The organism is Cupriavidus sp. PET2-C1, assembly GCF_054515855.1.
Window position 1 is genome coordinate 3231325 of record NZ_CM137259.1, and the last position, 57671, is coordinate 3288995.

Genomic DNA, 57671 nt, shown 5'->3' on the forward strand with positions numbered 1-57671 from the left:
CCATCGGAAGCGGACCTACAAGCCATCCGGCAGGCGTGGCGATCGCCAAAGCGGGATTCGAACAACACCAGCGTGCGCTGGACTCAGCTTGGCTGAGGATCCCATCCAACTTCCATTTTCCGGACAATTGCGTGTCGGCAGTTTTGTAAGCTGGTGCTGCATGGCTTTGCGATGACGTGTCGGATGACATCGGCGCGGCCAGCCCTTCGCTCAAACACCTACACTGACTGGACGCGCCCGTAGTGATCCTCGAAGCGCACGATGTCGTCTTCGCCAAGATAAGCGCCGGACTGGACCTCAATCAACTCGAGCGGAATTTTTCCAGGATTTTCCAGCCGGTGCGTCACGCCGAGCGGAATATAGGTCGATTGGTTTTCCGAGAGCAACAGCACCTCGTCCCCATTGAAAACCTTGGCGGTTCCGCGCACGACGATCCAATGCTCCGCCCGATGGTGATGCATCTGCAAGCTGAGCGACGAGCCCGGCTTGACCACGATACGCTTGACCTGGAAGCGATCACCCTGGTCGATGCCTTCATACGAACCCCAGGGCCGGAACACCCTCCGGTGCGTGACCGACTCGTGTCGGCCCGAGCTATTGAGCTGCTCGACGATCTTCTTCACGTCTTGCGCCTTATCGCGGTGCGAGATCAGGATGGCATCGGCGGTTTCCACGATCACCAGATCCGTCACGCCAACAGCAGCGACCATGCGATGCTCCGCGCGCACGTAGGTATTGCTTACGTCCTCGCTCAACACGTCGCCAAAGAATGCGTTGCCGCTGTCGTCGGAAGCAGCAATATCGGCCAGCGCAGTCCACGAGCCGATATCGTTCCAGCCCAGGCCCGCCGCGGTCACCACTGCGGCCCGCTCGGTCTTTTCCATTACCGCATAGTCGATCGACACATTCGGGCTGGCACTGAACGCCTCGGGGTCAAGCCGCAGGAAGTCTGCATCGCGCTTGCCGGCTTCCACGGCAAGTTCCGCCTGGCGGAGGATCTCCGGTTCGTGGCGACGCAGTTCTTCCAGATAGGCCGACGCCTTCAGCATGAACATACCGCTGTTCCAGTAATAGCCACCCTCTTCGAGGAAACGCGTGGCCGTGGCGGCGTCCGGCTTCTCCACAAAACGTTCGACCAGATAGGCGCCATTGCTGGCAACCAGGTCTTCGCCACGGCGGATATAGCCATAGCCGGTATGCGGCTCGGTTGGCTCGATGCCGAATGTCACCAGGTAGCTGTCCTTGGCGATGCCCGCGGCGATCATGGCCAGCTTGCCGAACACGGCGTCGTTCAGAATCACATGATCGGAAGGCAATACGAGCAGAAGCGCTTCCGCCGTTTCCTTCAGCGCGAGCAACGCGGCCACGGCCACGGCGGGCGCCGTATTGCGCCCAGTCGGCTCCAGCACGATCGACGATGGCATCACATCGACGCTGCGCAACTGTTCGGCGACCAGGAAGCGCTGCTCCGCGTTGGTGATGACGATTGGCGCAGTCACATCGGCGATGCCTCGCAGACGTAGCGCCGTCTGCTGCACCAGAGTGTTTTCGCCGGTGAGTTTCAGGTATTGCTTCGGATAACCACCGCGAGACATGGGCCACAGACGGGTCCCACTGCCGCCACAAAGAATGACGGGATGAATGTTCATGCCAACTCCAACAAGGACTAAGACTCGATCAACGAGGACCACCTTGTTCTGATGCAAGGCTGGTTCCCAAGTACCACCAGAAAATCAATGGGCATGTCTCGGCCCGCGCCGCTGCCATGCCCAATATCCATGCCGTACTGCGTTCCGGCACCAGCGCCAGATCTTGCGCAGGAGGCGGCCGCGGTCGCTCGCAATAGATGTCAGTGGGCGCCCCGCGGTCTGCCCGAGGTTGCGTACAACCGCCTCTGGCGTCGTAAACAGCCCGGTGCGCCAATCCCAGTAGATCGGGTAGCGCAGCAGCGCGCCGGCAACCAGCATGTCCAGCGTTAGCGTCCGCCGACGCCAGGGCTGCGGAAGCACGTCCTCGGTCAAACCCCAGCCCGCATAGAACGGCAGGCCGTATGTAAATACGCGCTTGCCGCGCAGTAGAGCGTCGAAGCCCGCGAGCGAAGACAACACATGTACTTCGTCAGCGAGATCGACAAGCGACAACAAGTCGGCCTCGCCATCGACGATGTCGGCCAGTTCGCGTGCCTCTACCAATCCCGCCCTGTTGCCCGACAAAACATCGGGGTGCGGCTTGTAAACGATAAAACTCTCCGGATTTCGCCGGCGCACCTCTTCGAGCAGTGCTTCGGCCGTGCCTAGCACTCCGGTGCCGAAGCGGATCGAGGCGTCGTCAGCCACCTGGCCCGGCACCAGGATCACCTTTTTCCCATCCGGCGCATGCCAGGCTGGCGTGCGCCTTCCTAAGTTGTATTTGGTTACGCCCAGTCGAGCGACCAATTCGCGCAGTCGTCCCGCACGCTCCAGCTCGCCGGTATCGAAATGGGTGTCGTTCAGGATGTGCGTCAACTCGCTTGGCCGGCGCGCATCAAAGTACAGGCCCAGACGGTCAACCACCTGGCTGCAGGGCGCATTCATGTCGGATCCCAACCCATCAGAATGAAAGAAGCCGTCTTCCATTCTCAGCACGGAAGTATCCGAGGGTATGCCATCGTCGCTTTTGGCGCCCCATAGCGCCACAAATTCGCCTGGCTTGACATCAGCCGGCCGACCGGACCAGCGGAGTTCACCACCGCCCGCCGAGAGGAACGGCGTGGCGAAATGCCGCTTCCAGAGCCGGAACTCCAGGCCCGCCACCTGTGCGCAATCTGCGTAGCGGCCGCGTACGTTACGCTGCAGTTCGATGCTGTCAAGCACCTGCGCCAGCGTGCCGGCGCGGTGGGTTTCCGGGTCGAAGTAGCGTGCAAGACGTAGATAAACCACGTCGAACAGCGAGGCAAGCGTTGGCTTGGCATGGCGATCTGGCATTTTCAGGTCGTCGTGGGTCAGGCCCCAGCCAGCATAGAAAGGCCTGCCATACACATGCACCGGAACGCCGGCCAACAAGGCCTGCATGCCCTCGGGAGCGCTGACGGTATAGAAATGATCGACATGCGGCAGCGTCGCAAAAAGGCTGAAGCCATAGTCGATCATGCGAATACCGGCGGGCAATCCGCGCAAGCGCGCCAAGTGACCGCGCTTGCCCCCAGATACCGGCCAGACCCAGAATTCCGCGGCTGGATGCTCCGCGAGCGCGGCAGCCACCATCCGCTCAAGCGCTGCCCCATCGCCTCTATCGCCGCAAGCCTGATCAACAAGTAACACGCGTAGCCTATTGCTCAATGCCGCCAGCCCCGGTGCGCACAAAGGTATTGCATCGCAGGCAGCCTCCGCGCGAGCGGCTAAGACTCGCACCATCAGTTCAGATGATTCCGAAGAAGTCGCACCTGAGCGACTAGCGTCCTCCAGCGCTTCTGCCACCGCCTGCTCCATCAAGGTAGCTGGCCTGCCTCGGCCACTCAGTTCAAACCAGGACAACATCGGCCGCCCATTCCTGCCTGAAGACCAAACAGGACCGGGCAGCAAGGCCGGCGCAGTGCTGCGACCGAGTCGCGCAAGACCGAGCGTCGCCCTGCTTGGATCGAGTGCGGCCTGCGGCAGTGGCCCTCCGTTTGCACCCGCACCGGCCATCTACACCAACTCCTCGATGAATTGATCCACCACGTCGAAATGCTCCCGCCAGGTCGGCTCGCGAAAGCGCCTGATTCTCGCCATCTGGGCCATGCGCTCCGGACTTGCCGTCGCTGCGTACGCCATGATGCGACGCATCCAGCCCGGACCGTCGAGCGGGTCGAGATAGTCGGGAATGTCCGCCGCAATTTCACGGAATACAGGCAGGTCACTGGCAATCACTGGCACCCGAAGCGCCAACGCCTCAGCCAACGGCATGCCGTATCCCTCTACGAAGGAGGGGAAGAGGAGCGCTTGCGCATGGTGCAGATAATTCTGCAGACGCTCGTCCGAACAGTCGCCTTCCTCGATCACCATGCCACGCAGCGGCGCGCAGCGTTCGAGCATGTCGACCACGTTCTCGCACTCCCACCCGCGTCGCCCAATGACAACCAGCGTCGGCGCGCTAGCTCCATGGATTTCAACCAGGCGGCGCCAGATATGCAGGGCGAACCAATGATTCTTGCGAGGCTCGATGGTGCCAAGCATGACGAAATAGGGCTGCGGGAGAGGGCGCGCGCCGGGCGTACCGGCAGGCACGCCCGAGGCAAGGCGGGCGACAACCGTTCGGGGTACGGTCCAGCCGGCGCGGAGGGACTCCTCCGCAAAGGAATCCAGGGTCGACTGGGAATTGGCAATGATGCCTGCCGCATGAGCAGATGCCACGGTCATTCTTCTGCGATGCATTGCCAGCACGCCGGGCCGGCAATACTCGGCGTGCGTGAGCGGGATCAAATCGTGCACCATGAATACAGGCCGAATCTGCCGCCTCCTCATCGCCGCGAAATACCGGCCGAACTCCATCCCGGAATGACTGGTATGCAGCAGCACCCCTGGATCAGCCCGGTCACGCCTCAGGCTGCTGAGAACAGCCCGTGCCATCAGGCCCCTGGCATCCCTCGAGCGGGTAAAATCCTGGTTCAACAACATCTCGAAAGCCCGTGCCGACTCGCGCTCCGACATCACGATGTGGAAGCCGCGTTCGCTCAGCACGGCCCGCGCTCGGTGCGAATAGTGCCTGACGTACGCAAGACCAACGCGATCCACGCCAGTGGGCAGCGTCCGCTTGGCCAGTCGATCCAAAAGCCGCGTAACGTCCAGGTATATGGGATTCACTGTGCAACTGCGCGAGGGAACATGCAAACGAAAAGTGTCAAAAATATTCCAACAAGTCCATAAACGAGATTGTCGGCACATTGGCGTATTTTAGCCACGAACATGCCATAATTGCAAAAATTCACCCAGCCTTAGGAAGAATCACCTCAGAATGCGTAGCCTGTCCGCCTTGTTGGTGGCCGTGTCGACCATCAGCACAGCCAGCCTTACTGCTTGTTCCTTCGTCCCATCCTCCGGCCCCACCAAGTCTCAGGTACAGGACTCCATTCAGGCATCGGTCACTGCCGGCATTCAGATTGTCGATGTCACGGAAGATGTCGCGCAACGCCTGCTGAAAGAGCGCCAGCCCGGCGATTTTTCCCATACCCTGGGCAACAACGCACAATTCCAGCAACAGCTTGGCGTAGGCGACACCCTTGAGGTCTCCGTCTGGGAAGCACCACCGGCCACGCTGTTTGGCGCCTCGGCAATGGATCCCCGGGTTGCGCCCACCAATGCACGCGTCACCGTCCTGCCTGAGCAAATGGTCAGTGGCGACGGCCATATCAATATCCCGTTTGCCGGCCAGATCAAGGCAGCCGGCCGCACCACCACCGAAGTGGAGCGGGCCATTACCGCCGCTCTGAAGGGCAAGGCGAACCAACCGCAAGTTCTGGTACGTTTGTCGAAGAATGTCACTTCCTATGTGACAGTGGTCGGCGACGTTGGCGCAAGCACCCGCATGCAGCTCACCCCGCGCGGCGAACGCCTGCTGGACGCCGTCGCAAGCGCGGGAGGCGTTCGCCAGCCTGTGGATAAAACGACCATCCAGGTCACCCGCGGCAGCGAAGTCCAGACCCTGCCACTGCAAACCATCATCCGCGACCCCCGCCAGAACGTGCAGCTTCGCGCAGGCGACGTAGTAACCGCCCTGTATCAGCCTCTCAGTTTTACCGCACTGGGCGCGACCGGCAAGAACCAGGAAGTCAACTTCGAAGCGCAAGGCATCACGCTGGCCCAGGCCATCGCCCGCGCCGGCGGCCTTGAAGACACCCGCTCCGACGCGCGAGGCGTGTTCGTCTTCCGCTTCGAGGACGCCTCCGCCCTGCCCTGGCCCAATCAGCCCGTACGGACCACGCAGAATGGCAAGGTGCCGGTGGTCTACCGCATCGACCTGAAGGACCCGGGCAGCTTCTTCGTGGCTCAGACTTTTCCGATGGACAACAAGGATCTCCTGTATGTATCGAACGCCCCGATCGCGGAGCTTCAGAAATTCCTGAACGTGGTGTTCTCGGTGGCTTATCCGGTGGTAACCACGGTCAATACTTTCAAGTAACACGGTCCTTATTGCCAGCCGCGCCCGAGTCGGCGCGCCCCCATCTGTTGCGCTTGCCTTTCGTCAGGAATGCAAACGCAGGTGGCAGGGACCTCAAGCTTTCCACGCCATTTTGCCGTTGACGAGCTGCTCAACCAATCAATTCATCATTCGCTTTAGCGTTGGAGTCTGTCTGTGCGTTTGTTTATCTGTGATCCGGTTTGCGCGCAACCTTTCGGCCACAACGTCGTTGCATTGCACTATTTTTCGAATGCATTTAAAGATGTATTTGAAGAGATCGTGCCGTTGTGCTGCAAACACCTGCCGGAAAAGACGGTCGACGAATATGGTTTCGTCCCGTTCTACGATTTCTATTATCACGAGTATATTTCCATTGCAGCGGCTCCCAAACCGGGCGCAGATAGCGCAAGCGGCTTCGCGGACGCACTCGAAGCGCAGGCAACCCGAGATGCGAAGCGGCTCATCCAGAGCTATGAGATAGATGATACCGATACGCTCTTCTTCCCCAGCCTGGATATATATGGCGTCATTGGACTCCTGAATGCGCTGGCGGAAGAACCCGTTTCCCGGCAGCCCAAGATCTTCCTGCGCTTCATCGGTGTCATGGAGAACGCTTCGCACACCTACCGCGATCCCGAGCGCGAACTGCTTCGCAGGCTTGTTATCGCGCGCGCCGCCGGAGCCCGTATCGCGTTTTCAGCGGAAACCCCGAGGCTCGCCGATCGTCTTGCTGCCCTGCTATGCGCGCCGGTCGCGGTAACGCCCTATCCCACTATCGCGACGGCATTCCCATTTCCCCCGGCAGGTCCGATGCTATGTTTCTGCCCTGGGTCGGCACGATACGACAAGGGCTTTCTCTTGCTGCGCGAGCTCTTCCTGTCAATTCGACAGCGGGACCCGGATCTGGCCATTCAGTTCGTCGTGCAAAACCTGCCGGACCGCGACGCGGTTCACCACGATGGCTATATATCGCAGCTCTACGCAATGCCCGGAGTGGAATTGCTATCCTCGATGATATCCGAGCAGGAAATGATCCGGCACTACAGGAATGCATCCGTCATTCTGCTGCCATACGATCACACCGTGTATGAACTGCGCGGCTCCGCAGCGCTGATGGAAGCAGCCTGTTTCGGGCGCCCGGTTATCTCGCTGGATCGAATGGCATTCTCCGAGCAAATCAGATACTACGGTCTGGGGACCGTCTGCGCGTCGCTCGATGAAATGGCAAATGCGGTAATCGAGCTCGCGCAGGAAGATCGTGAGCACGTTGCCCAGCGTGCGCTCCAGGCCCGTCACCGCCTGACGGCAGACATGGACGGCTCCTATGATCGATGGTTTCGCGTTGCACTATGAAAATACTTTTTGTTGACCACATCTTTCATGAGAAAACTCGCTCCAGCGAGTTCTTTCGCACCTTGCTGGCACGCTCCTTCGAGTTGCGCACACTCTACGTTGATCCTGATGAGCCCTCGCGCCTGCTGGATTCGATAGAGGATGCGCAGGAGGACCTCGCCGTGCTTTGGCAGATGGACTACCTGGCTCCCATCTTCCTGGCTATGGGTATGCGCGTCATCGTGATTCCCATGTATGACGGTTCAGCAAATATGCCGGATGTCCACTGGCTCTGGGCCAGGCAGGCGCGCTTCATCAACTTCAGCCGACGCCTTCACGCAAAAATCGGCCGCTGTGGCGGAGACTCGCTGCTCGTCAAATATTTCAAGCCGCCGGTCAGGGAGAATCGCCTGAAGAAATTTGACAAACTCAACGTTCTTCTTTGGCAACGCCGCCCCGAGCACGGCATTAACCTGAATATGGTGGAACGCCTCCTCGGCACTCAGATTGACAGCCTGCATGTGCATGACACGCCGGACGACGAAAAGTGCATATCCAGTGCATATATGCTGCGGAGCATGTCAGGCTATGAGCTGACCACTTCCAGCTGGTTTAAATCGCCGGACGACTACGCTCGCTTGCTTGACAGATGCAATGTATTCATCGCCCCTCGACGCACCGAGGGCATTGGCATGGCATTCCTGGAAGCAATGAGCCGCGGCTTCCTCGTGTTCGCAGCTGACGGCGCTACGCACGACGAATACTTAGCTAACTGGGTCAACGGCGTCCTGTTCAACCCTGATCAGGCCGGCTACACCGATCTGCATGACCGCGCGGAAGCAATGGGCCGCATGGCATGGAAGACGGCACAGATCGGCTACGAAAAGTGGCTTGCTTCGCAAGCCGATCTGCTCGATTTCATCCGCACCACCCCAAAGCCGGTATTTGCCAAGCGCCCCGACGCAGCCGACTTCGCCCGGAGTCTGATCGCTCACTACAGTGCGGGATTGGAACAGTATCGCGCGTTCCTGCTGAGCAACCTCCAGTATCTGGAGGCGTTCGGCGGAAGCGAGGCCATCGAACGGCTTGAGGCCGACGGCAGCATTTGTCCCCAGCGCCGGCGGCGCGAGAAAAGCGCGACTGAACAGTATCTGGAACAGCTCTCTTCCATGCCCTGGCTCGATCAGAACAGATTCGAGCCGTCAACCAGGGAAAGTCTTCGCCACATTGTGGAGGGGGTTGTCAACGTCGAGGACGATTGCGCGTGGGTGACCGGAGACGGCCTGACACTTGGCTTCTCGCTAGACCCGACCTTGGGCGCCACCAGCAAGATGCAGATCGCCTACAAATCGCTCGGCAGCGCCACTCATGCCGCCCAGTATCTCGTCATCCTCAACGGCTGGTCGATCGGATCTGGCGCGTTCGCAGAGACCGAGGGAGCCGTCGCGCACGACGTCCCTGTGCACTCGCTCAAGAGAAATAACACGCTACGCATCCAGATCCTGCCTGGAGCAGATGCGTCGGCAGCCTCGGCACGAGAGTCGTGGGGCATAGCGCGCGTTGAGTTCGTTTGAACGCATGGAGCAGAACCCCCAATGTTTAATCTGAAAATCGCTTTCGGCGATAAGGTCGGCAACCTGATCCGCTCAGGTGACCAGGCGCGGGAGGCAAAGCAATGGCGATCCGCCATCGCCTACTACGAGCGCGTCGTTGCCACCAAGCCCTCGCTGGCAAGTATCTGGGTCCAGCTAGGTCATGCGCGCAAGGAACACGGAGACCTGGCTGGTGCTGAAACCGCTTACCAGACGGCCATACAGCTCGAGCCGGACTCAGCTGACACAGCACTGCATATGGGCCACCTGCATAAAGTGGCCCGGCGGATGGAAGATGCCGCGGCCTGGTACCGACGGTCGTTCCGGCTGGATCACCTGAACATCAATGCTCGCGAGGAATTGACGGCGCTTGGGCAGCTTAGCGATGAGGGTGACTGGGCTGCCGACCCCTTGGAACTGACAGCCCACTCTCAGCCATTACGCCGACTCCTCTGGGACTGCACGCGGCACCATCGCTTGGCAAGTGCCGGCCAATTCTGCGCCGAGGAAAAATGGTTTGTCGACCTCGGCATCGCCAGTTCGAAGCACTTTGACGTAACCCCGGCTATGTTCGATCAGGAGGCTGGCCGCTTTCTGCGCTGCTCCTTTGAGGGCAACGTCATCGACGGGCGCGAGGCGGCTGCCTTGCCAAAAGGGAACGGCGCACACACCGATCTTGTCATCGGCGTGAATTGCCGCCGCACCCTGCCCACGGACCTGATCCGCTTGCTTTGTGCGGCACGATCACAACCGGGCATGCGGATTTTTGGCGTTGTTCGCGATGCGGCCGCTAGCGACCCCGGCCCGGGCAGTTCGGACAGCCTCGAGATCCTGAAGATCCTTGAAGAACATGCAACGGCGATTTTGGTGTGTCAGGGTAAGGATCGCGAACTGGCGGAAGATATTGCCCGCCGGGTCGGCCGCCGCCAATCGATGGTCTTCGCACTCGACCCTGCACCTTCGAGCGCCACTCCGCGCGCGGTCGTTCCTCGCGCCCGTGCCGTCAAACGTATCCTGATCCTCGAGTCACAAGACGCCCACGACATGCCGATGAGCGCACCGCGTCACAGCGAGGCGTCGGGAGAGATAATCTCGCGAGTCGCATGGGACGAATCAACGCATTCCTGCAAGGCGGAAGACGCCTTGAAACCCGGAGCGCGAATCACGCCCGCCGAGGCATGGCGCGAGCTCGCCAGCGCACGTATCCAAACGCTCCTCATCCCCCGGTCGCGCCCCGATGGCGACATTTGGGCCGCCCATGCGCTCGCACATGGGGTGGAAGTGCTATGCCACGCAGGCAATCGGCGAGTATTCCAAGTCATCGGAACGTGCGTGTCATACTTTGACGACCATGGCTCGGCCCATGCCGAAGCATTGCCACCCGTTGCCGCCACAACCGATACGCGGCCTTCCCTGGCGCAAGCGAGCAAGCGAGTCGAAGAGACCCTGCACACCCCCTGGATCCAAGCACTCAATACGATAGCAACGGCGCAGGAACACTTCTCCCCCCCCGTTATTCCAGCCAACGCAGCACGCTATGGCCTCTACTATGGTAGCGAAGAGGTTGCGGGCACCGGACGGCAATATAGCGAGGCTGATGGGCGCAGCATGCTTCTTGGGGCCGGATGGGGCGCCACCACCTCTCTCGGTACCGCCATAGCCGACGGCGATGCACGGATTCAGTTCTGCCTGCCCTTCCCTCCGGAGGGTGTGGTCACGTGCAGGGCCCTCCTGTATCGCGCCGACGCCAGCACTGACGATGCCACGCTGGCACTGACATGGGCAGAACTCGAGGCCGAACCCCTCACCAATACGCCAAGATCCGGAGGAGCCACGTACAGCGTACATATCGGACGGACCTGTCCTCAGGACCAGCCCAGGAACAACTTGCCGCGCCTCGCTGGGTTCCTGATCCATCCAAAAAAGCGCGACCACCACTGGCATGAGTTCCTGGATCGGACATCGAGAAGCATTCGGTCATTCCGAAATCTCCCGCTACGCCTGCCAGGCTCGCTAACAGAGCCCGCCAGTTCACTGGTTGAACAACACTGCGAGCTTCCTGGAAGCCTCCGCGCGCAGGATTATGCCTAGCTCGGGGACTACCGCGCGATGGAGCATGATGCGTCTATGGAAAATGCCATGGCTTTGACTATCCGGTTCGAAGAAGACAGCTTTGCCATTGTCTTCGACGAACTCGACCGGAATATTGCGCCGGCGGTACAACGCGAGCAGACCTGGGAGCCGTGGCAGCTCGAAATGTACAGGCGAACCATCCGCGAGTCGTGGACGTGCGTGGACGTCGGAGCAAACGTCGGCGTCAATGCAATTGCTATGTCGCGCCGCGCGCGCAAGGTGTATGCCTTCGAGCCGGTCGAGCTGACTCACTCACTGCTCCTGCACAACCTCGCGCTGAATGCGAGCAGCAACGTTACGCCATACAAGTTCGCGCTCGGAGAGGATACCAGTATCGCCACTATATACGCCGATAGAGCAGAGCTTGGGCGAGCCAGCATCGGCACCGGCGCACGGGAAGCCATTGCGCCAGCTTCGGACCCTTCCCTCCAGGTGGGCGGCAGCGTGCAGGTACGACCTATGGATGACTGGTGGGATGAGTTGCAGAACCCACGCATCGACTTTATCAAGATCGATGTCGAAGGCTTCGAACTGCAGGTACTGTCGGGCGCGAAACGGCTATTGAAGGCAAACTCCGAGGTACTCCTGGTCTGCGAAATGAACGTCGAGGCCCACGCTGCGAGAGAAGCCGATCGGGAAAAATCCTCATCCTCTGCCTCGCTGTTTGCGCAATTGCGGGAACTCTTCGAGCACGTCTTCTTCATGGGGCGGGATCTGCAACTCCATGAACTGCACTCCTATTCGCAGCTACGCGTCCTTCTCATGCATGGACATCCGGTGGATGACCTGTTCTGCTGCAACTGCATACCGGACACCGTCGCGGACATGATCGCGAAGAAATGGACGGTCCCGAATCGTCTCACTTGCGAGTACGAGGTCGATCAGTCATCGACCGTGCTGTTTGTCAATCGTTTCCCGGATGGCTGGACCGCGCCGGTTGATGGACATGGGAACACGCAATCCGCGGCCGTGATCACCATCAGCAGGGATGCCGTGGTCAGGCTGTCTCTGCGTCCAATCTATACAAAGCACGCCGGCCCGCAGACATTCCGCGTCAATCTGTACGGGAACAATGACGCGTTCTACTTCGATGTGACCGACAAGCCTGCGGAACTTGCGCTGCGGTTCCAAGCAGGGATTCACTGGATCTTCATCGAAACGGATTTCGCTCTGCCCGCGGGGCCGTACCTGGGTAATCCGCAGGATGGCCGCACCATTGGTGCAAACGTGCGGCTGACAATCGAATAGCGATTGCCGTCGAATCTCCACCAATATCGCCCCCCCCCGCCGGACAGGCTCCGACCAAATGCACTTCAAGAAATATCCAATCAGGAGAGGATTCACCCAATGCCATCAGTAATGGTAGATGGATACAACCTGGGCCTCGAGAAGGGGACAGGCGTTGCCACCTACGGCAGCAATCTGTGCAAGGCCGCACGAAGCGTCGGCTATCGGATCAATTTGCTCTATGGCGGCAGGTCCACACGCTCCAAGAATCCACTGCTGAGCGAGATTGCCTTCTTTGACGGAGCGATGCGCAAAAAGGCGGGTATCGCGGGTATCCCACGCATGGTAGGCGAAGCCTTCTCGGCCCCTCTTGGATGCCGTGTGGATGAAGTCCCCATCTCGGGAGGCGTTCTATATGACTCGCTCAAGACACGCCTTCCGAACTTCGACAGGCTCTGGAACAGTCCGGATCTATACAAGCGGTCTCACCGGGCTTTCAGGTGGTTCAACAGGTTCGCAAGCGTAGCCTTGCCACAAGTGGACATTGCGCACTGGACTTATCCCCTGCCGATACGCGCCAAGGGCGCGCTCAACATCTATACGTTGCACGATCTCGTGCCGCTGAGGCTGCCGCATACCACGCTCGACCACAAGCGGAACTACTTCGCGCTCTGCAAGAGGCTCGTTGACACCGCCGATCACATCATCACCGTTTCCGAAACCTCGCGAAAGGACATCATCAATCTACTGGATGCCGACCCGGATAAAGTAACGAATACCTTTCAGTCGGTATCTCTACCGAAGGCGGCGACCGAAAAAAGCGAGGCGACAGTACGTCAAGAGCTTTCAGGAATATTCAATCTCTCTTATAAGGGATATTTTCTGTTCTTTGGCGCAATCGAGCCCAAGAAGAATATCAATAGACTTATCGAGGCATATCTTGGCAGCGGGGTGAATCTTCCCCTGGTCGTCGTCGGAGCGCCAGGATGGAAGTCGGAGGAGGAGTTACGGCTTCTGAAGACGATTGGCGCACTTCCGGGCCAAGTGCAAAGCCGTATCCTGCGGCTCGAATACCTACCGCTGCCGCTCTTGATCACGATAATCCGTGGAGCCAAAGCGACCGTCTTCCCGTCCCTTTACGAAGGCTTCGGGTTGCCCGTGCTTGAATCAATGACGCTTGGGACAGCCGTCATCACTTCGAGGATTGGCAGCTTGCTCGAGGTGGCCGGAGACGCCTGTTCGGTGATCGACCCCTACGATACGCGCGCGCTAGCGCAAGCTATGAGAGCCATCGACACGAACGACGATCTGCGGCGCAGCCTGGAAGAAAAGGGCGTCCGCCAGGCACTTCAATTCAATCCGGAAGCCTATGCGAAGAGGATTGACGAGGTGTACCGGTTGGTGGTCGAGAAGAGACGGCTTTCAACCCGCTGACTGCTCGTAGAAGGCATAGGCTTCATCGACCTCGGCGAATGCATGCAGCTTTCCTTGTACAAGGACGGCTGCATGGTCGCAATGTTCGCGAATATAGCCGGGGTCATGACTGACAATGATCAGCGAGGAGTTTTTTCGCTTCTCGAACAGTTCGGCATGGCATTTCGCGTGAAATCTGCTGTCACCCACAGCAACAATCTCGTCGATCAGGAAACAATCGAAATCAATCGCCATCGAGATCGCGAAGGCCAGCCGCGCACGCATGCCTGCTGAATATGTCTTGACGGGCTCTCGCAGGTAGTAGCCCAGCTCTGAGAATTCCTGAACGAACGGCTCGACGGCCTTAGGGTCGGCACCATACACACGACAGATAAAGCGCAGGTTGTCCATTCCGCTCAGGCTGCTCTGAAAGGCTCCACCAAATGCCAGCGGCCAGGACACGCTCATCCCGCGCCGAATGGTGCCGTATGTGGGCAGCTCCGCGCCACTGATCATCCTGATCATGGTGGACTTCCCTGCACCATTGCGTCCCAGGATGCCGATCTTCTCCGTCTGTCGTACGCGCAGGTTGATATCGTGCAGTACCATCCGCCAGCCTTGACGCGTATGGTAGCCCTTGCCTAGATTCTTGATGTCAATCACTCCGGCTCCACTCGCTTGCTGGCCTCGCGTACGGATACGAGACCTATGAATAGCAGGATCAGGTCTGCAACACAGAGATAGCCGAGATCATAGTGCGGATTCACTCTAGCGCCGAAATATCCGGCACGAATCATCTCCGTACCGTGCACCATCGGAAACAACAAGACAATCTTTTGGGCCAATGGTGGAAGCCATTCCACCATAAAAACCGCACCTGAAAACGGGAAAAACAAATAGGAAATCGTGTGCCAGATGCGCTCTACCGCTTCGCTGCGCTCACTTAATCCGCCGACGGCAAAACCGAGCCCGATGCCGAAGAACGCCAGAAGAACCCAGCCAACAAAGATCAGTCCCAGGTCCACAGGTGGCTCCATCAGCCCAAGGGAGATAAACAGAAGCAGCAGGAAGGCAAATGAGGTGGTGGCGCCAGCGATCTCCAGTACAACCCGCGCCAGGAACAGATCGATCACGCGCACATTGCGGTGATACAGCAGGCTCTGGTTTGGAAGGATCGCCAAGGCGCAACGGTTCGCGCAGTTCCGCCAAAGCAGAACTGCAGAATAGCCGGTCACTGCGAAAGCCGTGATGGGCAGATTCGATCCATGCGCCGCCTTGGTGGCTGTCCAGAGCGCGGTCACGCCAAGCGTGAACATCATCGGCTCAAAGAACACCCACAGGAATCCGATGTTATGCCGCCCATAGCGTGTCAGGATCTCGCGCATCAGGAGTGCCCCGACTACCCGGACCTGGATACGAAGGGATTGAACAATAGTGGTTTCAGAACTCATGCAATTGCCTACCATTAGGCGAAACCGTGATCGGGTCCGCGCGATTGGCTTTGGGATCGATCCTCAACCTGCCGCCCCGGCCACGGAGGCCTGGAACGGTACGCCTCCCTCGCGCCCCGCTGATGCGGCACCGTTTCGGGATTCAAGGCGCGACCGGGGCGACGGAGAGAATCTTGCCGGGATACAGTCAAAATGCAGCGCCGCTATGGGCCCAAGACTCGCGGGATTTTACTATGAAGGAATCAGCGCCAAGAAACGTTTTCGGGATGTGCTGTCGATCGTCGAGCGCGCACTTCAAGTCGTTGCCGCCCGGGCGCACGGGTATCGAATCGCTCGCGCCGCAGCCGAAATTTCCGCAATGGTCTCTGCTTTGGCGACTGAGGGCACTGACGGTAGTAGTATACGGCAATGACGCCCGCTGTAACCCAGCCGGACCGTTACTTCAAGAACCTCGCATTGACTCTCCTCCTGGCAAATTGACTTGACGCCCGGCAAATCTGTGGCGTCGCGTCGGACAATCGAAATATGAGTTCCAACAAGAAAGCACTGATCACTGGCATCACGGGCCAAGACGGCTCCTATCTGGCTGAACTACTCCTTGAAAAGGGATACGAAGTGCATGGCATTAAGCGCCGTGCGTCACAGCTCAACACGCAGCGGATCGACCATATCTACGAAGACCCGCACGCACAGAATCAGCGTTTCATCCTCCATTACGGCGATCTGACCGATACGTCCAACCTGACGCGGATACTCCAGAATGTGCAGCCCGATGAGGTTTATAACCTGGGGGCCCAATCCCATGTCGCGGTCAGCTTTGAAGCACCGGAATACACAGCCGACGCGGATGGCCTTGGCGTGCTCAGGCTGCTCGAAGGAATCAGGATTCTGGGTATGGAGAAGAGTTGCCGGTTCTACCAGGCCTCGACCTCGGAACTCTATGGCCTCGTCCAGGAAATTCCCCAGCGGGAGACGACGCCCTTTTATCCGCGCAGCCCATATGCGGTTGCCAAGCTCTATGCCTACTGGATCACGGTCAACTATCGTGAGGCATACGGCATGTACGCGTGCAACGGCATTCTGTTTAACCACGAGTCACCCCGCCGCGGCGAAACGTTCGTGACGCGCAAGATCACCCGTGGCCTGGCCAACATCGCGCAGGGGCTGGAGGAATGCCTGTATATGGGTAACCTCAGCGCTTTGCGAGACTGGGGCCACGCCAAGGACTACGTGCGCATGCAATGGATGATGCTGCAGCAGGAGCAGCCCGAGGACTTCGTTATCGCGACGGGTCTGCAGTATTCGGTTCGCGAATTCCTCGCCATGGCCGCCGCGGCACTTGGCATCACCCTGGAGTTCCGAGGTCAAGGTGTCGATGAAACCGGCGTGGTAACGCGCATCGAGGGCCCCAACGCGCCGGGCCTCAAAGTTGGAGACGTGATCGTACAAATTGACCCACGCTACTTTCGGCCGACCGAGGTGGAGACGCTGCTGGGCGATCCGAGCAAGGCCATGTCGAAGCTGGGTTGGCGCCCGGAGATCACGGTTCAGGAAATGTGCGAAGAGATGGTTGCCGACGATCTGAATGTCGCGAAGCGCTACGCATTGCTCGCAAAGCACGGGTACGCTGTTCCCGTATCCCTGGAGCACAAGGCATGAATAACAGCAAGGACGACGCAATCTTCGTCGCGGGCCACCGCGGAATGGTCGGCTCGGCGATAGTGCGAAGGCTCGAAATCCTGGGATACCGAAACATCGTCACCGCCTCCCGTGACAAGGTGGATCTTACCCGGCAGAGCGAGGTGGAGGCATTCTTCGCCGATCGCCACATCGATCAGGTCTACCTGGCCGCGGCCAAAGTGGGCGGCATCCATGCAAACAGCACCTATCCTGCCGAGTTCATCTACGAGAACTTGATGATCGAGGCCAACATCATCCACTCGGCCCATCGCGCCGGCGCGGGGAAGCTGCTGTTCCTGGGGTCGTCGTGCATTTACCCGCGCGCGGCCGAACAACCGATGTCCGAGGATTCGTTGTTGACCGGCATCCTTGAGCCGACCAATGAGCCGTATGCCATCGCGAAGATTGCGGGCATCAAGCTTTGCGAGAGCTACAACCGCCAGTACGGGTGCGATTTCCGGAGCGCCATGCCAACCAACCTGTACGGACCGCATGACAACTTCCATCCAGAAAACAGCCACGTCATTCCGGCGTTGCTGCGCAGGTTTGATCAGGCTGTCAGGGATCAGGAGGAGGAAGTGGTGATCTGGGGGAGCGGCAAGCCCATGCGTGAGTTCCTGCATGTAGACGATATGGCCTCCGCCAGCGTCCATATCATGGAGCTTGATGCGGCCACATACCAGGCCAATACGGAGCCGATGCAATCGCACATCAATGTTGGAACCGGTGAGGACTGCACGATTTCCGAGCTTGCAGAGAGCGTCAAGCGCGTCACCGGATTCAAGGGCCAACTGCGCTTCGACAGCAGCAAGCCGGATGGCACCTTGCGGAAGCTTCTCGATGTCTCGCGCCTAAGAAAACTCGGATGGCAAGCGAGTATTTCGCTGGAAGACGGCCTGCGGAACAGCTATCAATGGTTCGTCCAGAATCAGGGATCATTCCGGAACTAAAGAAGGGGGCATTGCGCCCCTTCTTTGACGATATGCCAGAGTGCATGGCATGAAGCAAGGCGGGGCCAGGGAACCCCACCCGCCTCCGTCAGGCTAGCTGTGCGGCATTAATGAGCTCCCTGACGCGCCTTGTCAGGGAGTCCATGATGAAAGCCTGGGAAGATTCGTAATAGGTCGGCACGTCCCCATACTCGTGCGCGAGCGCCCGATATTTCGTCTGTTCGTTATGAATAAACGGCACAAACGGGATATTCATCGCGTGCGCTACGATATGCATGTGGAAACGCTCGCCAATGAAGAAATCGCATTGCGTGCAGAACCCCAGCAAATCATCGGCACTGGCGAAGTCAGCCCACTTGATCAGGCCATTGGAGACGGAGTGGAGCACATCCGCTTTTGCAAGATCGCTCTGGTTGTGTGCGGAGACGTGGCTGCAGAACGGGATATAGTAGAGTTCCAGCTCATCCCGGAACTGATGTGCGATCCCGGAATATATCTGTTGCAGGTGCATCGAAAACGGCTCGTCATCGATAAACCGGGTAGAGGCGATATTGATGCCAATCTTCAGCTTTCCCGTCTTTGCGGTGCGTTGCACCGGTTCGATGATGCCACAGGCGTAGTCTGGTTCGACTACCGCGCTGTCGCACCCTAGATGCCTCCGCGCGAGATCCAGGGAGTCATGCTCGCGAAAAGAAACGCGTTCGGCAAGACGCAGAAGATGGCGCGAAGCAGTCACGTTGTAGTGGAATCCATGAAGTCCCACCCTGCTTACCTGCAGCTCGCATCCGACCGTCTTCGCGGCCAGCGCGATAATCAGCAACTCTTGAATATGCTCGGGAGACCAGAAGATCCCACCGCCACCCATAACCAGAGTCTTGTGGCCCTCGATATGCCGTTCCGGATCGGCGAGGAAATTCGTGAACTCGACATATTCATGGTACCGCTCTAGCCCGGGCCTTCCATAGGCGACAACGGTCGCTGAAGGCTCCTGATTCAAGATCGATTTCAGGATCAAGTCATCGCCGACATTACCTGCCCCATACCCACCCACATAAATGGTCATACTATTCAATCCAATCTTTTATACTAGTATCGACCTCGACCCTGCTCTTTATCTCTTTGACCGTCGGTGCCGGGACGACAAGAGGAAGCACGCTCGGCGAGGTGCCAACCGGGTTGCACGCTCACTCTATTGAACAGATCAATCGTGGTGCTCGCGGACACCCGCGATCAGCAGGCTTAGCACACCCCAAGCTATCATTCCGAGTGCGAACACAATCAGGATTGACTTTATCCGCTTCGGCTCTACCGCGACATCGGGCTCGTTCGGCTGCACCAGCCGCTCGAGGTAAAGCTGCTTCCGCTGCGCCTCCGCCCGCGCATTTTCCAAAGCGCTCATTGCCGACGCCAGTTGCTTTTCCGCAAACTGTGCATCAAGTTGCAAGCGAGCGTAGCTTGCGGCCTTGTCCGAAAGCGACCCCTTGCCGCCGGCAACACCACCCGCGGCCTCCTGGATCTGCTTCGTCAGCGCTGCGATATTCGTCTTCAGCACCGAAACCTGCGGATTTTGCGGAGCGATCGACTGCAGCTGTATCAGTTGCGCCTGCGCATTGAATAGCTGCGTCTGGAGGCTGGTTACCTGCTGCAACTGCAGCGCGGACTGCCGGTCCGGATCAAACACTGTATTGGACTTGCGGTACGTGGCCAGTGCAGCCGCTGCGTCCTTCGCCTTGGCGGCTGCGGCATCCACCTCGCCACGTGCAAACTGCACCATGTCCTTGGCGGCGCGCTCATTCATGCGGTTGATCAGCCGCTCACTCAGGTCCAGCAGCGAGGCATTGATTCTAATGGAGTCCTTGGCCGAGAAGGCGCGCACCTGCAGCGTGGTAATCGACGAGGTGGAATCGAACTCGATGGATACGATACGCTTGGTGTAATACTTCCAGAGCGCTTCGAAGCTATCGTCCAGCTGACGGAGGAAGCGACTCAGGAAATCACCATGATTGCCATAGGCGTCGAAAATATATTTATCGCGGTTCAGTTCGCCAAGGGCATCGCGCGACCCCATGTAGTCGAGCACCGCATAGGTATCATCCTGAGCCCGAGAGAAACCTGTTCCCTGCAGAAGGGCGCCAAGCGCGCTGGTCTGGCTTTGCCGTTGGGGGCTGCGCACCACGAAACGTGATTCCGAGACGTAGACATCGGACGCGATGACACCGAAGTAGATTGTCGCGAGGACGGTTGGCACAACGACAGCACCCAGAAAAAGTCGATTGACGCGCTTGAGACGCGGCCAGAGACTGTTCTTGCTTCCGGCCGCCTGCGGCGCCGTGTCCTTCTCGATTACCGTATCCAACGTATTTTCCAAAGCTATACGAGCCGGCACCACGCAACTCCTCCTCCCTAGACAGATTTCAAGATTGCCCTCGATACAGGTCAATCCGAGGAATTGGGGTGTTTCTGGCGCTGTGTTCTACAGGGCAGATCTGCGGGAATCGGCCTTCCAGCTCCGTCCGCGACCAAGCCGGTTTCAAGCCGGCGATTATATAGCGACTCTTCGTCGGCGAGACTGCCGGGCACACCTCAATGGCGTCCCAATTGCAACAATAGCTAAGCAGTTCCTTACAAAACCCAAACCGCTGCGGTATCCTTCCAACCTTCTCGGAAACCCTTAGACACCGGCATAGCGATCTTGCCATATTTGACAAATCCAAGTGCCTGCGGTGTCGCTAACCTCTCCCTGCCGCCCCTCACACCTCTGATGCAACGGTCCTTTTTAGCCCTGCAAGGCACGGCATCTCCCTTCTTCAGGCAGTTGTCCGCAGCGCTGCGCGAACGCGGCCATGGGGTGCGACGAGTCAACTTTTGCGGAGGTGACCTCGCATACGCGGGCATGGAAGACGCCTGCAACTTTTCTGATACATTGCAATCGTTGCCAGATTGGTATGAAAATATCATCCAATGTGGCAATTTTAGCGATATTTTGCTTTTTGGTGATTGCCGCGAAATCCATCGGGCTGCATATGGCACGGCAGGCCGGTTGGGCGTGAGAATCCACGTCTTTGAAGAAGGCTACGTCCGCCCTCACTGGCTAACCCTCGAACCCCATGGCGTCAACGGCCGCTCCCTCCTCCCCCGCGACCCGGACTGGTATCGCGGCCACCGCAGCGTGACGCCGCCCAGCCCACCCGGTAAGAGCACCGGCTACAACATGTACGAACGCGCGTTCCACGACATCCGCTACCGCGCCGCCAATGTAGTGCACGCCAGGCATTTCCCGCACTACCGTAGCCACCGCCCGCACAATGGCTTCCGCGAATACGCCGGCCTGGCAAGTCGCTTGCTGCAGCAGCGTCGGCACAAGGCGAAGGCGCACGAGGTGACCGAGCGTCTGCTCGGCTCGAAGCAGCCCTATTACGTGTTCCCGCTGCAACTCAACTCCGATTCCCAAATTCAGGTGCATTCCCCCTTTGAGGGCGTACGGCAGGCAATCGAGCAGGTCATAGCGTCGTTCGCCAACCACGCCCCCGGCAACGCCAGGCTGCTGATCAAGAACCATCCGCTGGACACCGGCCTGATCGACTATCGCAAGTTTTCCCGCCATCTGGCACAGACGCTGGGCGTGGCGGACCGCTTCGACTTCATCGATGCGGGCCACCTGCCCACATTGCTAGACCACGCGCGCGGCGTGGTGGTGGTCAACAGCACCGTGGGGCTGTCGGCACTGCACCATCGACGCCCGCTGATGACCTTGGGCACGGCAATCTATGACATGGCGGGGATGACCTGGCAGGGCGAACTGGACAATTTCTGGCTGGAGGCGGAAGGGCCGGATATGAATCTGTACCAAGCCTTCCTGGACTACGTGCTGCACCACACGCAGATCAACGGGGATTTCTATACCCGCACCGGTATTGCCATGGCCACGGCCGGCGTGGTGAAGCGGCTAGAGGCCACCGCCCATGGCTAATGCGGCGCCCCGCCATATCGTGATCACCGGCGCCAGCGCAGGCATCGGCCTTGCATTGGCGCTCGCCTATGCCGCGCCGGGCGTGACGCTGGGCCTGGTTGGCCGCAACGCGTCGCGGCTCGCGGCCGCCGTCGCGCAGTGCCGCGCGGCCGGCGCCACGGTGGTTAGCGCCGAACTGGATGTGCGCGACGCCGCCACCACGGCCCAATGGCTCCACGCCTTCGACGACTCCCACCCGATCGACCTGCTGATCGCCAACGCCGGCGTCGCCAGTACCTTGTCATCCGCCCGAGACTGGGAAGACCTGGAGCGCACGCGCGCGGTCTTCGACACAAACTTTTACGGTGCCATGCACACGGTATTGCCTATCATCGGCCGGATGCGCCAGCGCCACCGGGGCCAGGTAGCGATGATCAGTTCGCTGGCGGCGATCCGGGGCATGGCGATCTCGCCGGCATATTGCGCGAGCAAATCGGCGATCAAGGCGTATGGCGAGTCGGTGCGTCCGCTGCTGGCGCGAGCTAGTGTGGACCTGTCGCTGGTGTTCCCTGGTTTCGTGAAGACGGCAATGAGTGATGTGTTTCCCGGTGACAAGCCGTTCCTGTGGTCCGCCGAGAAGGCCGCGCGCCATATTCGCGCGGGCCTGGCGGCCAACAAACCGGAGATCGCCTTCCCCGGCCTGCTGGCCTTTGGCATGGGCTTGCTGCCCCTGCTGCCGGCGCGCCTGGCCGATGCAATTCTCGACAAGCTGTCTTATCTGCCGCGGGAGGAGCACTAGCCCGGCATGCCGCCTTTGCTCTATTTCCTCGCGGCGCTAGCCGCTTCTTTCCTGCCGGACGCGATCGCCCTGCCCCGACCGCGCGTGCCCTGGCGGCGCCCTCGTGCCGCACTAGCCATCCACGCGATGGCGGCGGCGGCGTCGTTCTCGCTGACGCTGGCCGTGTCGGGCCGCCCCGCCTTTGCCGGACTTGTGGCGTTTGCCCTGGCGGCGTTAATGACAATTGTTAACAATGCCAAATTCGCGTCCTTGCACGAACCGTTCGTTTTTACGGACCTGAGCCTGTTCGGCCAGTTGTTTCGCCATCCCCGCCTTTATCTCCCTTTCCTCAGCCTGGTGCAGGTGCTGACCATCATGCTGGGCGCCGCACTGTTCGTCGGTGCCTTCCTGGCGGCGCCGCGCCTGGAGGCCGTTCCCTACGGCGCGCTCGTGGCGTTGGCCGGCAGCGCCCTGGGGCTCGCCGCGCTGCTGGCCGCGCGGTTGCCGCTGACGCTGGAGCCGGGCGAGGACCAGCGCCACCATGGCTTTATCGCGGTGTTCGTGGCGTACCTGTTGAACGGCTTGCGCCCGCGTACTGTGCGCGCGCTGCGGGAGGCCTTGATGGCGGGGCCGTTCTCGCGCACGACAGCGCCGGCGTTGCATCCGGACGTGATCGTGATCCAGAGCGAGTCGTTTTTTGACGCGCGCCGACTGGGTGCGGCGGTGAACCCGTCGATTCTGGCGAACTTCGACGCCGCTTGCCGCGCGTCTTGGCAGTATGGCGAGCTGCGGGTGCCAGCGTGGGGCGCCAATACGATGCGCACGGAATTCGCTTTGCTGTCGGGGCTGTCCGAGGCGGAGCTGGGCTATGCGCGCTTTTATCCATATGCGTTTATCCGGCAGCCGTGTGCCTCGCTGGCCGGATGGTTCCGGCGCGCGGGTTTCCGCACCTTGGCGATTCATCCTTATTTCGCGGATTTCTTTGGCCGGAACCGGGTGTTCCCGTTGATGCATTTCGAGCGGTTCATGGATATCCGGCATTTCGACGGTGCGCAGCGCGCCGGGCCGTACGTGGCGGATGCCGCGGTGGCGAACGCGATCATTGCGGAACTGGATGCCGCCGGCGATCAGCCGGCGTTTGTCATGGCAATGACGATGGAGAATCACGGGCCGCTGCATCTGGAGCGGGTGGAGCCAGGCGAAGGCGCCCGTTACCACGCACTGGGCGATGGTGCGCCGTGGGAGGATCTGACCGCTTATCTGCGCCACCTAGCCAATGCCGATGCCATGATCGGCCGCCTGACGGATTACCTGGCCAGTCGCCAGCGCCCAGCCATCCTGTGTTTCTACGGTGACCATGTGCCTGCGCTGCCTGGCGTTTATGGCAATTTGGGCACCATGCAAACCCATAGCGATTATTTTATATGGCGTAACAACGGAGAGCCGGCCGCGCTCCGCAAGGAAATGAACGTGGCGGGACTGGGACTGGTTTTGCTTGACGCGATCGGGCAGCCGGCAGTGACCGGCGTGCATACATGAAGAGCAGAGAAGCGGAAGTTCCGATCCATTCAGAGAAAATCAGATTTTGCAGGGCCGAGTAAGAAGAAGATGAAGAAAGCAATCGCAATTGTGGGAATGTCGTGCAGGTTTCCTGGAGGCGTCCGTAATCCGGACGATTTCTGGAACCTCTTGGTCAACGAAGTCGATGCGATCACGGAGATCCCCGCTGATCGCTTCGGCACAGAGTTCTATCTCCACCCGGCCAAGCGTGAGCCGGGCAAGAGCTATACATTTTCTGCCGGCGTACTGGATGACATTGCTGGCTTCGATGCGGATTTCTTTGGTGTTTCGCCACGCGAGGCCCGGCAGATGGACCCGCAGCAGCGCCTGCTGCTGGAACTTGCCTGGGAGGCCTTCGAGAACGCCGGCCAGTTGCCGGCCGAAATGGCGGGCAGCAATTGCGCGGTCTTTATCGGCGTGGCCAGCCAGGACTACGGCGACCGCGGGGCAGATGACCTAAGTGTGGCGGACGCGTATTCGGCGACCGGCAATACGCTGAGCATCGCCTCAAACCGGATTTCCTATTTGTTCGACCTGCGTGGTCCCAGCATGTCGATCGATACGGCGTGCTCGTCGTCGCTGGTCGCGCTGCATCAGGCCTGCAACGCGATTCATGCGGGCGAGGCCGATACGGCGCTGGCGGGCGGCGTGAACCTGCTCCTGCACCCGTCCCCCTTCGTCAGTTTCGCCAAGGCGTCGATGTTGTCGCCGACCGGGCGTTGCCGCGCTTTTGATGCGGCGGGCGACGGTTATGTGCGGGCCGAGGGCGGCGCTCTGGTCCTGCTCAAGCCGCTCGACAAGGCGCTGGCAGACGGCGATAGCGTCCATGCGGTCATCGTGTCGTCCGGCGTGAATTCCGACGGCCATTCGCAAGGCGGCATCAATGTGCCGGTTGCAGCCACGCAGGCGGCGCTGCTCAACGACGTCTATGCCCGCGCGGGCGTGGATCCGCTGGATATTGCGTACGTGGAAGCACATGGCACCGGCACCGCGGTAGGCGACCCGATCGAGGCCCGTGCGCTGACGGAGGTGCTGGGCAAGGACCGGGCACCGGACCGGCCGCTGCTGATCGGCTCGGCCAAGACCAATGTGGGCCATCTGGAGACGGCCTCCGGCATGGCGGGCCTGCTCAAGACGGTGCTTTGCCTGAAGCACAAGGCTGTGCCGGCCACAGTGCACTTCAGGAACCCCAATCCGAATATCGACTTTGCCGGCGGCGGCTTGCGTGTGGTCGACCAATACCAGCCGCTCGATACGAACGGCAAGCCGCTGCTGATGGGCGTGAATTCCTTCGGCTTCGGCGGCACCAATGCCCACGTCCTGCTGGGCGAGGCTGAGGCCCGAAGTGGCGCCGCGGACAAGACCGTGCCGGCTGCGGTGCCCTCGGCCCTGATCCTGAGCGCACGCAGCCTCGATGCCGTGCGCGAGCTGGCGAGCCGGTTTCACGCGCGTCTGCAGGCTGGTGCGTCGTGGGAGGCACTGGCCAGCGCAGTCGCGCGCAAGCGCCAGTGGCTGCACCAGCGTGCGGTAATCCTGCCGACTAGCCCGGAAGACGGCATGGCATCGCTCGACATGCTGGCACGCGGGGAGAGCGCCCCCGGCGTCACCCTTGGGGAAGCACCGGCCGGCGCAGACAACAAACTGGCGCTGGTCTTCTCCGGCAATGGTTCGCAATGGGCGGGCATGGGTCAGCGATTGTTGCTGGAAGACGCCGTGTTCGGCGAAACCATCGAGAATATTGATGCCATGTGGCAGGAAGATGGCAGCCCGTCACTAGCCGCGGTAATGCGCGAAGGCGCCACCGCCGCCTGGCTCGAAAGCACGGAGAACGCGCAGCCGCTGCTGTTCGCGCTGCAGGTTGGCGTGGTGCGCTCGCTGCAGGCACGTGGCCTGCGCTACGACGCATGCGTCGGCCATAGCGTAGGCGAAGTGGCGGCAGCCTGGGCGGCGGGTGCGCTGACACTGGTGCAGGCTGTGCATGTGATCAAGGAGCGCAGCCGCGCGCAGGCCACGACGGCCGGCAACGGCAAGATGGCCGCCGCCGGTGTCAGCGTGGAAGCCGCGCAGCAACTCATCGACCGGCTTGGGCTCGGTGAAGATCTTGAGGTGGCGGGGGTCAACAGCCCCGAAGCCGTCACTCTGGCCGGCTCGCCCAAGGCCATTACCACCATGCTGGAGGAATTGGCCCAGAGCGGAAAATTCTTCCAGGCGCTGAATCTCGATTACGCCTTCCATAGCAAGCGCATGGATCCAATTCGCGATCTGGTGCTGACGAGGCTGGCCGACCTGCGGCCGCGGGATGCGCCCACGCCGTTCATCTCGACCGTCACCGGCGCGCAACTGCCCGGCACGATGCTCGACGCGCAATACTGGTGGCGCAATATCCGCGAACCAGTTCGGTTCGAAGCCGCCGCGCGCCACCTGGTGGACGCTGGCGTGCGCGTGTTCCTGGAGATCGGTCCGCACGCGATCTTGCGCAGCTACGTCACTCAGACGCTTGAGCACGCCAAGGCCAACGGCAGCGCCCTGCCCACCCTCAAGCGCAATCACGACAGCGCCGCGCAGCTGCAGCACGCGTTCTGCGTAGCGTTGGCGCAGGGCGCCAGCCTCGACATGGACGTGGCCTACCCGCCAGCAGACCCGGACTTGGCGCTGCCGACCTACCCGTGGCAGCGCGGCCGCCACTGGCTGGCGCCCACCAGCGAGGGCTATGACCTGGTCAACCGGCGCCGCGAGCATCCGCTACTGGGCTATCGCCTGAAAGACAGCGCAGTGGCCTGGGAGAACCAGATTGACCCGGTCAAGCTGCCGCTGCTGGCCGACCACATGGTGGACGGCGCGGTGATCTTCCCCGGCGCGGGCTACGCGGAAATGGCGCTGGCCGCCGCGCGCCTGCATTTCGGTACCGAAACCTGTGCGGTGGAAAATCTGGAAATCCGTTCGCCGGTGGTGTTTCAGGCGCAACAAGGCCGACTGTTCCGCTTTACCGTAGATCCCCGCACCAACGGCTTCGTCATCGAGACGCGCCCGCGCCTGAGTACGGATCCGTGGACCATCGGCGTAGCCGGCCGGCTGCTGCCCGGCGGCCCCGCCGCGGTGCCAGCCGAGACCATCGGCGCGGCGGAACTGGCTGCCCTGGAGGCTGCATCCGATATCGACGGCGAATGCCTGTACGGCAAGGCCGCGGAGATCGGGCTAAACTTCGGTCCGGCCTTCAAGTGGGTAAAGTCAGTGCGCGTTGCCGGCGACACGGCCGTGGCGGAGCTGGTGCAGCCCGCCGTGCTGGAAGACGCGCTGGCGCCCTACGCGATGCACCCGGCGGCGATCGACGGCGGCTTCCACCCGCTGCTGGCCCTGATTGGCGCGGCGGCCGGCGAAGATGAGGCGGTGGCCGACGTGGCCGCCTACGTGCCGGTACAGATGGGCCGCATCGACTTCTACGGCCGCGGCGAAGCAGTGCGCCGCGTAGTGGCCCGCATCGAGCTACGCAGCCCGCATTCGCTGGTGGCTTCGTTCACCTACCTGGACGCAGCCAGCCAGGTAGTCATGCGCGTGGGTGCCTGCCGCTTCCGGCGGGTCGACCTGCAGGCCCGGCTCCACGCGGCACCTAGCCGCTTTGCCTTCGTCACGGAGGCCCGGCCGTATGCCGCCGACATCAGCGCGGCCGCCCTGCCCGCGCCGGCCACGCTGATCGCAACGGCCGCGGCCAAGCTGCTGGCGCAGGAAGATGCGGCCCACCGCCGTACCCACCTGACCGAAGTCATGCCTTTGCTCGACGTGCTGGCAGCGGCCTATGCCCTGCGTGCGGTCGAGGCGATGGATGTGCTAGGTCAGCCGCAGTTGCCCGCGAGCGCCAACCCGGCGCTGCTGGAGCGCCTGATCGGCATGTTGTTGGAAGATGGCGTGCTGGCCCGGCGCGACGGCCTGCTGGTGCGCGGCAACGAGACGCTGCCGGCCATCGACGAACTCTGGCGTAGCCTGCTTTCCGCTTCGCCGGGCCATGTAGCCGAACTCACGCTGCTGGCGCACTGCGGCGCTGCGCTGCCCGCCGTGCTCGACGGCAGGCTCAGCCCACAGGTCGTACTGCCGAACGGGCACAGCAGCCTGGTGGACCACCTCTACGAGGCCTCGCCGACCTGGACCCACGTCAACGCGCTGGCCAGCGCCTGCCTGGACACCGCGGTCGAGGCATGGGATGCTCCACGGCCCTTGCGCGTGCTAGAAGTGATCGCACCGGGCACCAACCTGTTCCAGCCCTTTGGCTCACACCTGCAATCGCGCTGCGACTACGCCATTGCCGGCAGTGCCGAGCAGTTGGGCGCCTTCGATGCCACCGAACATCCGCTGATCCGAACGGTGCAGATCGAGTTGGGCGACACGCCGTCGCTGGCGGCCGAGCCCGGCCGCCCCGCTCAGTACGATATCCTGATCATCAACAACCTGCTGCGCGCGGGCGCCCATCCGGCGCGGCTGATCGAAGCCGCGCGCGCATGGATGACGCCCAGCGCGCTGCTGATCGTGGCGGAAAGCCAGTCGAGCCGCTTCTCGGACATCGTGTTCGGCCTGTCGCCGGACTGGTGGACGCTGGGCCGTGGCGAGTTGCTAGGTGCCAGCGCCGTCATCGCCCTGCTGCAGGAGCACGGTTTCGAAACACCGGTCCGCCACACGGAAGCCGATCTTGAACTCGAGGGCGTGCCAGCGTTCCTGCTCGCGCGTCGTGGCGCGGACCCCGTAGCCGCGCCCGCTCCCGTGGCACCTGCCGCCCAATGGCTGCTGCTGAACCCCGCCGCGCGCGGCCGGCTGATGGCCGCCGTGAGCGATACGTTGCAGGCCGACTCCACCAGTGCGCAGATCGCGGTGCTTGACTCGGTGCAAGGGCTGCTTGCCCATCCATCGCTCGGTGCGGCAGGGAATGCGCCATGCCACGTGGTCTTCCTCGCCGCCGATATCGACGGCAGGGATGCCGGGACCGATGGCGAGGACATGATGCGCGCGCAAGCGAGCACCTCGATCGCGCTGGCGCAACTGGTGCGCGGCCTGGCCGATGCGGCCGCGCCGGTGCGTCTGTGGGTGGTGAGCCGTGGCGGCGCGCCGCTGGCCGCGCCCGGCGCGCAGCCGTCATCGTTCCAGCCGGAACAGGCAACACTGTGGGGCCTGGGCCGCGTGCTGATGAACGAGTACGCGGAGCTATCCTGCCACCTGATCGATATCGATCCCGCCTGCGAACGGCCTGCGCCCATGCTGGTGCGCGAATTGCTATCGGAAGAACGCGAAGAAGAAGTGCTGCTCACGCGCATTGGCCGCTTTGTGCCGCGCATGCTGCCGTGCGCCACCATCGAACTGCGTGAGCAAGGCGCCGGCACCGGACAGCCGGACCAGCACAGCGTGCTGGCCTTCGAATCACCGGGATCGCTGCGCCACTTGCAGTGGTTCGCCCTGGAAGAGCGCGAGCTGACTCCGGACGAGGTAGAGATCGAACCCGCCGCCACCGGCCTGAACTTCCGCGACGTGATGTACGCCCTGGGCCTGCTGTCCGACGAAGCCGTGGAGAATGGCTTCGCGGGTCCGACCATCGGCATGGAACTCTCCGGCCGCATCACGCGCGTCGGCAAGGATGTACAGGACTTCGCGCCCGGCGACGCGGTACTCGGCTTCGCCCCGGCCTGCTTCGCCAGTCGCGTGCGCACCCGCGCGGGCGCCGTGGCGCTCAAGCCCGAGCGGCTGAGCTTCGAGGAGGCGGCGACGATTCCCACCACCTTCTTCACCGCCTTCTATGCGCTGTGCGAGCTGGCCCGCCTGCGCAAGGGCGAACGCGTGCTGGTGCACGGCGCGGCTGGCGGCGTGGGTGTCGCCGCCATCCAGTTGGCCCGCCATCTCGGTGCCGAAGTGTTCGCTACGGCGAGCACCAATGAGAAGCGCGAATTCGTGCGCCTGCTGGGCGCGGACCATGTATTCGATTCACGCAGCCTGGCGTTTGCCGACGACATCCTGCTGCGCACTGGCGGCCAGGGCGTGGACATTGTCCTCAATTCACTGGCGGGCGAGGCAATGGTACGCAGTATCGATGTGCTGCGCCCGTTCGGCCGTTTCCTGGAACTGGGCAAGCGCGATTTCTACGAGAACAGCCGAATCGGCCTGCGCCCTTTCCGCAACAACATCAGCTACTTCGGTATCGATGCGGACCAGCTGATGCATGCGCAACCCGGACTGACGGCAAGGCTCTTCGCCGAGATCATGAAATTGCTGGCCAGCGGCACGCTTGATCCGCTGCCGTACCGCACGTTCCCCGCGCACCGGGTTGAGGAGGCCTTCCGCTACATGCAGCAGGCGCGCCAGATCGGCAAGATCGTGATCACCTTCCCGGCCGGCACGCCGGCACCACAGACGCCCAAGCCCACGCGGCTCGCGCTGAACCCGCAAGCCGCCTACCTGGTGGCAGGAGGCACCGGTGGGCTCGGCTTTGCCACGGCGCGCTGGCTGGTGGACAGAGGTGCTCGGCACGTGGTGCTGGCCAGCCGCAGCGGTGCCTTGTCCGAGGACCTCGCGGCGCAAGCGCGGCAATGGCATGAGACGCTCGGCGTCACCGTCACGGTGGCTTCTTGCGACCTAACGGACGGCGCCGCCGTCAAGGCGCTGGTCACGCGGATAGAAAATACTGGTACGCCGCTCAAGGGCGTGGTGCATTCCGCCATGACCATCGCCGATGGCCTGATCGCCAACCTGGACGACGAGCGCTTTAGTAGCGTGCTGGCGCCCAAGGTAGCCGGCGCGTGGAACCTGCACCGCGCCACCCACGCGCTGCCGCTCGACTTCTTCGTTGCGTATTCGTCGGCAACGACGTTCCTCGGCAGCCCTGGCCAGTCCAGCTATGTTGCCGCCAACACCTTCCTGGAGTCGCTGGTGCACCTGCGCCGCGCCAGTGGGCTGCCCGGCTGCTTCATGGCCTGGGGACCGCTAGAGGATGTCGGGTTCCTGGCGCGCAACGCGCAAACGCGCGAAGCGCTGCAAGCACGTATCGGTGGGCGCTCGATCACCTCCGCCGAGGCCATGGCGGCGCTGGAACATGCGTTGCTGGCAAACCGCGCCGGCGAAGCGGTGCTCTGGCTCGACTGGCAAGCGGTCGCACGGGTAATGCCGGCGGCGCGCTCGCTGCGCTACGTGGAGATGCTCGGCAGCGACAGCCAGGACGCGCAGCGCGCAGCGGGCTCCAGCCTGGATGGCGAGGTACGCGCCTTGCCGCACGCCCAGGCGCTGCAGTTGGTGATCGAGACCATGCAGGCGCAGATTGCGCGCATCCTCCACCTGTCCGCGAAGAAGGTCGACATCGACCGCTCGGTGGTCGATCTCGGCATGGATTCGCTGATGGGGATGGAACTCGGTATGGCCGTGGAGGAGTCCTTCAAGGTCAAGCTGTCGGTGATGCTGCTGGCGGACGGCGCCACGGTGCGCTCGCTGGCGCAGAAGATCGTCGATTCCATCCGCACAGGTGGTACTGGCGAGATGGGCGGCGCGGAAGATGCGCCGTCGGAGGCGCGGCAGAAGATTGAGGCGCTGGTGGCGCGCCACGCGCTGGATATGGATGCCGAGGATATCCGCGTGCTCGCCAACAAGGTCGAATCCAACGCCTCTGCCGCGCCAGCGCTGCCATGACTGGCATAACTGGCATGACCGGCTGGCAGGCAAGCCAAGGCACGCTGGCGCGCGATCTGGTGATCGCGGGCCACGGCCTGCACACCGGCCGGCGCGTCAATGTGCGGATCCGGCCCGCCGGCGCGGGCCAAGGCATCGTGTTCCGACGGGTGCGCAATGGCCAGCCCCTGGCCGATCTGCCTGCCGTGCCCGGTCTGCGCCTGGCGCAGCCGCTGTGCACTGCCTTGCAGGCCGGCAACGGCCTGCGCGTACGCACCGTGGAACATTTGCTGGCCGCGCTGCTGGCCTGCGAGATCGATCACGCCACGGTGGAACTCGACGCGGAAGAAGTCCCCATCCTCGACGGCAGCGCCCTGCCGTGGATTCAGGCAATGCAAGCTTGCGGCCGCACTGCGCTGCCGGAGCCCAAGCGCTTCCTGCGCGTGCTGCGCCGCCTGACGGTGGCCGACAGCGAGATGCGCGAACTGATGATCGAGCCGGCCGCACGCTATGAACTGAAGGTCACCAACGACCTCAAGGGCTTCGGCGTGCTGTCCTGGCAAGGCGAAATCAATCCGGAGCGCTTCGCCAGCGAGATCGCGCCGTCGCGCTCGTACGGCCGCCTGAAATGGGCGATTCCCACGATCGCCTTTGGCTACCTGCGCGGCAAGCCCATCCTGCGCGGCGCGCGGCCATCGTGCACGGCGACCATCGTCGGTGGAAATGTGCTCGGCGGCATGCGCCTGCCCGAGGAGTTCGTGCGCCACCGCGTGCTGGACCTGATCGGAGACCTGGCCTTGCTGGGCGCGCCGCTGTTAGCACGGGTGACGGCCCTGCGCCCCAGCCATGAGATGAACTATCGCCTGTGTTCGGCGCTGCTCGCGCAACCCGATGCGTGGGAGTGGACCGGACCGGCCACCTGATTGAACAAGGAAGACGTATGGGATTGGGCGACCACCTGAGGCAACAACTTGCCGCCAAGGCGCTGCGGCGCCAGCTTGAGCGGGTGACCAACGAAATCGAGGCCGCCCCAGCGGCCATGGTGCGGCCGGCCGCACCGTCGGAGCTGGCGCAGCTGTGCCGATTCGATACGCTGCCGGCGTACCAGCAGGTGGCCATCGGCCGCCAGATGAGCGAGCAGCTGCGCATTGCATCGCCCTTCTTCCGGGTGCACGAAGGCGTGGCCGGCGCCACCACGAAGATCGGCGGCAAGAGCTATATCAACTTCGCCAACTACAACTACCTCGGGCTGGCTGGCGACGCGCAAGTGTCCGCCAGCGCCAAGGCCGCCATCGACCGCTACGGCACCTCGGCTTCCGCCAGCCGCATGGTGGCCGGCGAGCGTCCCGTGCAGCGCGATCTGGAGCATGCGCTGGCCGAGCTGTACGAGGTGGACGACTGCGTGGCGTTCGTGAGCGGCCATGCCACCAATGTCACGGTCATCGGCTCGCTGTTCGGGCCGAATGACCTGGTCCTGCACGACTCGCTCGCCCACAACAGCATCGTGCAAGGCGCGCAGCTCAGCGGCGCCAAGCGGCTGAGTTTCCCGCATAACGACTGGCAGGCGCTCGATGACATCCTGACGCGCGTGCGCCGCGAGTACCAGCGTGTGCTGATCGCCATCGAAGGCCTTTACAGCATGGATGGTGACCTGCCGGACCTGGAGCGCTTTATTGACATCAAGCGCCGCCACGCGGCGTTCCTGCTGGTCGACGAAGCGCACTCGCTGGGCGTGCTCGGCGCCAACGGCAAAGGCATCCGCGAGCACTGCGGCGTAGCGGGACGCGAAGTGGATATCTGGATGGGAACCTTCAGCAAGACGCTGGCCGGCTGTGGTGGCTATATCGCCGGCGAACAGGCGCTGACCGACATCCTCAGGCACCTGGCCCCGGGCTTCCTGTACAGCGTGGGCATTGCCCCGATGCTGGCCGCGGCATCGCTGGCCGCCTTGCAGCGGATGCTGGCCGAGCAGCAACGCGTCGCAACATTGCGCGAGCGCGGGCAACTGTTCCTCGCGCTTGCGCGAGAGGCGGGCCTGAATACGGGGAGCAGTGCCGGCTATTCCGTGATCCCAGTCATCACGGGGAGTTCGATGAAGGCCGCGCAGTGGGCGAACACGCTCTTCGACGAAGGTATCAATACCCAGCCGATCTTCTATCCAGCCGTAGAAGAAAAGGCGGCGCGCCTGCGCTTCTTTATCTGTTCGACGCACACGCCCGAGCAGATTCGCACCACCGTCGACGCCCTCGCACGGCTTGCACACAAGTGACTGCATGGCCGCCGGTGCCGTTGAACGCGTTGACCGAAATCGTCTTCCGCCCAGCTACGGCACACGATGCAGCGGCCCTGGCGCCGCTGGTGATGGCCTCGGGCCAGCTCGAGTTTGATTACCTGCTGGGAAACGCCGGGGAGGCACGTGTGGCTTTCCTGCGGCAGGTCATTGCGTCTGACACTGGTAAATTCTCATGGCGGCGGCATCGCGTCGCCACAATTGAAGACCAGCCGGTAGCGGTGCTAGCGATCCAGGATGGCCGCACCAACCTGCTGGACGATCCACACATTGCGCTGGCATTCCTGCGTTTCTTTGGCTTGCGGCAAACCGCCAGCATCGCCGCACGAGGCCTGATACTGGAGCGGGAGATTCCGCCGCCAAAGCGCACGCAAACCCTGCTCGCGCATTGTGCCACGCGTGACGATATGCGTGGGCAGGGCATCTTCCAAGGGCTCTTTGCGGACACCATGCGCTCGGGATTGCTACCCGCTCGAGCCGGCCAGGGCCTGTTTCTCGACGTGCTGCGCAGCAATGTGCGGGCGGCGGCGCTCTATCGCAGGCTGGGCTTTGTCACCGTCGATGCGCGCCTTGACCGGCCCCGAAAGCTCCCGCCGCACTTACGCTCGGCGCGAATGCGGTTCCAGCCAGCCTAACGGACCAACCAATCACGAAGCCAGCACCTGCCCCAGCGCAGCCATCGTGCGCGCCGTGGCACCCCGGTGAAGCACCGCGAACTCACGCGCATTGCCGCGCATGGCTTCGAGCCCCGGCACATCGCCCAATATCGTGGCCGCCGCGCGCATCAGCGCATCGGCATCCGCCACGCGCTGGCAGGCGCCGGCAGCGATGGCATCTTCAGTGGCCTGCGCAAAGTTGAAGGTATGCGGCCCGATCAGGACGGGCGTGCCAGCGGCGCAGGATTCGATCAGGTTCTGCCCGCCCAGCGGCAGCAGGCTGCCGCCGATAAAGGCGATATCCGAGGCGGCGAAGTACATCGCCATCTCGCCCATGGAGTCCCCCAGCAGCACATCCGCCGTGACCGGCTCAGGCAGTCCCGCTTGCTCCCACGCAGCGGAATCGCCAAGCATGCCGCGGCGCTGCAGCGTGAAGCCGGCACGCGTGACCAGCGCCGCCACTTCATCGAAGCGCTGCGGATGGCGCGGCACCAGCAGCAAAGCCGGGCGCGGCACCTCGGCGCCGAGCGCCTGCCAACGCGCGAACGCTTCCAGCAGCAACGCTTCCTCGCCGTCACGCGTGCTGGTGGCGGCGAACACGGCGCGCGAGCCAAACCCCTGGCGCAGCACGCGGCCGCGCTGCAGGCCTGCCTCGGGCAGTTGCATATCGAATTTGAGGTTGCCGGTCACCTGCACCGACGGCAGCCCGAGCGCGCGGAAGCGTTCAGCGTCGCCCTGGGTCTGCGCCAGCACCGCGGTGAAGTCGCGATACATCGCGGTGGCAGCGCTGCCAAAGCGCGCGGTGCGGCGGAAGCTGCGCGGTGACAGCCGGGCATTGACCAGCAGCAACGGCACGCCGGCCACGCGGGCACCGCGCACAAGGTTGGGCCATACCTCGGTTTCCATCAGCATGCCGGCATCCGGACGGAAGTAGCGCAGGAAGCGCCGCACCAGCCACGACAGGTCGTACGGCAGGTAGCACTGCAGCACGCGCGGCTCGGCGCCATACAACTGGGCGCCGGTTTGCCGCCCGGTGGGCGTCATGTGCGTGAGCAAGAGCCGATGGCTCGGATATTGCGCCAGCAGCGCGTCAATCAGCGGCTGCGCGGCACGGGTCTCGCCCACCGATACGGCGTGGACCCACAGCCACGGCCCCGCCGACGGCAGGCCGCCGTAGGCGCCAAGGCGCTCGCCCACGTGCTGCACGTAGCCGGGCTCCTTACGAGCACGCCACACCAGGCGCAGCAGCGCGACCGGCAGCGCCAGCAGCCATAGCAGGTTATACAAAACGCGCAGCATCAGTTCCCCTGCCCGCGCACGCGCCGGGCGGCTGCGTAGACTTCATCGACGGACGGCACGATGCCATCGTCGCCCACATTGGCGATGCGGTCCGACCAGTAGCCTTCCGTCTTCCAGCGCCACGTCGCGGTATAGATCTCGACCGTGGGCCGGCACAGCGCCGCGGCGATATGGACCAAACCCGTATCGACGCCGATCACCACCTCGGCGCGATTGATCAGGCCAAACCCCTGCATGACCGTGAAGCGCGGCAGCACCTGCGCCTGCGGCACGCCGGCAGCGATGTCTTGCGCCGCGCGCCGTTCCGCGTCGTTGCCCCAGGGCAGCAACATGGTCAGGCCATCGTCCAACAGCCGGCGGCCGAGGTCGTGCCAGCTGGCCAGCGGCCATTTCTTCTTCGCGCCCGCAGTAGCGTGAAAGCACACTGCGTAGCGCGTTGGCAGGCCGGCCCATAGCGCATCGTCGACGTGCAGCGTGCGCGCGCCGGGGCCGAAGAATTGGGGCGGCTCCGGCGGCGTGCCACCCGTCAGCGCCGCGCCCAGCAGGCGCGAACGCCGCACCGAATGCGTCTGGCGGGGTACGGTCACGGGCTCGGTATAGAACAGCCGCGCGGCCGGCTCATAGCCAGAGCCTTGCGTGGCATTGGCCAGCCCGATCACGGGCGCGCCCTCGCGGCGGTTGGCCACGCGTGCCACCACGGCAGTCTTGAGCAGGCCCTGCGTCTCGATCACGGCGTCGTAAGCGTCCTCTCGCAAGGCGCGCTTGAACGCACCGATCTCCCGCCAGGTCGCAGCCTGGTAGAAGCGCTTGCGCCAGCGCCGCAGCGCGAACGGAATCACCCGCCGCACTTCGGGCAGCAAGCGCACGAGATCGGCATAGCCCTCCTCGACCACCCAGTCGATCTCGCAATCCGGCCAGCGCGCGCGCAGGTCGTGCACCAGCGGCATGTTATGCACCACGTCGCCTAGCGACGAGACCTTGACCACCAGGATGCGCGGCCGCGCGGGCAGCGCATGCGGGGTCAAGGATTTGCCCGTTGTTCCCGTCAGGGGCTCAGTCAACGGCATCCGCTCAGAAGGGGAGTTGCGCGTCCGGCTTTTCCGCCAGGATCACGCGTTTGAATTCAGCCTGGATACGCGCCAGCGCGGCATCGTTGTCGGCCTCGAAACGCATCACCACCACCGGTGTGGTGTTGGACGGACGCGCCAGGCCAAAGCCGTCGGGGTACTCCACGCGCACGCCATCGATGGTGATGACTTCACGCGCGCCGTCGAACTTTGCATTGGCGCGGATCTTGTCGAGCAGCGTGAAGGCTTCGCCTTCCGCGCATTTGAGCTGCAGCTCGGGCGTGCAGTTGGAGTTAGGCAAGGCATTGAGCACCGCGCTCGGATCGGCCTGCTTGGACAGGATCTCCAGCAGGCGCGCGCCGGTGTACAGGCCGTCGTCGAAACCGTACCAGCGATCCTTGAAGAACACGTGGCCGCTCATCTCGCCGGCCAGGGGCGCGCCAGTCTCCTTGAGCTTGGCCTTGACCAGCGAATGGCCCGTTTTCCACATCAGCGGCTCGCCGCCATGCGCGCGGATCCAGGGAGCCAGCTTGCCGGTGCACTTCACGTCGTAGATGATCTGCTGGCCGGGATTGCGCGACAGGATCTCCTCGGCAAACAGCATCAGCTGGCGATCAGGAAAGATCACCTGGCCGTCCTTGGTCACCACGCCCAGGCGATCGCCGTCGCCGTCAAAGGCCAGGCCCAGTTCGCAATCCGTGTCGCGCAGGCACTGCATCAGGTCCTGCAAGTTTTCCACATGGGCCGGATCGGGATGGTGATTGGGGAAATTGCCATCCACCTCGCAAAACAGCTCCGTCACCTCGCATCCCAGCGCGCGGAACAGGTCGCCCACGAAGGCACCCGCCACGCCATTGCCGGCATCCAGCGCAATCTTCATCGGGCGCGCCAGCTTGACGTCGCCAACGATGCGGTCTAGGTACTGCTGGCGGATGTCGACCTGCTGATAGCCGCCCGCGCCGCTGGCGAACTTGCCGGCGTCGATGCGCTGGCGCAGCGACTGGATCTGCTCGCCGTAGATCGCCTTGCCGGCCAGCACCATCTTGAAGCCGTTGTAGTCGGGCGGGTTGTGGCTGCCGGTCACCATGATGCCGGAAGTGGCGCGGCGCCCCGCCAGCTCGACATTGGTGCCGAAGTACACCATGGGCGTGGCCACCATGCCGAGGTCGATCACGTCCATGCCTGCGGCACGCAAGCCCTCGACCAATCCGCCTAGCAGGTCCGGTCCCGACAGGCGCCCGTCGCGCCCGACCACCACGGCGCGCTCGCCTTGCTCCGCGGCGGCCGTACCGAACGACAAGCCAATCGCACGCGCCACGTCACGCGTGAGGGTCTTGTCAACGATGCCACGGATATCGTAGGCCTTGAAAATGGAAGGATCTGCTTGCATGGGTCATCCTGTGTGTAAGCGGTAGAACCAGTCGACGTTGCCAGGCACGGATTCCGGCCAGGGCCGAGTCGGCGGGCAAATGCGTCAAAGACCGTATTTTGCCGGATTGCGAGTGGCGCGCCAGTTATAATCGAACGGTTTTGCTGGAAAATGGCGCGGCAAGCCTGCCTGAAAGTGGATCGATCCCCACCTGAGCGGGGTGCCCCAGGTGCCTGGCCAGTGTCTGGGGACAGGCCTGCCGGACAGCCTGCCGCCGGCCCTGCCCCAGGCTCGTCGGCCATGCTGAAATGCCCTGGTAGCCTGTTCCTGTTGCCCGCCCTCGCGCTTTTTTGCCCAGTGCCTTCGCCCCTGCCCCCCCATCGCCAGCGTATCGCCTTCCTGATCACGAACTCCGAGATCGGCGGGGCGCAGACGCACGTCGCCGATCTGCTGCACGCCCTGCGCGACCGGATCGATCCCGTGCTGCTGGCCGGGGGCGACGGGCCCTTGCTGGACGCCGCCCGAGCCGCCGGCGCCCGCACCATACGCCTGGCCCTGCTCGACAACGCCCTCTCGCCGCTGCGCGCGCTGGCCGCGCTCAGGGAACTGCTCAAGGCCCTCCGGGAGACCGCGCCCGACCTGATCCATGCGCACAGCGCAAAGGCCGGCGCGCTAGGCCGGGTAGCCGGCTGGCTGCTCGGCATCCCGGTGGTCTATACGGTGCATGGCTTTGCCTTCAAGGCCGCCGCCCCGGCTCGCCAGCGCCTCATCTCTCGCTGCATGGAATGGCTGCTAGCGCCGCTGGCCGCCCGCCTGATCTGCGTGGCGCAGGGCGAACGCGCGCTGGCCGCGTCGCTGCCGATCCCCGCCGCGCGGGTCAGCGTGATCCGCAACGGCATCGCCGACAGCAGCGCGCGGGCCACACCCGGCGCGCCGCTGCGGCGCATTGTCATGGTGGCGCGCCTGGCCGCCCCGAAACGCGCCGATCTGCTGATCCGTGCCTTCGCCCGCGCCGCCCTGCCCGATTGCGAGCTGGTACTGGCAGGTGTTGGCCCCCAGATGGCCACCCTGCAGTCCCTGGCCGATAGCATGGCACCGGGCCGGGTAAGGTTTGCTGGCCCGGTCACCGACGTGCCATCCCTGCTGGCTTCGGCCCAGGCCTTCGCGCTGGCATCCGACCATGAAGGCTTCCCGCTTTCGGTACTGGAGGCCATGCGCGCCGGCCTGCCCGTCGTCGCCAGCGACCTCCCGGGCATCCGGGAGCAACTGGACAGCGGCGCCAGCGGCCTGCTGGTCGCCGGCGATGACGAACACGCCTGGGCGGCCGCGCTGGCACGGCTGGCCGACGACCCCACACTGCGTGAGACACTGGGACGCAATGCCCGGACGCGCTGGGTAAGGGAATTTGGCCTGGAGCCAATGGCCGACGCCACCTGGACGATCTACCAGCAAGCGCTGGCGGGCACGCCAGGCGCCGCCCGCGCGGCGGCCAGCACTGGAGCAGGCGGACAATGAACAAGACACACGGCGTCGGCCGCCCTGCCCAGCTGAGCCGCCCGCAGGGCTCCGAAACCGTCCGCCGCGCCAGCCGCATGCTGGCCTGGGCGCTGCTGGGCCTGCTGCTGTTCGGTCTCAATATCGCGCTCGCCGAGTTCGCCCATCACGCCGCCCTGGTCACTTACGTCTTCACCCGTACCCTGCTGTGGTCGGTACTGCCCTATCTGTTCGCCTTCGTGCTGCTGCACCGCTCCCTGCACCTGCCCGCCATGGAAGGCAACAGCCTGGTCGGGTTGGCCGCCACCCTGCCCTTTGCCGCGCTGCTCTTCGTCTTCGCCGCCTTCCATCTCGAGTATTCGCGCGGCGCGCTGCTGCTCAGCTATGTCACCACGTTAGGCTGGATCTGGTTCGGCTACCGGCGCTTCGTGCGCAACTACGTACCCTTTTTCGGCTATACCGATGCCGCCACGCTGGCGCAACTGGAGCAGATCCTCGCCATGCCCGGCGCGGCACCGGCTAGCCCCACCCGCTTCCAGGCCATCAGCTCGCTGGACGAAGCCGTGCATTGCGACGGCCTGATGCTGGACCGCAATGCGACCGCGGACCCCGAGCGCACCCGCGTGCTCGCCCAGTTCAAGCTCAGCCACGTACGCATGTATTCTGTCGAGCGGATCGGCGAGATGCTGACCGGCCGCGTGGGGCTGGCGCACATCGACGAGAACTTCCTCGACGACTACGCCGCGCACTACTTCTACAGCTTCGCCAAACGCCTGATAGACCTCGCCGCTGTACTCTGCATGGCGCCGCTCGCGCTGCCGCTGGGCGTAGTTGTAGCACTCGCAATCCGCCTCGAATCCACCGGCCCCGCTCTGTTCCGCCAAGGGCGGGTGGGACTGTTCGGCAAGCCCTTCACCATGTTCAAGTTCCGCAGCATGGCGTTCGACGCCGGCGCGCCGGCGCAATTCGCCGCCCGCCGCGATCCGCGCGTCACCCGCGTGGGCCGCGTCATCCGCAAATACCGGCTAGATGAAATCCCCCAGTTGTGGAATGTGCTGGTAGGCGACATGAGCCTGATCGGCCCGCGTCCCGAGCAGGTGCCGATGGTCGACGAATTCGCCCATACGATTCCGTATTACCCGTACCGGCACCTGGTGCGGCCCGGCTTGTCCGGATGGGCCCAGGTCCAGCAGGGCTATGTAGGCACGCATGAAGAAACCGTGACCAAGCTCAGCTATGACCTGTACTACGTCAAGCATTGTTCGTTTGCGCTGGACCTGCTGATCGGGGTGAAGACGTTGCGAACGTTGCTGACGGGGTATGGGGCGCGGTGAGCAGACCATCCCCCTCTCTCCACCAACAAGCCCATGCGCATTCTGCTACTCACTACTGGCCTTAAGCTCGGTGGCGCCGAACAACAGGTGGCAGCGCTGGCGCGCCAGTTCATCGCACTTGGCCATTCGGTTGCGATAGTTAGCTTGACTCGAGGCTGCGAAGTTATTCTGCCCGACGCGGCGACCATACTGGAACTCAACATGCACAAGACGCCCACTTCAATGGCGCGTGCACTTTGGCGCTTGCGTGCATTTGTGCGCGACTGGCGCCCGGATATCATCCACGCACACATGGTTCATGCCAACCTGTTTGCACGTGCCCTTTCCGCCATCACCGCCGCACCGCCCGTTATCTGCACCGCCCACAGCGTGCGGGAGGGCGGCAGGCTGCTCATGCTCGCCTACCGGCTCACCGACCGCTGGGGTAGTCTTATCACGCATGTGAGTCCACAAGGGCGTCAGGCAATGATTGAGGCAAGAGCAGCACCAGGTGAGCATTTCGCAGTGATGCCCAACGGCATAGACACCACGCAGTTCAGCCCTGACCCCGCGGCCAGGCAAACCGGCAGGACAGTGCTGGGACTTTCGTCCGACACCCGATTGATTCTTAACGTCGGTCGCTTAGTGCCGCAGAAGTCCCAACTCCTGCTGATCGAAGCTTTCGCGCTACTCGATCCTAACAGCGATACGCGCCTGATGATCGTTGGTGACGGACCGGAGCGTTACGCCCTCGGGCAGGCCATCCGAAAGCACAATCTGGAGTCGCGTGTCACCCTGGCGGGAACTCGCCGCGATATCACAACGTTACTCAACGCGGCCGACCTCTTTGTGCTTTCCTCCAGCATCGAAGGCATGCCGCTGGCAGTAGGCGAGGCCTTGGCTTGTGGGTGCCCGGTGGTTGCCACAGACGCAGCCGGCGTGGTGGAATTGCTTGGCGACTGTGGAGACATCGTACCAAGAGGCAACGCTTCGGCATTGGCTGACGCTATACGCAAGGCCTTGGCCGCAGGTATTGGCTCTGCGGCCGATCAAGAGGCACGCCGGCAACGCATCGCGTCGCGATTCGGGCTGGAAGCCGTCGCCCGGCAGTGGCTGATTTGCTATGCGAAGTTGCGATCTGCCGCCCCCGCAACCTGCGCTGGATCCGCGTAATGCAGCGCAGGGTTGCCAGTAACCTGATCTGGATGCTCGTGGAGCGAGGCCTCCAGGTCGTCGCGGGTATCGGCATCGTCGCGATGCTGGCGCGCGGGCTCGGACCGGATGGCTTTGCACATTTTCAGTATGCGCAAGCACTAGTCTATATTGCATCCTCCATTGCCCTGATTTGCGGGAGCGAGGTTGTAGTCCCACGCCTGGTTGCAGATACGAACCCGCTGGCCCAACACCGCTTGATCAGCCACGCTTTTAGGCTTCGGCTGGCGGCTGGGGCGACAGGGTACCTGCTGATGTGCGCCTTCCTCTTCATCACCGTTCAATCTATTGAATTCTGGCTACCATCGCTAATCCTCGGCGTGGCCGTGATGTTGCGCGAACCTTTCGGCATCGTGACTGCGTGGATGCAGGCACATACGCAGACCAGGCCCAATACGCTGTTCAATTTGGCATCCTTATCGGTAAAGGCGGCCTGTGTTGCCCTGCTCTTCATGCTCGGCACTCGCAATGTACCAACCTACGCGTTGGCTTTCGCGCTTGAATCCGTGGTAATGGCTGGGCTGCTAACAACCTTCTACCTGAGCCGTGCTCAGCACCCCCCCACCTCCCATGACCCTGCGCTGACCCGGGAATTGTTCGGCAACGGGCTTTTTTTCTGGGCCAGTTTCATGCTGATGATGGCATCACGCAGAATTGACCAGTTACTCCTGAAGCCGCAGGTATCGCTTGGCGACCTCGGTGCTTATGCAGCATCAATGCAAATCCTCGACAACTTTGTGGTACTCGCCACGATCCTGGCCGCAGGGGTTGCACCGATCTACGTTTATGCGCAGCCTACCCTGGCCCAGGCCCGCCGCAACATCCTGAAGATCACCGTCGCCATGACAGTCGTGGGCATGACTGGCGGTATTCTGATAGCGCTGAGCGCCCACTGGATAGTCCACCTTCTCTATGGCGCGGCGTTCGCCAGAGCGGCCAACCTTTTGCAATTCACGGCACTGGCTTCAGCCCTTGTCTTCGCCGATGTCGGCCTGACCTTGCTGCCGATCTATTTGCGCCGGCCGCGTCTGGTGGCGATAAAGTGGGGGTTAGTGTTCGGCGTCACCATTGCTATCGACCTCATCGCCATCCCACGTATTGGGGCCTATGGCGCCATCCTCGGCTATGCCACCGCCAACCTGCTTTCAGTATTGTTTGGCCTTGCACTTTGGATACATAGTGCACACACCACGCTGGTAGCTCAGGAGGCCCGCGCGTGAAACAAAAGCTCCCGAACGTGTGCTTCCTGACGGGAACGCTAAACGTCATGGCGGGCGCTGAGCGGATGACGGCCACAATTGCAAATGCACTGGCCGAACAAGGCTACGCAGTAAGCGTCCTGAGCCTGTGGGATCCCGCGAGTTGCTTCCCGCTACACCCAGCTGTCAAGCACAGCGCGCTTTTCCAGCAGCGTCCGTCTTTCAAGCGTGCCTATGCGGCAACGGTGGCGGGCATCCGACGCCATGTCAAGCAATGCAAGATTGACGTACTGGTGCAGGTCGACACAATGCTGGCGCTGTTCGTACTGCCTGCAACGCTGGGCCTCTGTCTACGGCATATCGCATGGGAGCATTGTCACTTCGATGAAGACCTTGGCAGGCCGGCTCGCAAGCTGGCCCGCCGGCTGGCCGCACGCTTCGGTGACCATATCGTGGTACTCACCGAGCGGGACCGACGACGATGGATCGAGGTATTGAATCCGCGCTGTCCCGTCGTTTGCATTCCCAATCCCCTTCCCTTTCCGATGCCCGCGCACCCCGCTCCGAGAACGGGCACGTCCGTCATCGCCGTGGGACGACTGGTACCGGCAAAGGGATTCGATACGCTTCTGCGCGCTTGGTCGCAAGTCGTCGCCCAGGCACCGGATTGGAGGCTCGTCATCGTGGGAGATGGCGAGGAGCGCCCCGCTTTGGAACGCTGGCGCTCGCAACTTGGCCTGAACAGCATTGTCACGCTTCCCGGTGTTTTCCCGGATATTACGAACGCGTATAAGCAAGCCTCGATATTTTGTCTTAGCTCCCGCTACGAGGGCTTCGGGCTGGTGTTGATCGAGGCGATGGCCTTCGGCTTGCCGATCGTGTCCACAGACTGCGAGACGGGTCCTCGCGAGTTACTCGAATCCGGGCAGGATGCCCTGATCGTACCTGTCGATGACAGCGATGCAATGGCACAAGCGTTGCTGCACATCATCCATCATAAAGACGACGCCAGGCGGCTTGGAGAAGCCGCGCGACAGAAGGCGCGTCGCTTTTCAATGGAGCGGATCGTAGCGCAGTGGCAGGCGTTGCTGGCCTAATACGGGGATGGCAGGTAATCCGGGCCTGCCGCCGGAATGCTGATCGAACTCGACGGCTTGGTAGAAACGTAAGCCAACGCTCCCGCCACCGCCGACAGCCCCCTGCGGCTAACCACTCCAGTGAGCACCGTGATCGAGAGTTTCACGTCCCGCCATCCGGTTGGATGGATCCTCTAACTGGATGGCCAGCGTACAGTCCGAAACGATAGCGCCTAATCTATCTTCGCGCCTGCCGGGCGCAAGGCATTCATCAGAACTTCGCGCCAGAGGAAAACCGCGCTCAGCAGCGCAGCAAGCAGCGCAGCAAGCGCCATCACCATCAAGGGACGCGGGCGTTCAGGCAGACTGGGCACAGACGGCTCCGCGATAAAGCGCGGTTGCGACTGGAACCGAACCGTCGTCGCCGATATATCGGCTGCTAGCGACGATAACTTCTCCTTCTGGGCGTCAGTCGTGGCCTTCTTGCCGAAGTCAGCGATCACGGCGGACACCTTGATCACGCTATCACTGCCTCTGTGCGCTTGTGCCACAGCGGTTTCCGCCTGATCGGCCAGATCCTTCATCAAGGTTTGTTGGTCAGCTTCGCGATCGAGCCTCTGGATCTTCTCGCGGAGTCCGATGATCTCGGACTCGGCCCCGACAAGCTGCGCCATCGGAGACATGAATTTCTCATTGTCTTTACGTACATCGACCACTTGCGAGGCCTCGCGTCGGGCGGCGTCCGGATAGTCAGTCAGGATTTTCTTCAGCGCCGTTGCCTTGATTTGTGCCTGCTCGATATCAAACTGATACTTGCGTCTGCGCTCAGCAGCGCGATCGGAAAACTGCCTGCTATCTGACGTCCAAACTGAAACGAGCTGACGCACAGCCTCCAGCGTTGCCATATCCTTGAAATATGCACCAAACCACGTGGCTACCTTGGCTGCGTCATTGGGATCCGAAGTCGTGGCAGTGAAGCGTACTCCCAGGTACACGATCGGAACCAGCGCAGTATCGCGGCTTTCCTCTGCAGCCCTCTCACGCCCTGCAGGCCGATCGCGCTCGCGCTCGCGCTCCTTCCCCTTCTCGCGCTCCTGCTCCAACTGGAGGATGAGATCAGGCAGTTCCTTGGCGTCGCCTCTGCTTACCCGCGGCACCGGCTTCTGCCATTCACCTTTCACCACGTCCTTGATCAAGTGGTTGACATCATAGCTATCCAGGCCCGCGGGCGGCGACACCGCCACGAACTGGCGCACAGTCCGGGCATCATTAGCCAACTCGGAAATCCGCTTGTACTCCGACGTACTCATTTCCACTTTAAGGACACCCTCGGATCTATAGCGCAGCAGCGGCCCATAGCCCAAACCTGCGCCCACAGCTGCGCCAGTCAAAGCAGTCGCCAAAACTATCAATACCTTCTTTCGCATATTCATTCCAAACTTCTGTAGGGCAATTTTTTTATATTTGACGAATCACATTCAGGCGGCGATCACACAACTCTCGGTGCCTGCCGATTGCGGGTTATACCCGTGCACCAGTTGCTTCAGGATGCGCTTGATCGTCATCTCATCATTGTGCCCTGCAGCCTGTCGCATCTCACCTAACACCAGCGCCAATTGCCGCCATGCCACGAAATCTTCGCGCGCTTTCATGATTCGCTCGTGCGCGGTGGACTCCGGATTGTCACCGATCAACAACTCTTCGTAGAGTTTCTCTCCTGGCCGCAGGCCGGTAACCTTGATTTCGATGTCACCGTTGGGATTATCATCGTCACGCACCGTCAGCCCGGACAGCTTGACCATCCGCCGGGCCAGATCCATGATTTTCACCGGAGATCCCATATCCAGGACGAACACATCGCCACCATGGGCCATGGCGCCGGCCTGTAATACCAACTGTGCGGCCTCGGGAATGGTCATGAAGTAGCGGGTCACGTCCTCATGGGTCACTGTCACGGGGCCGCCTTCACGCAGTTGCTTGCGAAACAGCGGCACCACGCTACCACTGCTGCCCAGGACATTGCCGAATCGCACCATGGAAAATATGGTGTCGTTCCGCACTTCCTGACTTTGCGTGCCGTCCTGCAAGTAAAAATCCACGGTTTCGCTGGCTGCCAGCGCTTGCAGGACAAGCTCGGCCATGCGCTTTGTGGCTCCCATGACATTGGTGGGCCGCACCGCCTTATCCGTAGACACAAGGACAAAATGTGCCACCCCGCTTTCCATGGCGGCCCGTGCCGTGTTGAGGGTTCCGAACACATTATTCAAGACACCCTCTGACGGATTGCATTCCACCAGGGGGACATGCTTATAAGCAGCTGCGTGGTAGACGGTGGCCGGCCGATAAAGCTGGCAGATCTCCCGCATACGGCCAAAATTGCCCACACTCGCCAGCAGGGGAACAACGTCAACAGGCAGTTCATGCTCGGCGCACAAGCTCTCCAGTTCGCGATGGATGGTGTAAAGTCCGAATTCGCTATGTTCTACCAGCACCAGTTGTCGCGGCTCCTCCAATAGTATCTGGCGACACAACTCACTGCCGATACTCCCGCCGGCACCGGTAACCAGCACCACCTTGCCAGCCAGATTGCGTGCCAGCAAAGCTGGGTCTGGGGGTACGGCCGCGCGCCCCAGCAGATCTTCAACATCCAACTCCTGGAAGTCATGCACCGTTACCCGCCCAGACGCGAGGTCCACCATACCTGGTAGCGTACGAACGTGGACCGGCAATTCCCGCAATTGCGCAATAATCGCGTTGCGGCGCGCACGACCCAGGGATGGGATCGCAAGCAAAATGTCGGTCACGCCCATACGGTCGACTGCGTCGGACACTTCGTCGGGGCTCATAATGTCAACGCCGTTGATGCTGCGGCCGACTTTGGCCCCATCGTCATCGACAAAGCCCAGCAACACAAACTGGTGCGCGACACCCAGGGCGGAAGCTGTCTGCACCCCTGCCTCACCCGCCCCGTAAATCAGTAGCCGACCTTCGGAATAAAGCGCCTTCCCGGACCAGCCGGCCAGCCAGAATCTTGCGAGGGCCCGGCTGGCGCCAACCAGCAACAGGAACAGCATCGGTTGGATCAGTCCTACGCTACGGGGCACCCCCTCCCATTTGACCAGGAGGAGAACGACAAAGAACAGCGCTCCATAGATGCCGACTGCCTTGGCCGTGCTTGCTAATGCGGCCATCCCGGTATATCGGAAGATGGCACGGTAAAGGCCAAAGCGGACAAAGATGGGGAACGCAATCAATGGCGCCAGAAGGTAGACGTACTTTTGCTGCTGTTGCGGGAGTCCCGTCTGGTCAATGCGCAAATAGAATGCAACCCAGACCGAAACCAACGCCAGAACCAAATCCAGTGCAACCACCACCACGCGCTTGGCAGGGCGCGGCAACGCCAGCAATGGGACTGCAAACTTGTTCAACGACATGCCCGCCCCAACACATCGGCCACTACCTCGCGGGTTTTCTGTATCTCCGCTCCAGTAAGCGTAGGATGAACCAGGAACATCAGACTGGTTTCGCCCAGTTCGCGGGCCACTGGCAAGCGTTCTGCCGGGCGCCAGCCGGTATCGTCGAACGCTTTTTCCAGGTACACCTCGGAGCACGAACCCTGATAGCAGGGCACGCCGCCCTCGTTGATAGCCTCTGCGATGCGATCGCGGGTCCAGCCAGGAGCGAGGTGCTCGGCTTGCACATAGACGTAGCACTTGTAGTGCGCGTGTACGCTGCCTTCAGGCACGGACGGAACGCGAGTCACCGGGAAGGGGCGACAGGCCGCCCAGACGGCCTCGGCGTTGGCCGTGCGTTTAGCAGTCCAGTCTGCCATGCGTTGCAACTGAATGCGCCCAATGGCCGCCTGCATTTCCAGCATGCGCCAATTGGTACCAAAGCTCTCGTGCAGCCAGCGGAAGCCAGGCGGGTGCTGACGCTCGTATACCGCCTCGTAGCTCTTGCCGTGGTCCTTGAATGCCCACATGGCGCGCCACAGGGCTTCGTCATTGGTGGTCACCATGCCGCCTTCGCCGCCTGTGGACATGATCTTGTCCTGACAGAAGGACCATGCGCCCACGTGGCCGATGGACCCTACGCTGCGGCCTTTGTAACGAGCGCCGTGCGCCTGGGCGCAGTCCTCGATCACCTTCAACCCATGCTGCTCGGCCAACGCCATGATCGGGTCCATGTCGCATGGCCAGCCGCCAAGGTGAACGCAGAGCACGGCCTTGGTGCGCGGCGTAAGCACGCGCGCAATAGTGGCAGCGGAGAGATTCCCGCTATCTGCCTCCACATCTGCAAATACTGGCGTGGCCCCCACGTTGACCACGCTGGAGACGCTGGCAATAAAGGTTCGCGGCGTCACCACCACTTCATCGCCTGGGCCGATCTTCAGCGCGCTAAGCGCTACATCCAACGCCAGCGTGCCATTGCCGAGCGCTACAGCGTGGGATGTCTGGCACCAGGCCGCAAACTCTTTTTCAAACTCACGGCATTCAGTGCCCGTCCAGTAATTCACCTTATTGGACAACAGCACCTGCTGCAGGGCGTTGGCCTCTTCTGTAGTGAAGCTAGGCCACGGGGAAAATGAAGTATTCAACATAGGTTGTCAAACCATCAAAAAAGTCAGTTGCGCCAAACTAGACGCCTCATATTCGGACAAGCGGCATTGCGGGGCACCCAGCCACCGTCAAGCCATCCCCTACTGCCTTTACCACTACAGCGCCGGCACCTACCATCGCGCCTGCGCCAATACAAGTTCCCTGGCGCACTGCAGCCCCAATACCCACCCAGCTGCAGCACCCCACGATCACATTACCCGACAGATGCGCGCCCGGGCCGATATGCACACCCTCCGCCAAAACGCAGTCGTGATCCACCGTGGCCCCAGTGTTTATGATGCAGGCCTCCCCTACGGCGGCATCGACAGTCACTACGGCGCCCGCCATGACCACGGTACCTGCGCCCAGGCGAGCGAACGGGCTCACGCAAGCACGCGGATGTACCACCGTGGTCAGCCGCGCGCCCGCTGCGCGCAAGACCTGTTGCTTCTCCCACCGCGCTACGCAGTTGCCAATGGACACAAGCACCCCGTCGAATTCCAGAACACACGTCAACAGTGCCGCCGTATCACCACTCACAGGCCAATGGCCATTGACGGATACTCGCGGCCACGCATCGTCGAAAAACTCCACGCTTTGCCAGCCCGACGCCAGCGCAGCGTCAGCCACTACTTTGCCGTGGCCGCTGGCTCCCAGCAAAGCTAGCCGCTTCATTGCTTGCTACCCGTGAACTTGGACATTGTCGCCTCACCGGCAGCACTGATACCTTCGCGCACCAACACCTTTCGTACTGTTAGCCACAGTATCTTGACATCCAGCCACAGTGACCAGTTATCGACGTACCACACGTCGAGCTTGAACTTGTCCTCCCAACTCAGCGCGTTCCGGCCATTTACCTGCGCCCACCCGGTGACCCCTGGGCGTACCTCGTGACGACGAGCCTGCTCGGTCGAGTACAAAGGCAAGTACTCCATCAGCAGCGGACGCGGGCCAACCAGGCTCATGTCGCCCTTGAGGACGTTCCACAGCTCGGGCAGTTCGTCCAGGCTGGTACCACGCAGAAAGCGTCCAAAGGCGGTAAGCCGGTCAGCGTCTGGCAGCAACTGGCCATCCGGCCCACGCGAGTCCGTCATCGTGCGGAATTTGATCATCTCGAATGGGCGACCGCGCAAACCTGGCCGTACCTGTCGAAAAAACACGGGACTGCCAAGCCTCCTGCGCACCAACAGGATCAGGATCAGAAGCGGTAGGCACAGAAGCAACAGTGCCGCCGCGGCCAAGAGAAGGTCAAAAACACGTTTCATGCGATGCCCATTTCACGCAACATCACGGCGTTAACCTTATGCACGTCGTACTTATCTTCCGCGATCTGGCGCGAGCGTTGACCCATGCGTGAGACTTTCTCCCCATCTTCAATGAAGTTCAGCATAGCTTGCTCCAAACCGTCCACGGACTTGACGGGCACCAGGAAGCCGTTATCTCCGTTCATGACCGTCTCGCGGCAGCCCGGCGCATCGGTCGTAATGATCGGCCGCCCCATCGCCATGGCCTCGAGCACGGAACGCGGCGTACCCTCACGGTATGAGGGCAGCACGTAGACACTGCTATTGGCAATGGCTGGCCGCACGTCCGACAAACGACCAAGGAACTCCAACGTACCATCCTCCACCCAGGCATCCAGTTCATGCTGAGCAATGGCATCAGGATTGGAATCAATCCAGCCAACCAGCGCGCACCGGACATCCGTGTATTTTGTCCGAATGCGACGGGCCGCCTGCGCATATTCACGCACCCCCTTGTCGCCCAATAGCCTCGCGATCATCAGGAAGCGCGGTGATCCGGTCGGCACAGGGGCCACTGCGAAACTGGAGACGTCCACACCCGAACCATTCACCACACATGAAGGCGTGGCACCGCTCAGGATTGACCTCTGACGAAACAGGGCCTCATCATCAGGGTTTTGAAAAAATACACCATGCGCCCGCCCAAGGGCCAAAGCATACAAGCGCTGTACCATTGCCTGCAGCGCGCCGCGCCCGCCCTCGCCCTGGAATGCGTAGCCCAGACCGGTGATCAATGCGAAGCGATGCGGAACACTGGCCAGCCACGCTGCCAGGGTCCCATAAATGACTGGCTTGACGGTGTACCCCATGACCCATTGAGGGCGAATGCGACGCATCACACCGCACAGCGACCACAGCGTGCGCAAATCCGCGAGCGGATTCGTCCCCGTGCGCCGCATGGGGATGTCGTGCACGGTCAGCCCCCGGGCTTCCAACTGCAAACGGGTCGGATGCCCTACGGGCACATCCGGTGCGGCTACGTGCACCTGCAGGCCCTTGGCCTGCAGTGCAGCAATCAAGGGGGCCCTGAAGCCCATGAGCGACTCGGCAAAGCCTGCAATCATCAGGAATTTCACGTGCTTCCTCCCAACGACACCGACTCTTCAGCCAGCCACGCCTGAAACATCAAAATACACCACAGCGGGTGCTGCCAGTTGCGCTGCCCGCTTAGATGCTCAGCCCACTTCTGACGGATGGGCACAGGATTCAGGAACCCTTCGCGCTTGAGGCGAGATTCACTCAGCAGCTCCTCGGCCCAGGGGCGGAGCGGCCCCCGCAACCAAGTGTCAATTGGCACGCCAAATCCCATCTTCGGTCGTTCTATTAGCGCTTGCGGTACGTGCCGATAGAGTACCTGGCGTAGCGCCCACTTCGTGGTGTAGCCATTCTCTTCACGACGCAACTTGCATTCGAGCGGAAGTTGCCATGCGAATTCGACGACGCGATGGTCCAGGAACGGCACGCGCGTTTCCAGACTCACCCCCATGGCCGCGCGGTCTACCTTTGCCAGAATGTCATCGGGGAGGTAGGTCAGCATGTCTAGCGCCATCATGCGCTCCACGTCGGTCAACCGAGCCAGCTCAGGCAACGCCTTGGTTAGCAGTGTGACGGGCTCGCCCCCTCCCAGTACAAGCGAAGCCGGATCCTGCCACTGCGATACCATCCCGCGGTACAAATCCTCGGCGGAACGCGCCGCCATGACCCCCGCGCCTTTGTGGAGCTTGTCGCCCACGTTCGCCCACCGCGAGGCCATAGGCACCAAAGTAGACAATTGATTCAGGCTTTGGGGCGAGAAACGCGTCAGGCCCCATGCGATCGCCGAGCGGACGCTCGATGGAGCAACAGACAGTCTCTTCCACAGACTGGCCGTTAGCTGATACCGGTTGTACCCACAAAAAAGTTCGTCGCCCGCATCGCCCGAGAGCGAAACCGTAACATGCCGCCGTGCCAGCTCACTCACCAGGAAGGTGGGTATTTGCGACGAGTCAGAGAACGGCTCATCGTAGAGCCTGGGCAATTTCGGAATGACTGCCATCGCTTCCTCGGGCGTAACATACAGTTCCGTATGCTCTGTCCCCAAGTGCCTTGCTACCGCCTTGGCATGGTCCGCCTCGTTATACGCGGTCTCGTGAAAGCCGATGGAAAAGGTTTTCACGGGGCGCGAGGATTGCGCTTGCATCAGCGCCACCACAGTTGAGGAGTCCACCCCGCCAGACAAGAAGGCGCCAAGTGGAACATCGGCCATCATCTGCTGGCGTATGGCGTCTTTCAGCAACGCCTCCAAAGCGTCCACGGCATCCGTCGTGCTGCCGGCGAAAGGCTGTGCGGAGCCTTTCGCCGCGACTTCGGCACCAGACCAATAGGCACGTATAGAAGGCTCCCGCGCCTGCAAGGAGACGCTCAGCAATTGTCCCGGTAGCAGTTTGCGAATGCCCTGGTAGATTGAGTACTCGCCGCCCACATTGTTGTGGCGCATATAGAGACACAAAGCATCACGGCTCACCTGCCTCTCAAACGCCGGGTGCGCATGCAACGCCTTCAATTCTGACCCGAAAAGGAAGACGGCGGCACGGCCGCGTCCCTGCCAGCCATAGTACAGCGGCTTTTCTCCAAGACGATCACGCCCCAGTGTGAGCATGCGCTCTTGCCGATCCCACAAGGCAAAGGCAAACATCCCAATGGCACGCCCCACTGTGGCCTCGATACCCCATGCATCAAACCCTGCCAGCAATGTTTCCGTATCGGAATGCCCTCGCCAGTCAGGCGCCACTCCTTCGCTTTGCAGTTCCTCTCGTAAGTCGAGATGGTTATAGATCTCGCCATTGAACGCAATGATGTAGCGACCGCTGCCTGAGGCCATCGGCTGATGCCCCGCCGGCGATAGATCCACGATAGCCAGGCGCCTATGCCCGAAACCGATCTGCGCGTCCGGGTCGCACCACACGCCACCATCGTCCGGGCCACGGTGGCGGATTCGGTTGGCCATGCTCTCTAATAGGACGGCACGATCCGCTGCACTTTGCGAGTCTCCGCCCAGGAACCCTGTAAAACCGCACATGTCTACCGCGCTCCGACTTTCTGCAGCAGTTTCGCCAAGCGCGGCGCCACCTGCTGAACACAATACTCCGCTTCCACACGTCGGCGGCCCTCTCGACCCATGGCAGTGCGCATGGCCAAATCTTCAAGCAACTGGCTCAATCTAGCCACCCAGGCCTGCGCGCCATCGGCCAGGAAACCATTCTCCCCATCGCGGACAATCTGCGTGTTCACGCCTATGGGCGAAGCCACGACGGGCAACCCACACGCCATATATTGAATCAGCTTGTAGCCGCACTTGCCATGCTCCCACGGAGAATCGACCAACGGCATAATGCCAATGTCGCACTGCGCAATGGAGGCGACTTCCGTAGCTTCGGTCCAGGGAACGCACTCCACATCGACGCCAGGCAAATCCACGTCGGCACCGATCACCCGCAACTTGAAAGCAAAACTGCGGGCGAGTTCCTGTAGCGGCGCCTCCAATGTCGACAAATAGCGCGCCGTTGAGGGAGAGCCGATCCATACAATACGAGGCACTTGCCCTTCCTCGTAAGACCGCGCGGTCAGATCGTAGCGCTCCAAGTCCACCACAGTCGGCACAATTTCCACCCATGGCGCACCTGCATCGCGCGCGCGTTGCGCCAAGTACTCGTTACCCGCAACCACGAGGCTTGCTCCGGCCATCAGCCGGTCGATGCGACGACCCAGCATGCATCGCACCAACGATGAGCGATGTAGGTCGTAATTATGGAAAAGCGCATCGTCGTAGTCCAGCACGTAAGGCACTCCGCGCAGCAGAGCACGTTCTAACGAGGCCGGGAACCAGGGCAAGGCTTCCTTTTCAATCCAAAGCAGGTCGAACGACTGGCGGCGTACGAGTTGCTTGATCCTTGCCCAATAGGATTGAATCAAGTGGCTACGTTGATAGCGTCCGCCTCGATATCTTGCCATCAGCGAGTCATCGTCGAGAAATGCTTGCGTGCTGCAGACGACGCCGGCGCTCTCCAGCCTTGACGCAAACTGCATGAAACGCATTCGGGACGATGCGCCCATGCGCCCATAACGAGTCAGGACGAGACCATTAATAGTTTCCATCAACGCGCCTCTACCGGTCGGATCGATCGCAAGAAAGAGAAGGAAATAAAAACAAATGCAAACAGGTAGACGTACGTTGCGTTATATTTCGGCACAAAAAAACTGAACATCGAGACCAGCACCAGATTTGCCCAAAGAAATAATCCTGGCACGGACCTTGACCGAAGCGCAACCAAGGAAACGAGATCAATCGCAAAAATGATCAGTGGCGCACCAACGAAAACAAACAGCAATCCACCGTCGGAAAATAATGGCTCAAGAAAGGTACCGACATTGGTCAGAAACGGCACCTCTCTAAACTCGAGGATCTGCGGAGGAACCCCAGAAATTGCGCCAAACCCCTCCATAATTTTGGCTAACGGATAGAATACCCTGGACAGCCCAAAATCCGGACTCACATCACTGATTAATACGGAGAAATATCCAAATCCCCCAAGGATGTAGACAAAGAAATTATTCAGCAACCCTTCCCCAGCATCGTATTTCCCGGTATATAGCGCCTGCGCGAAAAAAATCACCAGCGGCCCCAAAAATACAGCAAGGTAAAATCGAAATGGGCTCTTCATAGACCCAAATTTGATTAACCCGAACCCCAGCGCGGAGGCAAGAAACAATATGGTCGGCCGAGTTCTATCTACAAACAACAAATTCAAAAAGAAACCAATCAAACCGATCAAGCTGAATAAAAATTTATCAACCAGGGTCGAAGCCTTCCCCGCAAATATCGCAAACAGGCAGTAAAAAATTGATAACCAGCTAAAATAAGAAATCTGGAAACCAATCGATGAGGAATCCTCTGCCAACGCTCGAATTTCAAGCGGGTCGTTAAAAAAAGCCGTGAAGAATCCACCGATTCCGCCAAAACTCGCAGAAAAGTCGTAAATATACAAAAACAAGCCGATAAAGCCAAACAAAGTACTCAGAGCAAGGAGGACATGATCCGACTTGTCATAGACAACATTCTCACCCACCTTTCCGATCTCAATACTGTAAAAGTGCCCACGAATCAAGACATTTGACACCAAGAAGCAAACCACTACATAACCAAATATCAGCATCGCATTGACACTGACATCCAACTCAATGACACCGACCCCCAAAAGGGACAACAGGAAGGTCCAGATCAAGAACCCGTAAGTCGAGGGGATCAGGAATAGATTCCAGAATCTTTGCTTCATTTTAGCTTCAAGCAAAAATAAACCAACAATGCCGCATCAACGCTAACCCTAATCACCCATGCATAGGCTGCCCCCACAGCACCGAAATGCAAGATGCAAAAATAGATAAGAGCAAGAAAGAAAGGGAACTCGATGAGATTTATCTTGGCCGTGGTGTCGGTTTTCCCGTCCGCGTGAAGTAAAGATATGCACATCGTTCCGATCGTATACGGCACCAACCCAAAACTGAGCACCTCAATGACGCTCCGCGACTCCGGAGAAAGCACTTTCCCGAGCCATAGTGTCAGCACAAAGCCGCCGAGAAAAAAGTAGCAAACAGCTACAAAAAACATCCCTCCCAGCGACACCCCCAACATCTTATAAAATATCTTTTTCGCTCTGACAGAATCATGGACCCTGAGCTGACTCAAGAACGGGAACGCAACCGTGGTGACGGCCCCGACAATAATCAAGCTCTGCGCCGCCATTTCATATGGAATGACATACGCAGTAACAGCGGCCGCAGATACTACCGAAGCAATATAAAATCTATCAGCAGATGCGACAATAGGATTCAGCACACTGCTTAACGTAAACCACCCACCAAACTTAATCAGCTTCCTAGCAATTTCCGGCGAATAAGACGACGGGTGAGAAACCAACAAATCGCGAATGCAAATTCTGGCAAGGATCCGATAAACCCACAAAGCCAATCCACGGGAAACAACCAGGCTAAGGATAAGCCAATGGATTTTCGTGGTGTAAATCGCAATAAGGAATGGAATCCCAAAATTAGCCGCGCCCAAGAAAATTCTCAGAACGCTAATCCCTTTGAAATTGAGATATGCCTCATTCACACCTCGATAAGCCGCACTAATAGCCTGGAGCGGCAAAGCAATTGCCAAAAAACATATCGAGATCCTAATCTCGACAGGCGGCACCTGATCAGCCTTTACCAACCCTTCCAAACCAAATGGCAGCGCCAGCAATATGACTATCGCCGCCAGCCCACCGGTTACCAAAGTAATGCGAACCGCAGTAGCAAGCACCGCCGGAATCTGCTGTTTCTCGGCTCCAGCCCCGGCCCTCATTTCCGCAATTCGATGAGTCGCCGCTCTTCCGATACCTAAATCAAGAGCCCCAGCATAGCCAATCAAACCCCAAGCCAGAGCCAGAAGCCCAAACCTCTGGTTTCCGAGGGTCGCGACAAGATGCGGCACCGTGACGGCCGCGATCAACAAGGGCAAACCCAACCCAAAAAAGTTCCAGGAGATATGAGATGCTCTCATCGATTAGAGGATATGCACGCAGGGAAAACTCTCCCGACGCTTATTAAAGTGGATATGTGCACAACGCTTCCGATGGATCATCAAATCTCGAACTAACGATTGCCGGTTACTCAGCACCGGCCCACGTTCTTGGAACAACGGTGCTCGATACAAACGGACTCATGGCACTAGGAGCACTCATCAGCACTACGCAAGCCTAAGCTCCGGGCTCAGAAGCTGGATCTATCTTGTGCTCCCTGATATACCAACTCATCGCTTCCCGCAGGCCTTCGCCAATTCGATGGCTGGGCTCATACCCCAACAACTGGCGCGCTTTTCCCACGTCGGCTTGACTATGACGCACATCCCCCGCGCGAAAGTCGCGATAAACCGGTTGTACGTCCGC

General features: G+C 61.3%; 41 protein-coding genes (1 of these 41 running past the window's edge). 20 read left to right on the top strand and 21 right to left on the bottom strand.

Going from position 1 to position 57671, the window contains the following annotated elements:
* Positions 1 to 218: 218 nt before the first annotated feature.
* The 3 genes from ACX12D_RS14615 to ACX12D_RS14625 all read right to left on the bottom strand — a co-directional run bounded on the left by ACX12D_RS14615 (position 219) and on the right by ACX12D_RS14625 (position 4820).
* Positions 219 to 1649 (bottom strand): mannose-1-phosphate guanylyltransferase/mannose-6-phosphate isomerase, encoded by a 1431-nt coding sequence (locus tag ACX12D_RS14615; protein ID WP_459371654.1) that lies wholly within the window; start codon positions 1647 to 1649, stop codon positions 219 to 221.
* An 84-nt stretch (positions 1650 to 1733) separates the two neighbouring features.
* Positions 1734 to 3515, bottom strand: coding sequence for a capsular polysaccharide biosynthesis protein (locus ACX12D_RS14620; RefSeq protein ID WP_459371656.1), 1782 nt, complete (start codon positions 3513 to 3515; stop codon positions 1734 to 1736).
* Between the two features lie 150 nt (positions 3516 to 3665).
* Positions 3666 to 4820 carry a glycosyltransferase family 4 protein gene (locus ACX12D_RS14625; protein WP_459371657.1) on the bottom strand — a complete coding sequence of 385 codons (1155 nt, stop codon included), beginning with the start codon at positions 4818 to 4820 and terminating at the stop codon, positions 3666 to 3668.
* Positions 4821 to 4971: 151 nt separating this feature from the next.
* Here ACX12D_RS14625 and ACX12D_RS14630 point away from each other — a divergent pair, with 151 nt between their 5' ends.
* From ACX12D_RS14630 to ACX12D_RS14655, 6 genes are all read left to right on the top strand, one after another.
* The gene (locus ACX12D_RS14630) at positions 4972 to 6135 is read left to right on the top strand and encodes a polysaccharide biosynthesis/export family protein (protein WP_459371658.1); all 1164 of its coding nucleotides are present in this window, start codon (positions 4972 to 4974) and stop codon (positions 6133 to 6135) included.
* 174 nt (positions 6136 to 6309) lie between these two features.
* A complete protein-coding gene (locus ACX12D_RS14635; RefSeq protein ID WP_459371659.1) occupies positions 6310 to 7488 on the top strand; it encodes a glycosyltransferase in 1179 nt (392 codons plus the stop codon).
* The gene (locus ACX12D_RS14640; RefSeq protein ID WP_459371660.1) at positions 7485 to 9041 is read left to right on the top strand and encodes a glycosyltransferase; all 1557 of its coding nucleotides are present in this window, start codon (positions 7485 to 7487) and stop codon (positions 9039 to 9041) included. The genes ACX12D_RS14635 and ACX12D_RS14640 overlap by 4 nt, the downstream gene beginning before the upstream one ends.
* Before the next feature lie 21 nt (positions 9042 to 9062).
* Positions 9063 to 11150, top strand: coding sequence for a hypothetical protein (locus tag ACX12D_RS14645; RefSeq protein ID WP_459371661.1), 2088 nt, complete (start codon positions 9063 to 9065; stop codon positions 11148 to 11150).
* A gap of 48 nt (positions 11151 to 11198) precedes the next feature.
* Positions 11199 to 12440, top strand: a complete 1242-nt coding sequence (locus ACX12D_RS14650; protein ID WP_459371662.1) for an FkbM family methyltransferase — start codon at positions 11199 to 11201, stop codon at positions 12438 to 12440.
* A 99-nt stretch (positions 12441 to 12539) separates the two neighbouring features.
* On the top strand, positions 12540 to 13853 hold the full coding sequence (locus tag ACX12D_RS14655; RefSeq protein ID WP_459371663.1) for a glycosyltransferase family 4 protein: 1314 nt from the start codon (positions 12540 to 12542) through the stop codon (positions 13851 to 13853).
* Here ACX12D_RS14655 and ACX12D_RS14660 read toward each other — a convergent pair.
* Together ACX12D_RS14660 and ACX12D_RS14665 are read right to left on the bottom strand one after the other, a co-directional pair.
* The gene (locus ACX12D_RS14660) at positions 13842 to 14495 is read right to left on the bottom strand and encodes an ABC transporter ATP-binding protein (protein WP_459371664.1); all 654 of its coding nucleotides are present in this window, start codon (positions 14493 to 14495) and stop codon (positions 13842 to 13844) included. The two genes, ACX12D_RS14655 and ACX12D_RS14660, sit on opposite strands and share 12 nt — an antisense overlap.
* The gene (locus ACX12D_RS14665; protein WP_459371665.1) at positions 14492 to 15283 is read right to left on the bottom strand and encodes an ABC transporter permease; all 792 of its coding nucleotides are present in this window, start codon (positions 15281 to 15283) and stop codon (positions 14492 to 14494) included. The genes ACX12D_RS14660 and ACX12D_RS14665 overlap by 4 nt, the downstream gene beginning before the upstream one ends.
* Before the next feature lie 525 nt (positions 15284 to 15808).
* Between ACX12D_RS14665 and gmd the strand changes: the two genes are divergently transcribed.
* Positions 15809 to 16942, top strand: a complete 1134-nt coding sequence (gene gmd, locus ACX12D_RS14670; protein ID WP_459371666.1) for a GDP-mannose 4,6-dehydratase — start codon at positions 15809 to 15811, stop codon at positions 16940 to 16942.
* Entirely contained in the window at positions 16939 to 17913 is a 975-nt protein-coding gene (fcl, locus tag ACX12D_RS14675) for a GDP-L-fucose synthase (protein WP_459371667.1), read from the top strand. The genes gmd and fcl overlap by 4 nt, the downstream gene beginning before the upstream one ends.
* An 88-nt stretch (positions 17914 to 18001) precedes the next feature.
* Here fcl and ACX12D_RS14680 read toward each other — a convergent pair whose 3' ends face one another.
* Together ACX12D_RS14680 and ACX12D_RS14685 are read right to left on the bottom strand one after the other, a co-directional pair.
* On the bottom strand, positions 18002 to 18976 hold the full coding sequence (locus ACX12D_RS14680) for a polysaccharide pyruvyl transferase family protein (RefSeq protein ID WP_459371668.1): 975 nt from the start codon (positions 18974 to 18976) through the stop codon (positions 18002 to 18004).
* Positions 18977 to 19114: 138 nt separating this feature from the next.
* Positions 19115 to 20269: a hypothetical protein gene (locus ACX12D_RS14685; protein WP_459371669.1), complete on the bottom strand. Its 1155-nt coding sequence runs from the start codon at positions 20267 to 20269 to the stop codon at positions 19115 to 19117.
* Positions 20270 to 20674: 405 nt separating this feature from the next.
* On the opposite strand from ACX12D_RS14685, the gene ACX12D_RS14690 reads away from it, so the two are divergent.
* The 7 genes from ACX12D_RS14690 (at position 20675) to ACX12D_RS14720 (ending at position 34754) form a co-directional block, all read left to right on the top strand.
* Positions 20675 to 21883, top strand: a complete 1209-nt coding sequence (locus ACX12D_RS14690; RefSeq protein WP_459371670.1) for a capsule biosynthesis protein — start codon at positions 20675 to 20677, stop codon at positions 21881 to 21883.
* Complete coding sequence (locus tag ACX12D_RS14695; RefSeq protein ID WP_459371671.1) at positions 21876 to 22661, top strand: SDR family NAD(P)-dependent oxidoreductase; 786 nt, start codon at positions 21876 to 21878, stop codon at positions 22659 to 22661. The genes ACX12D_RS14690 and ACX12D_RS14695 overlap by 8 nt, the downstream gene beginning before the upstream one ends.
* Positions 22662 to 22667: 6 nt before the next feature.
* The gene (locus ACX12D_RS14700) at positions 22668 to 24179 is read left to right on the top strand and encodes an LTA synthase family protein (RefSeq protein ID WP_459371673.1); all 1512 of its coding nucleotides are present in this window, start codon (positions 22668 to 22670) and stop codon (positions 24177 to 24179) included.
* Between the two features lie 69 nt (positions 24180 to 24248).
* Positions 24249 to 31850: an SDR family NAD(P)-dependent oxidoreductase gene (locus ACX12D_RS14705; RefSeq protein WP_459371675.1), complete on the top strand. Its 7602-nt coding sequence runs from the start codon at positions 24249 to 24251 to the stop codon at positions 31848 to 31850.
* Between the two features lie 5 nt (positions 31851 to 31855).
* A complete protein-coding gene (locus ACX12D_RS14710; protein ID WP_459374026.1) occupies positions 31856 to 32752 on the top strand; it encodes a UDP-3-O-acyl N-acetylglycosamine deacetylase in 897 nt (298 codons plus the stop codon).
* Positions 32753 to 32769: 17 nt separating this feature from the next.
* Entirely contained in the window at positions 32770 to 34098 is a 1329-nt protein-coding gene (locus ACX12D_RS14715) for an aminotransferase class I/II-fold pyridoxal phosphate-dependent enzyme (RefSeq protein WP_459371676.1), read from the top strand.
* Positions 34099 to 34127: 29 nt separating this feature from the next.
* Complete coding sequence (locus ACX12D_RS14720) at positions 34128 to 34754, top strand: GNAT family N-acetyltransferase (RefSeq protein ID WP_459371677.1); 627 nt, start codon at positions 34128 to 34130, stop codon at positions 34752 to 34754.
* Between the two features lie 12 nt (positions 34755 to 34766).
* Here ACX12D_RS14720 and waaA read toward each other — a convergent pair whose 3' ends face one another.
* Genes waaA through ACX12D_RS14735 form a run of 3 tightly spaced genes read right to left on the bottom strand, consistent with a single transcriptional unit; the run spans position 34767 to position 38531 of the window.
* Complete coding sequence (gene waaA / locus ACX12D_RS14725; protein ID WP_459371678.1) at positions 34767 to 36074, bottom strand: lipid IV(A) 3-deoxy-D-manno-octulosonic acid transferase; 1308 nt, start codon at positions 36072 to 36074, stop codon at positions 34767 to 34769.
* Positions 36074 to 37141, bottom strand: a complete 1068-nt coding sequence (gene waaC, locus ACX12D_RS14730) for a lipopolysaccharide heptosyltransferase I (RefSeq protein ID WP_459371679.1) — start codon at positions 37139 to 37141, stop codon at positions 36074 to 36076. Before waaC ends, waaA begins: the two co-directional genes overlap by 1 nt.
* Before the next feature lie 4 nt (positions 37142 to 37145).
* Positions 37146 to 38531: a phosphomannomutase/phosphoglucomutase gene (locus ACX12D_RS14735; RefSeq protein WP_459371680.1), complete on the bottom strand. Its 1386-nt coding sequence runs from the start codon at positions 38529 to 38531 to the stop codon at positions 37146 to 37148.
* A 279-nt stretch (positions 38532 to 38810) separates the two neighbouring features.
* Here ACX12D_RS14735 and ACX12D_RS14740 point away from each other — a divergent pair, with 279 nt between their 5' ends.
* Genes ACX12D_RS14740 through ACX12D_RS14760 form a run of 5 tightly spaced genes read left to right on the top strand, consistent with a single transcriptional unit; the run spans position 38811 to position 44825 of the window.
* Positions 38811 to 40025, top strand: coding sequence for a glycosyltransferase family 4 protein (locus tag ACX12D_RS14740; RefSeq protein ID WP_459371681.1), 1215 nt, complete (start codon positions 38811 to 38813; stop codon positions 40023 to 40025).
* Positions 40022 to 41338: a sugar transferase gene (locus ACX12D_RS14745; RefSeq protein ID WP_459371682.1), complete on the top strand. Its 1317-nt coding sequence runs from the start codon at positions 40022 to 40024 to the stop codon at positions 41336 to 41338. Before ACX12D_RS14740 ends, ACX12D_RS14745 begins: the two co-directional genes overlap by 4 nt.
* Before the next feature lie 33 nt (positions 41339 to 41371).
* Positions 41372 to 42490: a glycosyltransferase gene (locus ACX12D_RS14750; RefSeq protein WP_459371683.1), complete on the top strand. Its 1119-nt coding sequence runs from the start codon at positions 41372 to 41374 to the stop codon at positions 42488 to 42490.
* On the top strand, positions 42490 to 43749 hold the full coding sequence (locus ACX12D_RS14755; protein ID WP_459371684.1) for a lipopolysaccharide biosynthesis protein: 1260 nt from the start codon (positions 42490 to 42492) through the stop codon (positions 43747 to 43749). The genes ACX12D_RS14750 and ACX12D_RS14755 overlap by 1 nt, the downstream gene beginning before the upstream one ends.
* A 47-nt stretch (positions 43750 to 43796) precedes the next feature.
* The gene (locus ACX12D_RS14760) at positions 43797 to 44825 is read left to right on the top strand and encodes a glycosyltransferase family 4 protein (protein WP_459374027.1); all 1029 of its coding nucleotides are present in this window, start codon (positions 43797 to 43799) and stop codon (positions 44823 to 44825) included.
* 212 nt (positions 44826 to 45037) lie between these two features.
* Here the strand turns inward: ACX12D_RS14760 and ACX12D_RS14765 are convergent, their stop codons facing one another.
* The 11 genes from ACX12D_RS14765 to ACX12D_RS14815 form a co-directional block, all read right to left on the bottom strand.
* On the bottom strand, positions 45038 to 46237 hold the full coding sequence (locus ACX12D_RS14765) for a hypothetical protein (protein WP_459371685.1): 1200 nt from the start codon (positions 46235 to 46237) through the stop codon (positions 45038 to 45040).
* A 45-nt stretch (positions 46238 to 46282) separates the two neighbouring features.
* Positions 46283 to 48238 (bottom strand): polysaccharide biosynthesis protein, encoded by a 1956-nt coding sequence (locus ACX12D_RS14770; RefSeq protein WP_459371686.1) that lies wholly within the window; start codon positions 48236 to 48238, stop codon positions 46283 to 46285.
* Positions 48229 to 49404: a DegT/DnrJ/EryC1/StrS family aminotransferase gene (locus ACX12D_RS14775; protein WP_459371687.1), complete on the bottom strand. Its 1176-nt coding sequence runs from the start codon at positions 49402 to 49404 to the stop codon at positions 48229 to 48231. The genes ACX12D_RS14770 and ACX12D_RS14775 overlap by 10 nt, the downstream gene beginning before the upstream one ends.
* Before the next feature lie 46 nt (positions 49405 to 49450).
* Positions 49451 to 50077 (bottom strand): acetyltransferase, encoded by a 627-nt coding sequence (locus tag ACX12D_RS14780; RefSeq protein WP_459371688.1) that lies wholly within the window; start codon positions 50075 to 50077, stop codon positions 49451 to 49453.
* Positions 50074 to 50667, bottom strand: a complete 594-nt coding sequence (locus ACX12D_RS14785; protein ID WP_459371689.1) for a sugar transferase — start codon at positions 50665 to 50667, stop codon at positions 50074 to 50076. Before ACX12D_RS14785 ends, ACX12D_RS14780 begins: the two co-directional genes overlap by 4 nt.
* Entirely contained in the window at positions 50664 to 51782 is a 1119-nt protein-coding gene (locus tag ACX12D_RS14790; RefSeq protein WP_459371690.1) for a glycosyltransferase family 4 protein, read from the bottom strand. The genes ACX12D_RS14785 and ACX12D_RS14790 overlap by 4 nt, the downstream gene beginning before the upstream one ends.
* Complete coding sequence (gene asnB, locus ACX12D_RS14795; protein WP_459371691.1) at positions 51779 to 53764, bottom strand: asparagine synthase (glutamine-hydrolyzing); 1986 nt, start codon at positions 53762 to 53764, stop codon at positions 51779 to 51781. The genes ACX12D_RS14790 and asnB overlap by 4 nt, the downstream gene beginning before the upstream one ends.
* Positions 53765 to 53766: 2 nt before the next feature.
* Positions 53767 to 54840, bottom strand: coding sequence for a glycosyltransferase family 4 protein (locus ACX12D_RS14800; protein ID WP_459371692.1), 1074 nt, complete (start codon positions 54838 to 54840; stop codon positions 53767 to 53769).
* The gene (locus ACX12D_RS14805) at positions 54840 to 56018 is read right to left on the bottom strand and encodes an O-antigen polymerase (RefSeq protein ID WP_459371693.1); all 1179 of its coding nucleotides are present in this window, start codon (positions 56016 to 56018) and stop codon (positions 54840 to 54842) included. The genes ACX12D_RS14800 and ACX12D_RS14805 overlap by 1 nt, the downstream gene beginning before the upstream one ends.
* On the bottom strand, positions 56015 to 57286 hold the full coding sequence (locus ACX12D_RS14810) for a flippase (RefSeq protein ID WP_459371694.1): 1272 nt from the start codon (positions 57284 to 57286) through the stop codon (positions 56015 to 56017). Before ACX12D_RS14810 ends, ACX12D_RS14805 begins: the two co-directional genes overlap by 4 nt.
* 196 nt (positions 57287 to 57482) lie before the next feature.
* On the bottom strand, positions 57483 to 57671 hold the 3' portion of the coding sequence (locus tag ACX12D_RS14815; protein WP_459371695.1) for an NAD-dependent epimerase/dehydratase family protein. The gene runs 942 nt beyond the window's last position; 189 of the gene's 1131 nt are visible here — the last part of the coding sequence; its start codon lies off the right edge, out of view; its stop codon occupies positions 57483 to 57485.

Coding starts and splice junctions, on each gene's coding strand:
- asnB (WP_459371691.1), bottom strand. CDS start 53,764: ATGTGCGGTTTTACAGGGTTCCTGGGCGGAGACTCGCAAAGTGCAGCG.
- ACX12D_RS14735 (WP_459371680.1), bottom strand. CDS start 38,531: ATGCAAGCAGATCCTTCCATTTTCAAGGCCTACGATATCCGTGGCATC.
- ACX12D_RS14690 (WP_459371670.1), top strand. CDS start 20,675: ATGCAACGGTCCTTTTTAGCCCTGCAAGGCACGGCATCTCCCTTCTTC.
- ACX12D_RS14630 (WP_459371658.1), top strand. CDS start 4,972: ATGCGTAGCCTGTCCGCCTTGTTGGTGGCCGTGTCGACCATCAGCACA.
- ACX12D_RS14620 (WP_459371656.1), bottom strand. CDS start 3,515: ATGTTGTCCTGGTTTGAACTGAGTGGCCGAGGCAGGCCAGCTACCTTG.
- ACX12D_RS14750 (WP_459371683.1), top strand. CDS start 41,372: ATGCGCATTCTGCTACTCACTACTGGCCTTAAGCTCGGTGGCGCCGAA.
- ACX12D_RS14715 (WP_459371676.1), top strand. CDS start 32,770: ATGGGATTGGGCGACCACCTGAGGCAACAACTTGCCGCCAAGGCGCTG.
- ACX12D_RS14770 (WP_459371686.1), bottom strand. CDS start 48,238: ATGTCGTTGAACAAGTTTGCAGTCCCATTGCTGGCGTTGCCGCGCCCT.
- waaC (WP_459371679.1), bottom strand. CDS start 37,141: ATGCCGTTGACTGAGCCCCTGACGGGAACAACGGGCAAATCCTTGACC.
- ACX12D_RS14615 (WP_459371654.1), bottom strand. CDS start 1,649: ATGAACATTCATCCCGTCATTCTTTGTGGCGGCAGTGGGACCCGTCTG.
- ACX12D_RS14775 (WP_459371687.1), bottom strand. CDS start 49,404: ATGTTGAATACTTCATTTTCCCCGTGGCCTAGCTTCACTACAGAAGAG.
- ACX12D_RS14665 (WP_459371665.1), bottom strand. CDS start 15,283: ATGAGTTCTGAAACCACTATTGTTCAATCCCTTCGTATCCAGGTCCGG.
- gmd (WP_459371666.1), top strand. CDS start 15,809: ATGAGTTCCAACAAGAAAGCACTGATCACTGGCATCACGGGCCAAGAC.
- ACX12D_RS14760 (WP_459374027.1), top strand. CDS start 43,797: ATGGCGGGCGCTGAGCGGATGACGGCCACAATTGCAAATGCACTGGCC.
- fcl (WP_459371667.1), top strand. CDS start 16,939: ATGAATAACAGCAAGGACGACGCAATCTTCGTCGCGGGCCACCGCGGA.
- ACX12D_RS14745 (WP_459371682.1), top strand. CDS start 40,022: ATGAACAAGACACACGGCGTCGGCCGCCCTGCCCAGCTGAGCCGCCCG.
- ACX12D_RS14705 (WP_459371675.1), top strand. CDS start 24,249: ATGAAGAAAGCAATCGCAATTGTGGGAATGTCGTGCAGGTTTCCTGGA.
- ACX12D_RS14810 (WP_459371694.1), bottom strand. CDS start 57,286: ATGAGAGCATCTCATATCTCCTGGAACTTTTTTGGGTTGGGTTTGCCC.
- ACX12D_RS14800 (WP_459371692.1), bottom strand. CDS start 54,840: ATGGAAACTATTAATGGTCTCGTCCTGACTCGTTATGGGCGCATGGGC.
- ACX12D_RS14765 (WP_459371685.1), bottom strand. CDS start 46,237: ATGAATATGCGAAAGAAGGTATTGATAGTTTTGGCGACTGCTTTGACT.
- ACX12D_RS14650 (WP_459371662.1), top strand. CDS start 11,199: ATGGCTTTGACTATCCGGTTCGAAGAAGACAGCTTTGCCATTGTCTTC.
- ACX12D_RS14645 (WP_459371661.1), top strand. CDS start 9,063: ATGTTTAATCTGAAAATCGCTTTCGGCGATAAGGTCGGCAACCTGATC.
- ACX12D_RS14700 (WP_459371673.1), top strand. CDS start 22,668: ATGCCGCCTTTGCTCTATTTCCTCGCGGCGCTAGCCGCTTCTTTCCTG.
- ACX12D_RS14640 (WP_459371660.1), top strand. CDS start 7,485: ATGAAAATACTTTTTGTTGACCACATCTTTCATGAGAAAACTCGCTCC.
- ACX12D_RS14785 (WP_459371689.1), bottom strand. CDS start 50,667: ATGAAACGTGTTTTTGACCTTCTCTTGGCCGCGGCGGCACTGTTGCTT.
- ACX12D_RS14740 (WP_459371681.1), top strand. CDS start 38,811: ATGCTGAAATGCCCTGGTAGCCTGTTCCTGTTGCCCGCCCTCGCGCTT.
- ACX12D_RS14805 (WP_459371693.1), bottom strand. CDS start 56,018: ATGAAGCAAAGATTCTGGAATCTATTCCTGATCCCCTCGACTTACGGG.
- ACX12D_RS14655 (WP_459371663.1), top strand. CDS start 12,540: ATGCCATCAGTAATGGTAGATGGATACAACCTGGGCCTCGAGAAGGGG.
- ACX12D_RS14755 (WP_459371684.1), top strand. CDS start 42,490: ATGCAGCGCAGGGTTGCCAGTAACCTGATCTGGATGCTCGTGGAGCGA.
- ACX12D_RS14680 (WP_459371668.1), bottom strand. CDS start 18,976: ATGACCATTTATGTGGGTGGGTATGGGGCAGGTAATGTCGGCGATGAC.
- waaA (WP_459371678.1), bottom strand. CDS start 36,074: ATGCTGCGCGTTTTGTATAACCTGCTATGGCTGCTGGCGCTGCCGGTC.
- ACX12D_RS14695 (WP_459371671.1), top strand. CDS start 21,876: ATGGCTAATGCGGCGCCCCGCCATATCGTGATCACCGGCGCCAGCGCA.
- ACX12D_RS14780 (WP_459371688.1), bottom strand. CDS start 50,077: ATGAAGCGGCTAGCTTTGCTGGGAGCCAGCGGCCACGGCAAAGTAGTG.